The sequence below is a fragment of the Arthrobacter sp. R4-81 genome (assembly GCF_054792365.1).
On sequence record NZ_CP096445.1, the window covers coordinates 2,635,356 to 2,690,514 of the forward strand.

At 61.4% G+C, this 55,159-nt stretch carries 61 protein-coding genes and 2 pseudogenes (1 of these 63 running past the window's edge); 28 read left to right on the forward strand and 35 right to left on the reverse strand.

What is annotated here, in order from left to right:
- The 5 genes from M1E05_RS12360 to M1E05_RS12380 form a co-directional block, all read right to left on the reverse strand.
- Positions 1–278, reverse strand: partial view of a helix-turn-helix transcriptional regulator gene (locus tag M1E05_RS12360; protein WP_461163107.1) — the 5' portion only. Its footprint begins 619 nt before the window's first position; 278 of the gene's 897 nt are visible here — the first part of the coding sequence; its start codon is at positions 276–278; its stop codon lies off the left edge, out of view.
- Positions 279–561: 283 nt separating this feature from the next.
- A complete protein-coding gene (locus tag M1E05_RS12365; protein ID WP_458114247.1) occupies positions 562–1,044 on the reverse strand; it encodes a hypothetical protein in 483 nt (160 codons plus the stop codon).
- Positions 1,045–1,053: 9 nt separating this feature from the next.
- Positions 1,054–1,782, reverse strand: coding sequence for a DUF6152 family protein (locus M1E05_RS12370; RefSeq protein WP_461163108.1), 729 nt, complete (start codon positions 1,780–1,782; stop codon positions 1,054–1,056).
- A 559-nt stretch (positions 1,783–2,341) separates the two neighbouring features.
- Positions 2,342–2,887 (reverse strand): SDR family NAD(P)-dependent oxidoreductase, encoded by a 546-nt coding sequence (locus tag M1E05_RS12375; protein WP_461165239.1) that lies wholly within the window; start codon positions 2,885–2,887, stop codon positions 2,342–2,344.
- Positions 2,888–3,179: 292 nt separating this feature from the next.
- Positions 3,180–5,282, reverse strand: coding sequence for an HYR domain-containing protein (locus tag M1E05_RS12380; protein WP_461163109.1), 2,103 nt, complete (start codon positions 5,280–5,282; stop codon positions 3,180–3,182).
- 254 nt (positions 5,283–5,536) lie between these two features.
- On the opposite strand from M1E05_RS12380, the gene M1E05_RS12385 reads away from it, so the two are divergent.
- Both M1E05_RS12385 and M1E05_RS12390 read left to right on the forward strand, forming a co-directional pair.
- Positions 5,537–5,863: a hypothetical protein gene (locus M1E05_RS12385; RefSeq protein ID WP_461163110.1), complete on the forward strand. Its 327-nt coding sequence runs from the start codon at positions 5,537–5,539 to the stop codon at positions 5,861–5,863.
- Between the two features lie 162 nt (positions 5,864–6,025).
- Positions 6,026–6,226, forward strand: coding sequence for a hypothetical protein (locus tag M1E05_RS12390; RefSeq protein WP_461163111.1), 201 nt, complete (start codon positions 6,026–6,028; stop codon positions 6,224–6,226).
- Between the two features lie 276 nt (positions 6,227–6,502).
- Here the strand turns inward: M1E05_RS12390 and M1E05_RS12395 are convergent, their stop codons facing one another.
- Positions 6,503–6,904 (reverse strand): restriction endonuclease, encoded by a 402-nt coding sequence (locus M1E05_RS12395; RefSeq protein WP_461163112.1) that lies wholly within the window; start codon positions 6,902–6,904, stop codon positions 6,503–6,505.
- A 10-nt stretch (positions 6,905–6,914) separates the two neighbouring features.
- Positions 6,915–7,442, reverse strand: coding sequence for a winged helix-turn-helix domain-containing protein (locus M1E05_RS12400; protein WP_461163113.1), 528 nt, complete (start codon positions 7,440–7,442; stop codon positions 6,915–6,917).
- A gap of 510 nt (positions 7,443–7,952) precedes the next feature.
- Here M1E05_RS12400 and M1E05_RS12405 point away from each other — a divergent pair.
- Complete coding sequence (locus tag M1E05_RS12405) at positions 7,953–8,294, forward strand: putative quinol monooxygenase (protein ID WP_461163114.1); 342 nt, start codon at positions 7,953–7,955, stop codon at positions 8,292–8,294.
- 120 nt (positions 8,295–8,414) lie between these two features.
- Here M1E05_RS12405 and M1E05_RS12410 read toward each other — a convergent pair whose 3' ends face one another.
- The 3 genes from M1E05_RS12410 to M1E05_RS12420 all read right to left on the reverse strand — a co-directional run bounded on the left by M1E05_RS12410 (position 8,415) and on the right by M1E05_RS12420 (position 11,394).
- Complete coding sequence (locus M1E05_RS12410) at positions 8,415–8,909, reverse strand: hypothetical protein (protein WP_461163115.1); 495 nt, start codon at positions 8,907–8,909, stop codon at positions 8,415–8,417.
- Complete coding sequence (locus M1E05_RS12415; RefSeq protein ID WP_461163116.1) at positions 8,906–10,231, reverse strand: serine/threonine-protein kinase; 1,326 nt, start codon at positions 10,229–10,231, stop codon at positions 8,906–8,908. The genes M1E05_RS12410 and M1E05_RS12415 overlap by 4 nt, the downstream gene beginning before the upstream one ends.
- 284 nt (positions 10,232–10,515) lie before the next feature.
- Positions 10,516–11,394 (reverse strand): TolB family protein, encoded by an 879-nt coding sequence (locus tag M1E05_RS12420; protein ID WP_461163117.1) that lies wholly within the window; start codon positions 11,392–11,394, stop codon positions 10,516–10,518.
- A gap of 233 nt (positions 11,395–11,627) precedes the next feature.
- Here M1E05_RS12420 and M1E05_RS12425 point away from each other — a divergent pair.
- The 8 genes and pseudogenes from M1E05_RS12425 to M1E05_RS12460 form a co-directional block, all read left to right on the forward strand.
- Positions 11,628–11,876: pseudogene (locus M1E05_RS12425) on the forward strand (succinate dehydrogenase); the annotation flags it as partial.
- 88 nt (positions 11,877–11,964) lie between these two features.
- Positions 11,965–12,876 (forward strand): RNA polymerase sigma-70 factor, encoded by a 912-nt coding sequence (locus tag M1E05_RS12430; RefSeq protein ID WP_458114256.1) that lies wholly within the window; start codon positions 11,965–11,967, stop codon positions 12,874–12,876.
- A gap of 42 nt (positions 12,877–12,918) precedes the next feature.
- Complete coding sequence (locus tag M1E05_RS12435; RefSeq protein ID WP_461163118.1) at positions 12,919–13,254, forward strand: low temperature requirement protein A; 336 nt, start codon at positions 12,919–12,921, stop codon at positions 13,252–13,254.
- Positions 13,251–13,484, forward strand: coding sequence for a low temperature requirement protein A (locus tag M1E05_RS12440; protein ID WP_461163119.1), 234 nt, complete (start codon positions 13,251–13,253; stop codon positions 13,482–13,484). Before M1E05_RS12435 ends, M1E05_RS12440 begins: the two co-directional genes overlap by 4 nt.
- Before the next feature lie 46 nt (positions 13,485–13,530).
- Positions 13,531–13,767: a hypothetical protein gene (locus M1E05_RS12445; protein ID WP_461163120.1), complete on the forward strand. Its 237-nt coding sequence runs from the start codon at positions 13,531–13,533 to the stop codon at positions 13,765–13,767.
- Positions 13,768–13,962: 195 nt separating this feature from the next.
- Positions 13,963–14,706: an SDR family oxidoreductase gene (locus M1E05_RS12450; protein ID WP_461163121.1), complete on the forward strand. Its 744-nt coding sequence runs from the start codon at positions 13,963–13,965 to the stop codon at positions 14,704–14,706.
- Positions 14,707–14,899: 193 nt separating this feature from the next.
- Complete coding sequence (locus M1E05_RS12455) at positions 14,900–15,643, forward strand: SDR family oxidoreductase (protein ID WP_461163122.1); 744 nt, start codon at positions 14,900–14,902, stop codon at positions 15,641–15,643.
- Complete coding sequence (locus M1E05_RS12460; protein WP_461163123.1) at positions 15,625–16,332, forward strand: carboxymuconolactone decarboxylase family protein; 708 nt, start codon at positions 15,625–15,627, stop codon at positions 16,330–16,332. Before M1E05_RS12455 ends, M1E05_RS12460 begins: the two co-directional genes overlap by 19 nt.
- Before the next feature lie 445 nt (positions 16,333–16,777).
- Here the strand turns inward: M1E05_RS12460 and M1E05_RS12465 are convergent, their stop codons facing one another.
- From M1E05_RS12465 to M1E05_RS12480, 4 genes are all read right to left on the reverse strand, one after another.
- Complete coding sequence (locus M1E05_RS12465; protein ID WP_458114261.1) at positions 16,778–17,158, reverse strand: DUF7793 family protein; 381 nt, start codon at positions 17,156–17,158, stop codon at positions 16,778–16,780.
- Positions 17,159–17,530: 372 nt separating this feature from the next.
- The gene (locus tag M1E05_RS12470) at positions 17,531–17,881 is read right to left on the reverse strand and encodes a YciI family protein (protein WP_461163124.1); all 351 of its coding nucleotides are present in this window, start codon (positions 17,879–17,881) and stop codon (positions 17,531–17,533) included.
- Between the two features lie 308 nt (positions 17,882–18,189).
- Positions 18,190–18,657, reverse strand: a complete 468-nt coding sequence (locus M1E05_RS12475; protein ID WP_461163125.1) for a nuclear transport factor 2 family protein — start codon at positions 18,655–18,657, stop codon at positions 18,190–18,192.
- Between the two features lie 228 nt (positions 18,658–18,885).
- Complete coding sequence (locus M1E05_RS12480) at positions 18,886–19,422, reverse strand: carboxymuconolactone decarboxylase family protein (protein WP_458114264.1); 537 nt, start codon at positions 19,420–19,422, stop codon at positions 18,886–18,888.
- Positions 19,423–19,533: 111 nt separating this feature from the next.
- Between M1E05_RS12480 and M1E05_RS12485 the strand changes: the two genes are divergently transcribed.
- The gene (locus M1E05_RS12485; RefSeq protein WP_458114265.1) at positions 19,534–20,139 is read left to right on the forward strand and encodes a CGNR zinc finger domain-containing protein; all 606 of its coding nucleotides are present in this window, start codon (positions 19,534–19,536) and stop codon (positions 20,137–20,139) included.
- A gap of 1,067 nt (positions 20,140–21,206) precedes the next feature.
- Positions 21,207–21,590, forward strand: coding sequence for a PAS domain S-box protein (locus tag M1E05_RS12490; RefSeq protein ID WP_461163126.1), 384 nt, complete (start codon positions 21,207–21,209; stop codon positions 21,588–21,590).
- A gap of 66 nt (positions 21,591–21,656) precedes the next feature.
- Here M1E05_RS12490 and M1E05_RS12495 read toward each other — a convergent pair whose 3' ends face one another.
- Entirely contained in the window at positions 21,657–21,866 is a 210-nt protein-coding gene (locus M1E05_RS12495; RefSeq protein WP_461163127.1) for a hypothetical protein, read from the reverse strand.
- Between the two features lie 184 nt (positions 21,867–22,050).
- Between M1E05_RS12495 and M1E05_RS12500 the strand changes: the two genes are divergently transcribed.
- On the forward strand, positions 22,051–22,365 hold the full coding sequence (locus M1E05_RS12500; protein ID WP_461163128.1) for a hypothetical protein: 315 nt from the start codon (positions 22,051–22,053) through the stop codon (positions 22,363–22,365).
- A complete protein-coding gene (locus M1E05_RS12505; RefSeq protein ID WP_461163129.1) occupies positions 22,362–23,003 on the forward strand; it encodes a hypothetical protein in 642 nt (213 codons plus the stop codon). The genes M1E05_RS12500 and M1E05_RS12505 overlap by 4 nt, the downstream gene beginning before the upstream one ends.
- A 617-nt stretch (positions 23,004–23,620) precedes the next feature.
- On the opposite strand, the gene M1E05_RS12510 is transcribed toward M1E05_RS12505, so the two are convergent.
- Together M1E05_RS12510 and M1E05_RS12515 are read right to left on the reverse strand one after the other, a co-directional pair.
- Positions 23,621–24,634 (reverse strand): isopenicillin N synthase family dioxygenase, encoded by a 1,014-nt coding sequence (locus M1E05_RS12510; RefSeq protein WP_461163130.1) that lies wholly within the window; start codon positions 24,632–24,634, stop codon positions 23,621–23,623.
- Between the two features lie 311 nt (positions 24,635–24,945).
- Positions 24,946–25,125 (reverse strand): annotated as a pseudogene (locus tag M1E05_RS12515) (TraR/DksA family transcriptional regulator); the annotation flags it as partial.
- Here M1E05_RS12515 and M1E05_RS12520 point away from each other — a divergent pair.
- Positions 25,037–25,465: an SDR family NAD(P)-dependent oxidoreductase gene (locus tag M1E05_RS12520; RefSeq protein WP_458114270.1), complete on the forward strand. Its 429-nt coding sequence runs from the start codon at positions 25,037–25,039 to the stop codon at positions 25,463–25,465. The pseudogene M1E05_RS12515 and the gene M1E05_RS12520 overlap by 89 nt on opposite strands.
- A complete protein-coding gene (locus M1E05_RS12525) occupies positions 25,462–25,788 on the forward strand; it encodes an SDR family NAD(P)-dependent oxidoreductase (RefSeq protein ID WP_461163131.1) in 327 nt (108 codons plus the stop codon). Before M1E05_RS12520 ends, M1E05_RS12525 begins: the two co-directional genes overlap by 4 nt.
- Positions 25,789–26,236: 448 nt before the next feature.
- On the opposite strand, the gene M1E05_RS12530 is transcribed toward M1E05_RS12525, so the two are convergent.
- Complete coding sequence (locus M1E05_RS12530) at positions 26,237–27,358, reverse strand: IS110 family RNA-guided transposase (RefSeq protein ID WP_461163132.1); 1,122 nt, start codon at positions 27,356–27,358, stop codon at positions 26,237–26,239.
- Positions 27,359–27,574: 216 nt separating this feature from the next.
- Between M1E05_RS12530 and M1E05_RS12535 the strand changes: the two genes are divergently transcribed.
- The 3 genes from M1E05_RS12535 (at position 27,575) to M1E05_RS12545 (ending at position 28,877) form a co-directional block, all read left to right on the forward strand.
- Positions 27,575–27,913 carry an SDR family oxidoreductase gene (locus M1E05_RS12535; RefSeq protein ID WP_461163133.1) on the forward strand — a complete coding sequence of 113 codons (339 nt, stop codon included), beginning with the start codon at positions 27,575–27,577 and terminating at the stop codon, positions 27,911–27,913.
- A 41-nt stretch (positions 27,914–27,954) separates the two neighbouring features.
- Entirely contained in the window at positions 27,955–28,479 is a 525-nt protein-coding gene (locus M1E05_RS12540; RefSeq protein WP_458114273.1) for a hypothetical protein, read from the forward strand.
- 179 nt (positions 28,480–28,658) lie between these two features.
- Positions 28,659–28,877 carry a hypothetical protein gene (locus M1E05_RS12545; RefSeq protein ID WP_458114274.1) on the forward strand — a complete coding sequence of 73 codons (219 nt, stop codon included), beginning with the start codon at positions 28,659–28,661 and terminating at the stop codon, positions 28,875–28,877.
- Between the two features lie 518 nt (positions 28,878–29,395).
- Here the strand turns inward: M1E05_RS12545 and M1E05_RS12550 are convergent.
- Complete coding sequence (locus M1E05_RS12550; RefSeq protein WP_461163134.1) at positions 29,396–30,817, reverse strand: aldehyde dehydrogenase family protein; 1,422 nt, start codon at positions 30,815–30,817, stop codon at positions 29,396–29,398.
- A gap of 68 nt (positions 30,818–30,885) precedes the next feature.
- On the opposite strand from M1E05_RS12550, the gene hisC reads away from it, so the two are divergent.
- A complete protein-coding gene (gene hisC / locus M1E05_RS12555) occupies positions 30,886–32,025 on the forward strand; it encodes a histidinol-phosphate transaminase (RefSeq protein WP_461163135.1) in 1,140 nt (379 codons plus the stop codon).
- A 140-nt stretch (positions 32,026–32,165) separates the two neighbouring features.
- Positions 32,166–32,855 carry a GntR family transcriptional regulator gene (locus M1E05_RS12560; protein WP_461163136.1) on the forward strand — a complete coding sequence of 230 codons (690 nt, stop codon included), beginning with the start codon at positions 32,166–32,168 and terminating at the stop codon, positions 32,853–32,855.
- Between the two features lie 140 nt (positions 32,856–32,995).
- Here the strand turns inward: M1E05_RS12560 and M1E05_RS12565 are convergent, their stop codons facing one another.
- From M1E05_RS12565 to M1E05_RS12610, 10 genes are all read right to left on the reverse strand, one after another.
- Positions 32,996–33,850 carry an ATP-binding protein gene (locus tag M1E05_RS12565; RefSeq protein WP_461163137.1) on the reverse strand — a complete coding sequence of 285 codons (855 nt, stop codon included), beginning with the start codon at positions 33,848–33,850 and terminating at the stop codon, positions 32,996–32,998.
- An 11-nt stretch (positions 33,851–33,861) separates the two neighbouring features.
- Positions 33,862–35,466, reverse strand: coding sequence for a thiamine pyrophosphate-dependent enzyme (locus tag M1E05_RS12570; RefSeq protein WP_461163138.1), 1,605 nt, complete (start codon positions 35,464–35,466; stop codon positions 33,862–33,864).
- Between the two features lie 3 nt (positions 35,467–35,469).
- The gene (locus M1E05_RS12575; protein ID WP_461163139.1) at positions 35,470–36,360 is read right to left on the reverse strand and encodes an MBL fold metallo-hydrolase; all 891 of its coding nucleotides are present in this window, start codon (positions 36,358–36,360) and stop codon (positions 35,470–35,472) included.
- Positions 36,357–37,988 carry an FAD-dependent oxidoreductase gene (locus tag M1E05_RS12580; RefSeq protein WP_461163140.1) on the reverse strand — a complete coding sequence of 544 codons (1,632 nt, stop codon included), beginning with the start codon at positions 37,986–37,988 and terminating at the stop codon, positions 36,357–36,359. The genes M1E05_RS12575 and M1E05_RS12580 overlap by 4 nt, the downstream gene beginning before the upstream one ends.
- A gap of 112 nt (positions 37,989–38,100) precedes the next feature.
- Positions 38,101–38,829 carry an amino acid ABC transporter ATP-binding protein gene (locus M1E05_RS12585; protein WP_458114282.1) on the reverse strand — a complete coding sequence of 243 codons (729 nt, stop codon included), beginning with the start codon at positions 38,827–38,829 and terminating at the stop codon, positions 38,101–38,103.
- 95 nt (positions 38,830–38,924) lie between these two features.
- A complete protein-coding gene (locus tag M1E05_RS12590) occupies positions 38,925–39,791 on the reverse strand; it encodes an amino acid ABC transporter ATP-binding protein (RefSeq protein WP_458114283.1) in 867 nt (288 codons plus the stop codon).
- Between the two features lie 51 nt (positions 39,792–39,842).
- On the reverse strand, positions 39,843–40,607 hold the full coding sequence (locus M1E05_RS12595; protein ID WP_461163141.1) for an SDR family NAD(P)-dependent oxidoreductase: 765 nt from the start codon (positions 40,605–40,607) through the stop codon (positions 39,843–39,845).
- 40 nt (positions 40,608–40,647) lie between these two features.
- Entirely contained in the window at positions 40,648–41,325 is a 678-nt protein-coding gene (locus M1E05_RS12600) for an amino acid ABC transporter permease (protein ID WP_458114285.1), read from the reverse strand.
- A complete protein-coding gene (locus M1E05_RS12605) occupies positions 41,322–41,978 on the reverse strand; it encodes an amino acid ABC transporter permease (protein ID WP_458114286.1) in 657 nt (218 codons plus the stop codon). Before M1E05_RS12605 ends, M1E05_RS12600 begins: the two co-directional genes overlap by 4 nt.
- A gap of 37 nt (positions 41,979–42,015) precedes the next feature.
- Entirely contained in the window at positions 42,016–42,975 is a 960-nt protein-coding gene (locus M1E05_RS12610; protein WP_458114287.1) for a substrate-binding periplasmic protein, read from the reverse strand.
- Positions 42,976–43,260: 285 nt separating this feature from the next.
- On the opposite strand from M1E05_RS12610, the gene M1E05_RS12615 reads away from it, so the two are divergent.
- Positions 43,261–44,670 carry an aldehyde dehydrogenase family protein gene (locus M1E05_RS12615; protein ID WP_461163142.1) on the forward strand — a complete coding sequence of 470 codons (1,410 nt, stop codon included), beginning with the start codon at positions 43,261–43,263 and terminating at the stop codon, positions 44,668–44,670.
- A 90-nt stretch (positions 44,671–44,760) separates the two neighbouring features.
- Here M1E05_RS12615 and M1E05_RS12620 read toward each other — a convergent pair whose 3' ends face one another.
- Positions 44,761–45,027 carry a GMC oxidoreductase gene (locus tag M1E05_RS12620; RefSeq protein WP_458114289.1) on the reverse strand — a complete coding sequence of 89 codons (267 nt, stop codon included), beginning with the start codon at positions 45,025–45,027 and terminating at the stop codon, positions 44,761–44,763.
- A 224-nt stretch (positions 45,028–45,251) separates the two neighbouring features.
- On the opposite strand from M1E05_RS12620, the gene M1E05_RS12625 reads away from it, so the two are divergent.
- Entirely contained in the window at positions 45,252–45,452 is a 201-nt protein-coding gene (locus M1E05_RS12625; protein WP_461163143.1) for a hypothetical protein, read from the forward strand.
- A 541-nt stretch (positions 45,453–45,993) separates the two neighbouring features.
- Here the strand turns inward: M1E05_RS12625 and M1E05_RS12630 are convergent.
- A complete protein-coding gene (locus M1E05_RS12630) occupies positions 45,994–47,994 on the reverse strand; it encodes a primary-amine oxidase (RefSeq protein ID WP_461163144.1) in 2,001 nt (666 codons plus the stop codon).
- A gap of 123 nt (positions 47,995–48,117) precedes the next feature.
- On the opposite strand from M1E05_RS12630, the gene M1E05_RS12635 reads away from it, so the two are divergent.
- Positions 48,118–48,708, forward strand: a complete 591-nt coding sequence (locus tag M1E05_RS12635) for a TetR/AcrR family transcriptional regulator (protein WP_458114292.1) — start codon at positions 48,118–48,120, stop codon at positions 48,706–48,708.
- Positions 48,709–48,883: 175 nt separating this feature from the next.
- Positions 48,884–49,840 (forward strand): AraC-like ligand-binding domain-containing protein, encoded by a 957-nt coding sequence (locus M1E05_RS12640; protein ID WP_458114293.1) that lies wholly within the window; start codon positions 48,884–48,886, stop codon positions 49,838–49,840.
- 154 nt (positions 49,841–49,994) lie between these two features.
- Here M1E05_RS12640 and M1E05_RS12645 read toward each other — a convergent pair whose 3' ends face one another.
- The 3 genes from M1E05_RS12645 to M1E05_RS12655 form a co-directional block, all read right to left on the reverse strand.
- Positions 49,995–51,473, reverse strand: a complete 1,479-nt coding sequence (locus tag M1E05_RS12645) for an APC family permease (RefSeq protein WP_461163145.1) — start codon at positions 51,471–51,473, stop codon at positions 49,995–49,997.
- A 111-nt stretch (positions 51,474–51,584) separates the two neighbouring features.
- Positions 51,585–52,889, reverse strand: coding sequence for a flavin monoamine oxidase family protein (locus M1E05_RS12650; RefSeq protein WP_461163146.1), 1,305 nt, complete (start codon positions 52,887–52,889; stop codon positions 51,585–51,587).
- Between the two features lie 9 nt (positions 52,890–52,898).
- A complete protein-coding gene (locus M1E05_RS12655) occupies positions 52,899–53,243 on the reverse strand; it encodes a cupin domain-containing protein (RefSeq protein WP_461163147.1) in 345 nt (114 codons plus the stop codon).
- Between the two features lie 184 nt (positions 53,244–53,427).
- Here M1E05_RS12655 and M1E05_RS12660 point away from each other — a divergent pair, with 184 nt between their 5' ends.
- Positions 53,428–54,015 carry a TetR/AcrR family transcriptional regulator gene (locus tag M1E05_RS12660; protein ID WP_461163148.1) on the forward strand — a complete coding sequence of 196 codons (588 nt, stop codon included), beginning with the start codon at positions 53,428–53,430 and terminating at the stop codon, positions 54,013–54,015.
- A gap of 1 nt (position 54,016) precedes the next feature.
- On the opposite strand, the gene M1E05_RS12665 is transcribed toward M1E05_RS12660, so the two are convergent.
- Positions 54,017–54,211, reverse strand: coding sequence for a hypothetical protein (locus M1E05_RS12665; RefSeq protein ID WP_458114298.1), 195 nt, complete (start codon positions 54,209–54,211; stop codon positions 54,017–54,019).
- Between the two features lie 478 nt (positions 54,212–54,689).
- Here M1E05_RS12665 and M1E05_RS12670 point away from each other — a divergent pair, with 478 nt between their 5' ends.
- Positions 54,690–54,803 (forward strand): LPXTG cell wall anchor domain-containing protein, encoded by a 114-nt coding sequence (locus tag M1E05_RS12670; RefSeq protein ID WP_461163149.1) that lies wholly within the window; start codon positions 54,690–54,692, stop codon positions 54,801–54,803.
- The last annotated feature ends 356 nt before the right edge of the window (positions 54,804–55,159 follow it).

Here is a 55,159-nt window from a genome sequence, read left to right on the forward strand (position 1 = left end):
CTGGCCGCGTGAGCAAGGTCGAACAGGTGGGCCCGCTCAGCGTCGTCCAGGCACAGAGCCCTGGCGATACTCTCGAGCACCTGCGGCGAGGCCCCGCTGATCGCACCGCGCTCCATGCGGGTGTAATACTCCACGCTCAAACCAGCCAATGTGGCTACCTCGCTACGGCGCAAGCCGCTGACACGCCGGTTCGTCCCGGCAGGCAATCCCACCTGCTCAGGGGCGACCTGAGCGCGCCGCGAGAGGAGAAATTCGCGTACTTCCGCTCGGTTGTCCATGTCGTCAACGCTAAGCCAACCCAACCGCCCGTGGGAGTCCCTTGCAGTACCCCTATCCCCCCGTATCGCCCGTGCGGCTGAAATTCACGCCTGACAGCGCTCCGCCATCTTTCCGTTAAGGGAATCGAGGTCCGGGCTCTCGCGCGTCGCGCATCACCGGCGGTGACGTAAAGCATGCCATCCGGCTCAAAAGCCAAGCGACCGCCGTCGTGGTAGCTCGCAGCGGCGATCCACCGACCATGGCGCCCCCAGCGCGGTCGCCACGGTTTGGGTGTTGCCCGAATCAGGTGTAGGCCAAGAGGCTTCCCGCGACTGTGACGCCTGACCACGATGTGAGGGAGATGACTGCGGCGACCTGCGCAGCTACGGGCGTTGACCGGCCTGTGTCCCAGTCGGCCACGCCGCGGTAGGTGCGCTTATGAAAGATCAGGATGTTCACGCCTGCGAGCACGATGAGGCTGAGCTTCCATAAGGCGCTGCCCCGGTCGGCGATGAGGGTCGCGCTGGACAGGAACATCACCACGCCGGTGGCCGCTGCGATCATGAATCCGAGTTGTGACAGGGGAAGGAGATGGTTGGCAGCGGTCGTCACCCGCAGCGTCTGCCGGCCCAGTCCAAGCAGCCGAAGATCGAAGGCCGCGGCCGGACCGATGAGGAGGGCGATACCAATGATGTGGAGGCTCCCGAGGACCGGATACAGGTAGTCCGTGCCACGGACAGCCTCGGCGAGCCAGCCGTCTTCCAGCCAGGAGAGGATTTCACTCATGACTGGCGCCTAGAGCCGACGCGTGCGTGCTCGCAGATAAACGGCCCCACCCGCGACGACGGCCACCAGTGCGCCGCCGACCACTGCCCACACCGCAATCGGTGTGATGTTGTCGGAATCCGCGTTGCCCGAGATGGCTTCGTTGGCCTCCTCCGCGCCTGGCGCGGCACCCACGGCGCGGTCGGGATACGGGGCCGTCAGCGGCGTCGCAGGCAGCTGGCTACCAAGCACCTGGTTTACCGGGCGGCCGTCCTCGAACCAGAACACGACCGGACGGAACTCATCGGTATGGCTCAGGCCGATGTACCCGACCGCTTCGACCCTCTCTCCGTGTACGAGTGGGCGGTCAAGACCCCATCTGCCTGTGTAGCTCGGAGGGGCGATGACGACCGCCAGTTCTTCATGGGAACCGCTGTAGGACGGAGCCTCGTTGATTGGGCCGCTGGCCTCGGGAGCCTGGAGCTGCTCGGGCAGATCCAGTTCAGGGGTGTCAGCAGGCAGGGCGTTGTCGATGGTTAGAGTGAAAAAGGAATGTGGCTCGCCCCATCGGACCTCCGAGACGGTACCCGCAATGTAGTAGGGGCGGGCGGTGTCGAAGTCATCGAACCCGTGATGCGCCTGAGCGGGACCGGCGGAGAACACGGTGAGCATGGCAGCAGAGGCTAAGGACGCGGTCGCCAGCTGGAGAGTACGGGCGTTGGTGCGGGTCAGTGGTGCGATCATCATGCTGATGCCCATGTGAGTTGGTCCTTTCGAAATGATTCGCATCCAGCAAACCCCATCCCGCAGGGAAGAGGGAGACCCTGTGATGAGAGGTACTGACAGGGTCTCCCTGAGAATTGAGCTGGCTCTCGGGCCAGCGCGACCGGTGCTTTCGACACAGGCGTCGAGCAGGCGATGTCAGGTTTCTGGAAGGGACCGGTTAGCCCTGGGACCAGCGGTTCGAGATGACCGTCCCACCGATCCTTCACAATGACCAGCGACGGAAAGCCCCGTTGGGCAGGGCTCCTCTGTAGCGATGCGGGAGGACTAGAGAATCGCCGCACGGCGTTGACGATCAGCGTCATGTTCAGGCCCTTGCCGAGAACCCGGCTGATCATAACTCTGACCACAAAGCCGGTGGCTCCGATCATGAGCAGGAAAAGCACCATGAAAGACGCCGTATCGTCCTTTTTCGCGCGCTTCGTGCAAGTCATGCGAAAAAATGCTACGTCCGTGTCCGCACTTCTGGGGGTTTTGTACACATGGTCTGCTCGTTGCTGGTGGGAGTGGGCATCGGTCAATGTGGGTGGAGTTGTTAGACATGCTGAGCTGGCCGTGCCATCCGGCCCATGGCCTGCACCACCATCCGGCGGGGCAGGAACTTGGTTGCGATGGCCAGCGGCCGGCCGTTGGTCACCACCGACGGCGGCGCGAAGCGACGGTCGAGCGTCTCGAGCGCCATCCGCACAACGTGCTGCGGTGTCGCCCTGGCGGCGCCGTAGTCGGCGGACTGACTGCCTGCGGCGTCGAAAAACTCGGTCTGCATCGCACCCGGACACACTGCGAGCACGCCGAGTCCGGAGCCGCGAGCCTCCTCCCACAACGACTCTGTGAAGCTCAGGACGAACGCCTTGGTGGCCCCGTACACACTGAGATAGGGGGTCGGCTGGAGACCGAGAAGGCTCGCGACATTGATGAGCACCCCCTTGCCGGTCTTCAGTGAATCGAAGTACGCGTGACTCAGGTCCACGAGGGAACTGACATTCAAGGCGATCATGCTCTGGAGGCGCTCGGGGTCCTCGTCGCCGAACTCGTCATGGCTACCGAAGCCGGCGTTGTTGATCAGGCTCGTCGCCCGGATACCCCGGCCTTCGAGCTCGGCACGAAGTGTTCGCCCGGCATCTGGTCTCCGACGCCGATTCTGTTGACACTGTCAACACACACTACCTGACCGATTTTGACCCACTTCAAGTCAGTGCTGCGCCCCAAAGCATGGGGACTTCCGACTCCAAGTAAATGCCTATGCCCTGGCTCACGAAGATCCGGGGCCCGGCCCACAGGGCCGGCCCAGATTCATGGCCGCGTTCCTAGCTGCTGCCTCGATTGGTTAGGCTATCCCCCGGGCAGGCGTCCGGTCTCGGTTGCTCGGATGTTCAGCAGCCAAGGACTGCTCGTATCCAGGTAGTCTCCGCGATCAGTTCCGTGGCCTGCGTGGCTTTGAGCTTTCGGGCCGTGTGGAAGTCGGCGACTTGGCCGAGGAAGTCGGCGAGCTTGCTGCATGTGGCGGCGGTCCGGTCGGCAGCTAAGGCGTCCTGCGCGCTGATGACCTTGGTGAGCAGGCTGGTCTCCACCGTGGCCGTGAGCCGGTAGGAACGAACCAGCGCCTCGAGGTCTTCCATCTGCCGAGAGGCGCCGACCACGGTGACGATGAAGCTGCCGGCGACCTGGTTGCCGCTGGCGTCAGTTGCGGTGCAAGTCACGGCGGTGGCCCCGAGCGGGAAGACGGATCCAGACGGGGGTGCGCAGGTCACCGCAGGGTTGGTGTCAACGGTGTCGGTAGCGGTGGAGGTGTAGCTAACCGCGACGCCCCAGGGGCCGGTGGCGTCGATGGTCTGGTCAGCGGGCAGGGTCAGGGCTGGTGCGCTGGTGTCGATCACGGTGACGGTGAAGCTGCCGGTCGCCTGGTTGCCGGAAGCGTCGGTTGCGGTGCAAGTCACGGTGGTGCCTCCGAGGGGGAAGCTGGATCCGGAGGAGGGTCCACAAGCCACCGCCGGGTTGGCATCGGTGTCATCGGTTGCAGTGGCGGTGTATGGGAGGGTTGTGCCGGCCGGGCCGGTCGCCTCTGTGGTGATCGGGTCGGGCAGGGTCAGGGTCGGCGGCGTGGTGTCGCTGGGTGCACCGCCATCTCGGTAGCGGAGGAACACGTCGGCGGTGCCATTGGTGTCATCGGGCACCAGGTTGCTCGCAAACGACGCGAAAGCGACGTAGCGGCCGTCGGCACTGATCGCGGGGGCGAGGCTGAGGTCGTTTGCCTGGCTGCCGTCGCTGGCGATGCTGACCCGTTCGGTGCTGCCGGTCAAGCGGTCACGCACGAACACATCGTAGGCGCCGTTGGTGTCACCCGGCACTAGGTTGTCCGCCAACGACCCGAAGGCGACGTAGCGGCCGTCGGCACTGATCGCGGCCTGGACGCTTCTGCCGCTTCCCGAACCCCCGTCGGCTGCGACACTGACCCGTTCGGTGCTGCCCTCGACGCGGTCACGCACGAACGCATCGTGGGCGCCGTTGGTGTCGCCGGGCACCAGGTTCTCCGCCAACGACTCGAAGGCGACGTAGCGGCCGTCGGCACTGATCGTTGGCATGCTGATGCTGCCGCCTGCGACGCCGCCGGTGGCCTGGCCGCCGTCGCTGGCAACGCTGACCCGTTCGGTGCTGCCCGTCGCGCGGTCACGCACGAACACATCCTGGACGCCGTTGGTGTCGCCCGCTGCCAGGTTGCTCGCAAACGACCAGAAGGCGACGTACCGGCCGTCGGCACTGATCGCGGGGACGAGGCTGTGACCGCTGTCGGACTGGGTGCCGTCGCTGGCGACGCTGACCCGTTCGGTGCTGCCCGCCACGCGGTCACGCACGAACACCTCGGAGGCGCGGTTCGTGTCGCCGGGCACCAGGTTGTCCGCCTGAGACCAGAAGGCGACGTAGCGGCCGTCGGCACTGATCGCAGGCTGGAAGCTCGCGTATTCGGCCTGGCTGCCGTCGCTGGCGACGCTGACGCGTTCGGTGCTGCCCGTCACGCGATCGCGCACGAAGACATCGTTGGTGCGGTTGGTGTCGCCGGGCACCAGATTGTCCGCCAACGACCCGAACGCGACGTACCGTCCGTCGGCATTGATCGCGGGAGCGGAGCTATGGCCGCCGCTGGCTTGGCTGCCGCTGGCTTGGCTGCCGTCGCTGCCGACGCTGACCCGTTCGGTGCCGCCGGTGTCCCGGTCCTGCAGGAACACGTCCAGAAGGTTGTTGGTGTCGCCTGGCACTAGGTTGGTCGCATACGACTCGAAGGCGGCGTAGCGGCCGTCGCCACTGATCGCGGGGACCCCGCTGTCGCTGTTGTTGGTCTGGCTGCCGTCGCTGGCGACGCTGACCCGGGTCGTGGCTGAGGCGGGGGCGGACGCCGGCGCGGGGACTGAGAGGATGGAGGTGAGCAGTAGCGCTGAGGCTGCCGATGCCGCGAAACGTCCCGTCGTGGTGACTTTCATGGGTAACCCTTCGATTGTGCCGACAATGCTGCGGGCGACCCTGTCATCCCCCAACTGACCGAACATGCGCCCCATGTTGCCCCACAGCAGGCAGACGGTGTAACAGTGCTGGATACTCGTCTTTGATCTGCAACTACTTGCCCTACTCCGAGAAAACGAGGAAAAACCGGCGACAAACCAACGCTTCATGCCCTTCCGTACGTGTCATGACACCCCCAGACTGGTCCAAAAGAGCAGCGACTCAGGAGCGCAGCATGTCAGCCGGCACGACACGGCATACCATCCGAATCGAAGACCCGCTCTGGAAGGAAGCACACGTAAAGGCGGCCAGAGACGGCACTACCGTCTCTGAACTCATTCGGGCAGGCCTGCGCAATTACGTTTCCAGGACCGAATCTGCCAATCATGTTCAGTCCAGACACACCCTCGCGGATTCCTTGGTGTATGTGGTTCCGGACGCCCTGTACGATCTGCAGGGACCTTCCTCCGGGGTGGTGAGCTTCCGATTCATCTGGACTGGGGTCCGGACAGCCGCTACCTCGTGGAAGATGACGGTAGCTGCAGCGCGCTCTACCAGCTGACACTGCAGAACTCGGGGTCAATCGAGGAAATCTGCCGGATCGTCAATGCCGGACGGCTGGTGACCTGTGGCCTTCCTTACGGCTTCCGGACAGGTGCAGACGGGCATGGGAAATAGCACTCCCCCAACTGCCTACGTACTGCGAACGCAAGGAACATCCTTCATGGACCACGCTCAACGGGTAGCGGCGGAGATTGCCCTGTCGGTTCTCTCTGAGGACGGGTTCCTCCTTGCCGGCGGTCAGGCACTGGCCGAGCATGGCGTGATCGATTGTGTGTCCACGGACGTGGACCTTTTGCCTTGCACCGAAAGCACACCCCGAAACATTCGCAGCATCTGTGCGGAAGATGACTCTTGCCCTTGAATCGGCCGGATACACCGTGGAGATCACTCGTCAACACCAGGACCGGGAAGCCACGATCGCGGAATCGACCTGCACTAAGAGCTATTCGCGCTCTGGAGCGGCCGAGGAAGCCAAGCAGCGCAGGGTCGCATCAAGAACGGTCATATGGTCCATTAACGACTTCTGTCGGTTTGCTGCCCTATTTGTTCCACGTGTTTGTTCTACGTGGCTTTAAGGACAGCAATATTTCCCGTGCCCGTGATGCATTTAGACGCTGCAGCGACTTACTCAGCAGGTCTATTCGAAGAAGTCCTCGTCGATTTCGGCGACGGTGTAGGTTTTGGCGACTTGGACGCCTACTCCGTGGCGGATCATTAGTTCGGTCAACTGCTTGCCGTCGATGAGGATGATCCGTGTGGGGATGGATTTAGCATATTCGAGAGCCCCGGCGGAGAAGCGGCTGGTGGTAATGAATACCCCGCGGGTGGCCCCACGGCCGGCCAGCGCCCCGACGAAAGACTGGATCGCTTCGCGGCCAACGGTGACGTCAGGGGCGTAGCGTTTGGCCTGGACATAGATCTGGTCAAGGCCCAGCGTGTCCTGGTCGATGACACCGTCCACACCTCCGTCGCCGGAGCCGCCGATGCGCCGCCCGCGGTTTTCGGCTCCGCCGTAGCCCATCGCTAGCAGCAGTTTCACTACCGCTTCTTCAAAAAAGGTCCGGGTGGCGCTCCTGCAATCGCTTGAGCAGATCCGTTGCCAGATCCGCCCGCAGTAGTTGGATGCCGCGTTCGATCTGTTCGATCGGATCCAACTCCGAATCTTCGACCGTTATGTCCACCGGGTCGGCCTTCGAGACGTTCTGTCGCTGGGGTTCGTAGTCGCGATAGGCCGGGATTTCCTTGAGGATGTCCTGGGTGATGACGTGAGGGTTCTTACGCAGCAGGTCCCTGCCGAGGTCGGTGATGACGAAGCTGCCGCGCTCGGGCTTGGCAACTGCTGTTGCCCGCGTCAGATCCGACATCGCCCATCCAATCCGGTTTTCGGCTTTGGACTGGCCGGAGGAGAGCATCACTGCCCGTTGCGACTCTGTCATTCCGGCTTCATCGAGCACCGCTGCAAGTAGATCTCGGCGGCCCCGCGGTTTGCCGTCAGAAAGCACCCGAAGAACCGGAACCATGAACTCATGCCATTTCGGAATGGGCTCAACAACTGCTGGTACTTGATTGTCGGTCACAGTTCTCCTTTGAAAAGCCGCTGTTGCAGGGACATATAGAGCCTTTCAAACACATCTGGGATCGGTCCAGTAGCTATAAGGGGTGGTCCAGGTTGCGCGTGAAAATAAATGTCAGACTGACCTCTAGGACTTTCCGTCTAGTCGTCAAGAATAAGAATACGGGCCCTATACTGACGCCTTTGGTGCCTTGTCGTGACGTCAGGATGAGGTGTGTTCACTTTGACGGAGGGCGAAGCAGGAAGGCGCATCCCAACGTATCCAACATGCAACAGCCGCCACCCAAGGGACATGGTTTCCTAGACCATCTCAGGCAACGGACCCAATGCGTGATGTGGTGTTCACCGAGCGAAAGAGAGCCGACGTGACAAGGAATACTAATAGTCTGCCCGACGGGCGGATTATCGCTGCCGACGACGACAGTATGAAGTCTGCCATTCAGAGCATGGCGACGACCCTCGCCATCCTCCGGCCTGGGGAAACACTTCCGACTTTGTAGCTCGTGGGCCCGAAGTGATCCGGGAGCATGTCGAAGCGACCACTAACGCGATCCAGAACGCGGACGCGTTTGATGTCATCGAACTGATGGTTGAGGAAAAGCCCGGGAAGGAGCAGGAAGTGTGGGATTTCCTGAACGGTGGCCGTGAAATCGTGCTTGACGAACCGGGCACGCGTACTTGGTATGCCTTCCGCGCCAGCGAAACCACCTTGGGCATCTTTGACACTTTTGACACTGAGGAGGACCGGCAGGCGCACCTCAACGGCGCTATTCCAACCGCGCTCAGCGAACACGGGCCGGCAATGCTGGCAGGGGACCCGAACATCCGGATGATCGAGCTGATCGCCGTTAAGTAGGTTTGCTCCTAAGTGGCCCGTCCGACTTTGACGGCTGCTTGTTCGTCGGTGGCCCGTCCGGCTTGACGGACTTGCTGCCAATCAGCGTTTTCCAGGCAGGCAGCACACGGCTCGCTTAGGTCAGCCGTTGTTTCGCTGCTCTTCGGAAAGTTCCTCCGCCTTCTGGCGTTGCTTTTCGGCCTCCTTCTGGGCCTCTTCACGCTGCTTGTCGGCTTCCTTTTGCGCGTCCTCCAGCGCTTCCTGCTGCTCTTCAGTGAGTGAAGATTCAGGTGCAGAGACGGTCGGGGCCGGAGTAGTTGGTGCCGGAGCGGGGGTCATGGCCGCTTCCAGGTCAGTCCTGATGGTGCTGATGGCGGCTTCGATGCGGTCCTTCCGCTGCCCTGACATCTTTCCCTGCTCAGCAGCTGCGGTGACCTCCTGGCCCAGCTGCTCGAGCTGGGCCAGTGCTGCTGGGTAGTCCTGCTCCGCGGCGGATTGTTTTGCCGTAGCCACGCGCGTCTGCAGGTTCGCGGCCACACCGCCGTCGAGATCCGGCCCGGCCGAGCAGCCAGCAAGGAGGAAAAGGCCAAGGCAGGCGGCCAGGACAGCAGTCAGCGTTCTTGGGCATTGGTTCATGGCGTGACGCTTTCTTCCAGTTCCTTGAAGTGTTCGCCGAGCTGTCCAGGGACTGCCGACGTGGACGTGTCCACCGGCGCGGGCGCAGGCTGCCGGATGGATGTCAGCAGCACGGCCAAGAGGAAAACCACGACGACGGCGGCCGCGGCCAGGAGCCACAGCCGGCGGCCCCGGAGGCGGCCCAGTTTCTCCCGCGGACCCTGCCGGGCAGGTTTCGGTTCTGCCGAGGCCGGGCTGCGTGACGGCATGGTGGGTGCCGGGTGCCAGGACGTGGCGTTGGTTGCCTGGCTGTCCGCGAGGGCGGGCAACCGGGTGGCTGCTCCCGCCGCCTTCTTGCCGACCGGATCAGGTTGGCCTTGTTGACCCGCCTGGCCCGGGGGATGAGGAATAGGAGGTTTGGTGAAGTTCAGGACCCGGGTGGCCGGGGAAGGTGCAGCCGCCATCGATTCTGTTGCCGGCGCCGCGCCGGTCGGAATAGACCAGTCGCCGGCGGTGCCGAATGTTGCGGCCACGTTTGCCGCGTCCGGGCGGTCCTGCGGGTCCCGGGAGGTCATGCCGGTGAGCAGGGACTTCCAGCGCCGGCCCAGGGAATCAGGAATGTCAGGACCGCGGGAGAGCCGGGCAACGGCGGCTTCCAGCGGAGGGCCAGGGAAGGCCACGGTCCCGGTAAGGGCTTCCAGCAGCACCAGGCCCAGGGAGTAGACGTCCGCAGGCGGTCCCACCTTGTCTCCGCGGGCCTGCTCCGGGCTCAAGTAGGCCGCTGTTCCGGGGACCATGTTCGTAGCGGTGAGGCGGGCGCCGTCGAGCATTCTTGCGATGCCGAAGTCGGCGAGCTTGGGCCGCAACGGCGACTCTGCCGCGTAGCGGGTCAGCAGGATGTTTGCAGGCTTCACGTCGCGGTGCACCACGCCGCGGTGGTGGATATAGTTCAGTGCTTCGGCGAGTTCGGCGCCGAGCCTCGCCGTTTCCGCGCCGGTCAGCGGTCCGGCTGCGAGATGCCGGCGAAGGTCGGTTCCGGAAACCAGTTCCATGACCAGGAAGGGGACTTCCCGGTGGCCGCGAAGCAGCGTTCCGGTGTCGAAGAGCGTGACCAGGCCGTGGTGGTTCATCTGCGCGAGCATCCGTGCTTCCGACTGCTGCCGGGCCAGTTCCTCCGGGTCGGTGATGTCGTCCCGGAAGATCTTCAGCGCCACCTCCCGGTCGAGGACCAGGTCGGTTCCGCGGTGGACGGTTCCCATGCCGCCGTGGCCCAACACTTCCCCCACCCGGTAGCGCTCGCGCAGGACCGTCCCGGCCATACCGGTGTCCGTACTTTCGGTCATGGAACCTGCCTTCCGTCACCAACCACTTTAGCCGGGGCTCCACACGGCAGATTCTGTGGCCATGCGCTTTATGATTCTCGAATGGGGGAAAGTCCGAGTGGAGAAGCATACGGTTAAGCACAAGCCGACCTACGTGGAGTTTGGCATTCGGACATTCATTCCGCCAGCGAGAGTTGACGCTTCCATGTGTAACTATGCGCATTCGAGCTACACATTCGGTGGCGCGATGCCGGCTAACCCCTGCGACCACTTCCACACCGCCGTCTATCGGAGGCGAATGGATCTCAGGCAATCGGATAGGCCACAAAAGCGAAACGTGTGCCATCTGGGGACCAGCTGTGGACGTTGATCGTGCCCTGTCCGCCGAAGACCGGGTAGCGCTGAATTGGGCTTGACCAATCCCCCGGAGAGACGACTACGACCTCGACGTCGAGATCCCCAGGGTGACCCAGTGTTCCGGCTGGGTATGAGATGTAGGCGGCAGCGCGATTGTCAGCGGACAGATGTGGGAACCAATCGACCGTCTCGCTGGTGACGAGACGCTGGATTGTTCCACGGCTTTCGTGGATCCGTGCCAGCTGAGCGTGCCCTGGGGTGTTGGTAAAGCCTTCCGTATTGAAGTAGATCCACTGACCGTCGGGGGACCATTCGGGGCCGTCGATGTGCCCGTATCCGGTATCGAGGCGAGATACTTCGCCCCCCGACGTTGGCAATACCGCAAGCTTCCCGTGGTCTCCGAATTCCTTGAGTTCAACGTAGGCCAGGCGCTTACCGTCCGGCGAGACTCCATGAAGGAAGTGCCTCATACCGTCGTTGGGCGTCATCTGCTCGACCGCACCCCCGTTGAGTGCAGCGCGGTAGATGTGTCCGTCGTTCGCCGAAAGGAATATGTGTTCTCCATCCGGGTCCAGCACGTGGTCATTGTTCAGTTCTGGAAGCCCATCGAACATGATCGGCCGAAGACCGGCTTCCGGGTTTGCGACATCCAGTGCCCAGAGCAGGCCGCCACCGTTAAGGTAAAGGTTCCTGCCGTCAAGGGACCAGTTCGGTGCTTCGATCCGGAGTTCGTCGGTCTCAAAGAGGAGGGTCGGATGGGCGTAGGTCGGTCCGCCGATGAGTACCTGGCATCGTTGGCCGTCGGCGAGGTGGGGAGCAAGTGACATTCGAGAATTCTCCTATTCACGTGTCCAACCAACTTAGGCGCCTGCCGCAGCTCAGGGCCGTAGGACACGGGACGGGCTAACTGTTGCCGCCCCGGTACGGTCTGGACAGCGCCCTAAACAAGGGAATGTCTATAAACAGCATCCGAATGTCTATTTCTCCATGTCAGTGATGCACATAACGTTCAATGTGGTTCTCCTATTGAGCTCGGAACAAGATTAACGGCCCTGGGTTTGCACACGCTTTCGACTTGAAGTCGGCCGCTCTTGCGGCGCGTGCGACGCCTGAAGCTGCCCGTGAACGCCGTGAAACACGCGGCTGTCATAACCGCAGCGACTATCCGGATCTTGATTCAAGCTTGCAGGTCAATCTTGTCTGGTCTCTTGCTCGTGGCGTCGAGCACGAAGGCATCGCGCCTGTATCGCACGAGATTGTGACGCTCATGCGTCGCCAGGTCGCAACCGCGGACAAACTCGTCGAGTGAGGATTGGCACATATACCGCCAGATGGCCCGGCGTCGTATGGCCTACTCATGGCCGGGGTCCAATCCTTAGAGCAGTAATATTGGGCGCATGGATGCCGATGCGCGGTCAGCCGCCGAATTAGAGACTGCGTCGACGGTATTCGCGGAGGTCCGTTCTCGCTTGTTCGGAATTGCCTACCGGATGCTCGGCAGCGTCGGCGAGGCGGAGGACATTGTCCAGGAGACTTGGGTTCGATGGCAGACATGCGATCGCAGCCTTGTCCGGAATGCGCCGGCGTTCCTGGCGACCACCGCCACCCGTCTTGCCATCAATGTGGGGCAGTCGGCACGTGTCCGTCGTGAAACGTATGTCGGTCCTTGGCTGCCCGAGCCGGTGGAGACAAGCGCCGACCCTGAACTGGGCGCCGTTAATGGTGAAGCGCTTGAGTTTGCCGTGTTGCTGATACTGGAAAAGCTGTCACCGACCGAACGGGCCGCGTACGTGCTGCGGCAAGCATTCGACTACCCGTATGAGCAGATTGCGGAGATCATCCAACAGACAGAAGCGAATGCCCGTCAGTTGGTCAGCCGGGCGCGCAAACGCCTTGCCGAGGAGAAACGCGCAGCGGTGAGCGTCAGCGAGCAGCGGCGTCTGCTGGAAGCATTCCTAGCTGCGGCGCGTACCGGGAACCTGACTGCGCTGGAAGAACTCTTCGCCGCGGACGTCATCAGCTACTCCGACGGCGGCGGTAAGGTTCGGGCTTCCAAGTTCCCTGTTGTAGGCAGGGAACGGGTCGCGAAGTACTACCGTGCATTCGCGGCGCGCTTCTGGGATGGTGTCGATACCGAGCTCTTCATGGCTAATGGCCAGCCTTCAGCACGGCTGGCGCAGGATGGGGTGGTGTTTGCTGTGGTGACTCTCACGGCGTCTGCCGATGGTATTGATCGGCTTTTATGGACGATGAATCCGGACAAGCTCTCCGGCGTGACGAGGGTTGAGCCGGTCATGTGGCGCCGCTAATGTCTGAGACTAGCCGGGCCCAGCATGGTCTGGTGGGCATGGATGAACTTCACCTGGTTCGCGTCCGCGTTCGACACGGACGATGCGTTTTACCGGCTGATGACGATGCTGCAGATGGGAGGTGTGCTGCTGCTGGGTGCAGGTGTGCCCGCGGCATTCAACGACGGTGACTATCTGGCGGTCACTCTTGGTTTCATTGTGATGCGCGTCGGGTTGATCGCCCAATGGCTACGGGCTGCGATTGAGGATCCGCCCAGCCGCCGGACGGCGTTCCGATACGCAGTCGGGTTCGCGGTCCTTCAACTGGGCTGGGTCCTGCGGTTGGTGTTGCAGCAGGCGGGGTTTTGTCGGGGCAGTTGCAGCTCGTCGCGTTCGTGATGCTCGCTATTTTGGAGCTCACCGTTCCGTTATGGGCCGAACGCACAGGTCACAGCAGCTGGCGCCCGCATCATATCGCCGAGCGGTATGGCCTGTTCGCGATCATTCTGCTCGGTGAAAGCGTGCTGGCCCCATCGAATGGAGTGGCCGCTGAATTGAGATCCGGCGGCGTGAGCGTATACCTGATTGCTGTCTCTGCGGCCGGCCTCGCGTTGTTGTTCTCCCTGTGATGGCTGTACTTCCTACACCCCGCGGGTGACGCGTTGTCTGCAAATCGTGACAAATCGTACCAATGGGGATATTGGCACTTCGCCATTTTGCGGCTCGCCGCTCACGACCCGGCCAGCCATTCGTCCGGCGCTGATATTGCCAGCGGTGGGGACGGTGCTGGTGATGCCGGCGAGCGTCAGTGCGATCGGGGTTGTCGGCGTGGTGGGCGGAATCGCGGTTGTGTGTGCGCTGGTCGTCGTGGTGACGGCATTGCAGCCCGGACAGAAGAGGGAAGCAAGCTGATCGGATCACGGATTCTGCCGTATGGCACTTTTCAACTGCTCCCAAAGTTGGCCCAGACAAGCTCACCGGATTTACGAAATACGGCGCTGAACTAGCGCGCAATCTTCCAAGGCTGTCACAGATTGATTTGGTACCCGGTCATAGCTGGTGGACGGAATGCCACACATTCCGTATGCCACTAACGGAAGGAAGATCATGAAGATCGTAGTTATCGGCGGCACTGGCCTGATCGGCAAGCAGGTTGTGGAGATCCTAAGCAGTCAGGGCCATGAGGCGAAAGCGGCGTCCCCTTCTACCGGAGTGGATTCGGTGACCGGCCAGGGATTGGATGAGGCGATGGTGGGGGCGGACGTAGTTGTCGACCTGACAAACACTGCCGAGTTCGATGAGAAGGTAGTCGTTCCCTTCTTCTCCACTTCATCCCGCAATCTTCTCGCCGCCGAGAAAAGGGCCGGCGTGCGGCATCATGTGGCTCTGTCGGTCGTTGGAACCGACCGTATCGGCGTCGGCTACTTCGCCGGAAAAACTGCCCAGGAGAAGGCTGTTAGAGAAGGCGGAGTGCCCTACACCATTCTGCGGGCTACTCAATTCTTTGAGTTCATCCCGATGATCGCTGACGCCGGAACACGCGACGGGTCCGTTTATGCGACAAGTTACCTGATGCAGCCGATGGCTGCTGCGGACGTTGCTCGCATTGTGTCGGAGACGGCGGTCTCGCCTGCGATTGACGGCGTCCTTGAGATGGCGGGCCCTGAGCGCGCAGGACTTAATGAATTCGTGTCGCGGGTTCTCGCGGCCCGCAATGATTCCCGCCCAGTGGTTATTGATACCGAAGCCGGCTACTTCGGTATACGGATTGAAGAGACGAGCATCGTTCCCGTCGGTGAAACCCGCATCGGGGACATCACGCTCAAAGAGTGGCTGAACGTGAGGTCATAGTCTCTCCGGCGTTACAGGGGCAGGCATCTGACCGACGGCCATTGTGAGCCTATGAACGGCACGACTATGAGGCAGAACCCGGACTTGGACGGGACCACCCTGCTCAGGTTGTCACAGATTGTGTTGGTACCCGGTCATAGCTGGTGGACGGATGTAGCTGCATCCCTCTACGTCACTTATCGGAAGGAAGATCATGAAGATCGTAGTTATCGGCGGCACTGGCCTGATCGGCTCGAAACTGGTCAGCAAGCTCGGCGAACACGGACACGAAGCAGTGGCCGCTTCCCCTGACAGGGGTGTGAACACCCTCACGGGCGAAGGTCTCGCGGACGTGCTCCAGGGAGCCGACACTGTAGTCGACGTGTCCAACTCGCCATCGTTTGAAGATGCAGCAGTGCTGAACTTCTTCACTACATCTACCGGCAACCAGCTCGCCGCGGAGAAGGAAGCCGGTGTCCGGCACCACGTCGCGCTGTCGGTCGTGGGCACCGAGCGCCTGCTTGAGAGCGGCTACTTCCGGGCGAAAATCGCCCAAGAGAAGCTCATCAAGGAATCAGGCCTGCCCTACTCGATTGTTCATGCGACGCAGTTTTTTGAGTTCGTCAAGAGCATCGCCCAGGCCGCGACCGAGGGAAACACTGTTCGTCTGTCACCTGCCCTGATCCAGCCTATGGCCGCTGAGGACGTGGCCACCGCGGTTGCCCGTACCGCCGTCGGAAGTCCACAAAATGCCACCGTTGAGGTCGCCGGCCCAGAGCGATTCGGTCTCGACGAGCTCATCCGCAAGGGCCTCAGCTTCCGTAGCGACCCCCGCGAGGTCGTCACCGACCCCAACGCACGCTACTTCAACGCCCTGCTCCAGGATGGCGAACTGCTTCCTGGCAACGAAGCGACCATTTATAACACCCGCTTCGAAGAATGGCTGAACCAGCAGTAACCGGACAGAGAGTGGTGCCCTTCACAGAGGACGTTGGAGGGCACCCCTCCCCCAGCTTGTTCGATAGAAGGCAATACTTTCTGAAAGCAGACCACCATGGGCAATCACATTCGCTTGAACCAAGCCGTACCAGCGCATACAAGACCTTGCTCCTCCTTAACGACGAGTCCTCTACCGCCGCCGGCGTAGCAGGACTGGAACCCCTCCTCATCGAGCTCGTCAAGATTCGCTGCTCCCAAATCAACGGCTGCGCGTTTTGCCTTAGAATGCACATCCGTGACGCCATCACTCACGGCGAAACCCAGGATCGACTCGCCGTCCTGCCCGCCTGGCGGGATACGCAGTACTTCACCCCAGAAGAGCGACATGCCCTTGCCATCGCGGAGAGCACCACCCTGATCTCCGGCCGACTCTCCCTGCGCCAAGACGACGCGGCAGCACTCAACGACGACCAGATAGCCGCAGTGGAATGGGTGGCAATCACAATCAACGCGTTCAACCGGGTGGCAATCTCCAGCCTGAGTGCTGTGCCGTTCCGTTTGGGGAACGGCAGTCTCAAACGTACATCCGCCCCCCTGTTCAGAAACGATGCTCGAATCCAATTGACCAACAGAAGATCGCCGGATCCACGCGCTCTGTGGCCTTATCCTCACGCTGAACCAAACCGGTCCGAAAACGGTCGTTTTTGAACAAGCGAGTCAAAGGCCAGCGATGCTTCGTCCGCCCACTATGGCCCTTGACGTCAGTCGGGAATTGGTCTAAACGCAGAGCGCCCCACGTTGCTCGACCCAATATTTATCACAGCAACAGGCGGATCTATCCAGCAGGGTCCATGAACGGACCTCCCCCGGTCTGAATCACCTTGCGTTTCATACGGAAACAGAGGCACAAGTCGATGCCCTCGTCCAGGAAGCCGCGGCAAATGGCTGGGACTCCCTGTTCCAGGACAAGTACCCGCACGCAGGCGGGCCGGGGCACTATGCCGCTTCCCTGGCGAACCCCCACGGTTTCGAAGTCGAACTCATCGCCACGGAATGACTTCCAGTACCGGAGAATGCACGAAAAAACTCCGCTGATGCTGCCGGCTCAGTCCCTTCGAACCGGAACGCCTTGGACGGAAGACTTCTCGCGGATCTAGGCGTGGGGTGTCTGGTGAAGCCAGTTCATGGCCTCGTCGCGGGAGGTGAAAAACCGGGTGGGACACGGGAGTGTCCGCCGTGCCATAGCGAAGTTGGCAATGACACGACTGACCGGGCTTGAGCCAAGCAAGGCAATTCGCGAAGCGGCGCACTTTACGCTGAAAACGGACTTGGCCTGACGGGTCACCGCTTGGGTGTTCGTTATGTCGATCAACATCGGATACTCGGCACCGTCGGCAACCTCATTGACGCTTGCCATCGCCGCATGAACATCATCGGCCGCCAGAACAGTCTCCGGCTTCCACACAAGGTGGAGAACCCCATCGGAGTCGAGTTCCACAGTGCCCTTGCCGCCGTCAACAGTAATTGGATTCATTTCTACTCCCCCAAAGCATCTCGTGAAGCTAAGACTAACTGCCTGCTTGGAGGTAAGACCGCGAGAACCACCGACGCGATCTGAGTCACGTCCAAACCGTCAGTCTCAATAAGGTGATCCGCCGGCGTCGACTGAGCGGTAAAGTAGCGGTGCTCATAGAATTCGTCTATGGCTGAAACTCTCCGTTTAGGTAGACCCAAGTCACGATCACAACGTCAACGCCGGCCGTCTCCGCGTTTTCCGGCATGGCCTGGAGGTAGGTTCGTCCCACACCCTTGGAAACGGGACCTCCCATTGGGACACTTCCCCGCTTTTCTGGCGGCCAAGTCACCTTTGCAACGAACGGCATGGGTGGAATTCGACAGCGTTCCCTCAGGTAGGGGCGACGACTCCGCCGCTGTGCACAGGACGGACCTCCACTCCACCGCCGGTGAGGATGGAAGGATCTTTGCGGGCCAGGTCCAGCGCTTCGTCGATATCCGTCGCGTTCAGGATGTAGAATCCGGCGACGACGTCACCGCCGGCGCCATAAGGGCCGTCTGCAGGGCCGGCCGCTCGGATCGTGCGCGCATGGTCCCGCGGCGTGAGCGCATACGCGATGTGCATGCGACCCGTGGCGACGAGAGAGTCGAAGTGCTCGTCGCACTCCTTGAGATCCTCTTTCGTGGCTTTAGGTGCGTGCAAGGAGTCGTTTGCGTAGATCAGTACAGCGAATTCAGGCATTCGTTCCTACCAGGCTGATGGCCAACTGTCGTCAGTTTTTGTCCCAAGGAAGGGATACTACCGGAAGTATGTATATCCCGCCGTTGACCGCACCGGGAGTAGCATTCTTGTTGCCGGCTGACCTGTCCGCTCGGTCTCAGGGGTGTCCCGTTTCCTTTGGTTGTGGACGCCTCGGTGGGTGAGATTCCTGGGCAGGCACCGCATAGATCATTGCCAGGGCCTGCTTCCAGCGTCTTCAATCCATCCCTTCTAAGAGTGAATCTTGGAGATGCTTTCATCAGTAATCGGGTTATCTCGTCCTACCCAGGTCAAAGGCCAAGTTGGGAGAGGCCTGGATGGTTAGCCGGGCGAGGTCCGGAACGGTCCCAGTGGAACAGTCGTTCTGACTCCTGGATGGGAACATCGTTGATGCTGGCGTGCCGCTGGGCCATTAGCCCTTCGGCGTTGAAGAACCAGTTTTCGTTGCCGAAGGCACGGAACCATTCCCCATTCTCGGATTGCCACTCGTACGGGAACCGTACGGCGATCCGCGCATCGCTGAACGCCCATAACTCCTTGATCAGCCGGTACTCGTGCTCGCGCTCCCACTTGGCGGTGAGGAAACGCACGATCTCGTCCCGCCCGGTGATGAACGTGGAGCGGTTCCGCCAGCGGGAATCCTCAGTGTAGGCAAGGGACACTTTCTCCGGATCCCGGGAGTTCCAAGCGTCCTCGGCGGCTCGGACCTTCTGCGCGGCAGTATGGTCGGTAAAAGGTGGTAGCGGGGGTCTCGTCATGGTTTTTCCTTTCGCAGGGAGGGTGGTGAAGTTGAAGGTGAGAGGCGCACGGGCGGTTTCGGTACATCGACACCGCCCGTGCGCGGGCTTCAAAGATCGGAAGTCAGGGCCCGAACTGACCCCAATAGACATAAGGAGCTCTCGGTCGGACCGCTCCAAAGCCTTGGCCGGCGGATCGTCCCCTCTCACACTTCTCTGCGCTCGACGCCGTAAACAACTGCAGCCTTCTTAGGCGTTGACGACGGGAAAGTCAATCTCGACCTTGGCGGCCTTGTTGAAGTAGTTAGTCAGCACGTTCAGAGCGACGTGACCGGCAACTTCTGCGAGCTCTTCATCGGTCACGCCAGCGGCGCGAACCCTTCCGACAACAGATTCATCAACCAGGCCCCCGCCCTCGTTCAGCGCGGCTGCGTAAGCCAGCAGTGCGTTGACATGGGGGTCGATGTTCTCGCCGTGGCGAGCGGCCTTAATGTCCTCGACGGACAGCTTGCCAACATGCTCGCCGAGATAGGTGTGTGCCGAAAGGCAGTAATCGCAGCTGTTGCCTTGCGCGATGGTCAGTGCAATCCGTTCGCGGGTAGCCGCTGCGATGACGCCGCGGCTCAACGCCTGGGACATCGTCAGGTAGGCATCAAGAAGGGCCGGGCTGTTGGCCATCGCCTTCGTCATGTTTGGTACGACTCCCAACCGGCTCTTCACCGTCCCCAGCAGTTCGGCGCGGCGGGAATCGGTTGTGTCAATGTCAACGAGCGGAAGAGCGGTCATGGTGATCCTTTCAGGAGCACTTTTATAACGGGTTGGTGCGTTTGCATCCGTTAGAGAAGCTAGCAGTGATTTCTAACGGATGCAAGACTCCTTATGCGTTATACTCTTGATATGGCTGACACTGATCGCGCTTGGGTCCTCCCGGATGAGCCCAGACCCGTTCGTCTGATGAACACCATCTGGGCGGACCGCGGGCAGATATGCGACGACCTCAAGGACACCGGCGACCTAGCAGCATGGCTCGAGCAGGTCGGCCTCACCGCAGTCGTACCGCCCACCACAGTGGAATTGAAGAAGGCACGGGACCTCCGGGACGCGCTTCGCCGTATTGCAGCTTTTGCCACCGAGGACCGCCGGGTCTTGGCGGAGTCGGCAATGCCAGACATCACCCAAGCAGTCGACGTCATCAACGAACGCCTCGGCACCGGAGCCCCAGCAGAACATCTAGTGATCAAAGCCGGAACCCTCGGCCGCAAACAGTCCGATACACGCTCTCCCGTCGCGGCAAGCCTGGCCGTCGTCAGCACTGAAGCTGTCGAACTCTTCACCGCCCCCGACGCCCCCATACTGCGAGCATGCATGGCACCAGGATGCGTGCTTTACTTCGTGCAGACTCACCCGCGGCGCGAATGGTGTTCGGTAGCCTGCGGCAACCGAGCCCGCGCCACCCGGCACTACCACCGGCACCGCGAAAACGCTGTCCTATCCACGACCTAGCAGTCCCACTCCTTGGTTCTGGGACAGTCCCGGGCAGTTGGACAGCCGACTGCCGTGTCTTCCGCTTTCTTCAACTCGAAGTCATAATTACACCCGCGTAACCTGCCAGCGGAAGGTCCATCGATCCCCCAATTGTCGGCGGGCCTTCTTCTTCTTCCCGAGCCTATAGGGCTGTACCAGTTCGAGGAGCCATTCATCGTGAACAGCAGCAAAATCACGAAAAAGCTTGGCGCCACTGCCACTCCATTCGACAAGGCAATCAGCGGAACACTATTCAGCTACAGCAACACCGAGAGCTGACAACCCCGCGGAACGGCATGTTCAGCTGCCAGCATCCGCCTCGGTCCAGTCCAGCGCTGCCGTGAGCCGGTCAGCGTCCGGCAGGTCCTGACGAACATCCGCTGGAAGGGCGTCGTAGGTGTAGGAAGCAAGGGCCATGGGGCAGCTGGACGTTAGTCTTCGCTCGCGCTGGCGTGTCGACGGCGATCGCTTGAGGGGTTCCTGGCATAACGCACTGGCTGTGTCGGTGAGTTTCAGTAGCGTTAGTCGCCGACTTTCAGGGGCGCCAGTGCAGCCGTTCTAGGGTCGAATGCCGGCGAGAGCCAACATCACAAGGTGTCAGCAACGATCACCGTTCAACCCAGGCAACTTCTTGCGGGACGCACAACAGGGGATGGGCTACCGGACACTACGACAGGCGCTTCAGGACCGCATCTCCGGGAAATTTATGACTCGCTCATGCTTAGAGGTTAGAAGGTTGACTTGGCAAAGGTGGGACTGCAATCTCTGTCTATGACGGTCCGCTCGCTTGCTACAGTCCCTCATGTACTCGATCGACTACTACCTGCGTGAGTAAAAGTGCGAAATCGAAACAGCTCGCCGAGTGGGTCGCCGACCTGACCACGTGGTTTCTCGATCTCTACGCCCCTGCTCATGGGCGAAGGGCAGCCGTCGCGGGCTACTTCCTGGGCAACCGCGTATTTGGGCTTTCAGGACCCAGGAGTCCCCGGGGCTTGACCCAGCAAAGTCCCCCTCCTAGCGTGGTGGCAAGTGAAAGGAGCCTTACGATGACCGTGTCGCATGAGACCGCATTAGCAGAGCTGGCCGGGCATTTAAAGCCGGTCTTCGAGCAAAGCCCTGACGGCGTTTACCTCTGGCTCGACGAACAGCACAAGGTGTGCAACCAGCGGTTGGCCGCCATGTTCGGGTACGACGTCCGCGAGTGGCAGAAGGTCGACGACTTCGCCGACACGTTCATCGCGGACGAGAGTAGGTCACTGTACGTCTGGCACTACCAGCACCAAGTCGGCGGCCTGCAGTATCCGGTGTCCTTCCGCTTCCGCGGCAAGCGCAAGGACGGGTCAACTTTCGAGGCGGAGACGGACATGATTCCGCTGACGTACGCCGGCCATGTCGTGGCCTACCACTTCGTCCGCCAGATCGGCGCCTAGCTACAGGGGCGGATTGGGGGCGATGAGTGCACCGCCCCCAACCCGTTCCGGTGAGAAGAAGCTCGATCAGCAGGCGAACTGCCACATGTAGCGGCGGCACTCCAGCGAGTATCCGCGCACAGCGGCGTTGTAGGCCGCTGTGCGGAACGCGAATGTGTAGAACATCAGCGGGGCAACGAGCGGTCGCATCCGCGTGGTGATGCCCGGGAGCTCGAGCTCGCGGCTGTCCACGCGGAACATCTGGCCGCTGTGCTTCTCGAGAAGCGGTTGACCCACTCGGCCAGGGTGGCCAGCAGGGGGGCCAGGGCCGGGGGGCCCACAGCGCTACTTCACGGGGCTGCTATTGTCCTCTCTTTGCTGACCACCGAGCCGAGGGCCTGCGGACTGGGGTGAAACTACCCCGCCACCCCCCCCCCCGAGACTCACGGACAAACCAGGTATACCTGCGGTGACGTGATCGGTGGTCCTGGGGCATCCCCGGTACTCCTCGTGGGGAAAGTTCGCGTCCTACCCGCACGCCTTCGCGGCGGCAGCCAAACTCAAGGACCTCCGTGATGCAGGTGTCCAGATCCGCATCATGGTCCCGACAGTGACGGAGTTCCGCGGCAAAGACTACCGCGGCCACGACATCGTCCTCGGCCGCCCGTCGAATACACCATCACCCGACTCATGGCACGCCTCCTGGCGGAACATCCCGGCGCAGGGAACCTCGTCAAGAATGAAGGCGCCCGCGTTGAAGTCCAGCATTGCTGTTACTGTGAACCATCGCAGATGACTTGGGGGGAAATCATGCACCAACGCTTCGCCACGGTTCTTACCGCCGCACTGACAGCACTTGCCTTGTCCGCGTGTGGGGGCCAGCAGCCGGCCGCGGACGTGACCACCACTCAGCCAGCAGATCCACAGCCCTCCGCAGCCACCTCAGCGTCGGCGACAGCGAACCCCTCTGCCGAAACGCCGACACGGGTGCCGACAACAGGGCTGCCGTCCGCACAGTTCTGTGATGCCGGCGAGACATACCTTGTGAAGTTTCCGAACCTGCCTCGGGTCCAGCCCCCGGCCGGATCAACCACACCGTCGGCATCAAGTATGTGCGTCTACACGGCGGTCACCGGCGACCTCACTGGTGCCCCGGCCGCAACTCTTGCCCGAGGGGACCTCACGGGTGACAGCCATGAGCTCCCCACGTTCAAACGACTCTGCGCCAACGACACCGAGCTCGTACCCGGCGGCGTCACCATCAAGGCGGAATGGGTTCTGGCCCGCGGATGGTCCGGATGGACCGCTACAAAGGACGGGGCTCAGATTGCGATGCTTTGCACAGCCGAACACCGATTCAGCGGCTCGTTGATGAACGTACCGGGCTCGACTCCGGAGGATGCGCTCAACATCATCCTGGCAGCCATCGACTGAAGCCACTCCCAAACCGAGTAAGACGTACCCTGACGCCCGCTTGCTCAGGATCTGCCAGCACGGGTGCGTCGTATGTTCGTGAACAGTCGCCACAGTTTTCCCCGAGTATGGCCGGATAACCCGGCCGACGTACTGGACCAATCTGCCTTTGAATGACACAGGCGCTGCAAGAAACAGGATATCCAGTTTGGGGCAGTCAAAGCCTTCTCCAATGTATGAGCCGGTACCCACGACCAGCAGGGGCTGCGCATCATCGGTGATGGCAAGAAGGTCGACGGCGGCCTGTCGTTCCTTGGCGTTCAATGGACGTCCTTTACGGGAACCTGCACGGAGCGCACGGTTCATGCCGCGCAGCGCGCAAAGCCATCTCTGACACCCGCCGCGCCCCTACCTGTGCTGCTGTGGCGGCTCCCGCGATCAGTCCTCCTCAACCTACTGCGGCAACAGTGGGGGCGGAATGCGCATCCTGGGCCTCGCATCGGGTCTCCTGGGCGCGCGACGTTCAAGATCGTGGTCGCGGTGTATCGGTAGGAATCAGGTGTCTGGTCCTGGGAATGATCCTTTTGTGCGAGAGCCGCAAGGCCCGGATGTGGACAATGCACACGGGACGTACCCAGTCAGCGTTTCATCAGGTCCGCGTGGTGCACTGCGACAACGTTCGGGTGGGCCCGAAGCCGGTAGCGAAGAGCGTTATCACCGTAGGTTTCCAGAATCGGGCTGTTCGTTGGGTCAACCGAAAGGCCGCGCGCCTTGGTTTGGAACTCTGGGCTCACCGCTAGCTGCGGCATCCTCGCGTCCAGTGCCGGGTTATAGAAGAACGGAAGGGAGACCCTGTCCGTGCCGCGAGGCGGCGAGACCACGCGGTGCAGGGTCGCCTTCAGGTAGCCGTTCGTGGCCAGCTCGAGCATCTCGCCGATGTTGACCACGAAAGTTCCGGGCACCTGAGGTGCGTCGATCCAAGTACCTTGGTACTCGACCTGGAGGCCACCCTTCCCGGGCTCCACCAAGAGGAGCGTCAGCACCCCGCCGTCACGGTGGGAGCCCACACCCTGCTTGGGTTCCTCGCTGGATGATCCCGGATACCGTACAACCTTAAGCACGGGGAAAGCCCGCGCGGCGAAGGCCTCATCGAAAATGTCCTCCGGCACTCTGAGGGACACCGCCAGAGCCCGCAGGAGAGCCAACGAGATCGTGCTTAGCCGCTCCATCCACTCGGCGACAATCTCCCGCATTTCCGGCAGCGCCTCCGGCCACAGGTTCGGCCCCTCCAGGCGCCAATAATCCGCGACCCCCGCGCCCGGCGCCACCACGTGCCTGTCTACCCCGATGTCGATCTGCTCGCGCCAGTCGACTGCACCCTCCGTGAGTTCCCCGCCGACCCGTGTGTAGCCACGAAACTGCGGGCTGTGGACATTCTCAATCGCGAGCTTCTGCTCTTCGGGCAGCTCAAAGAAGCGGCGGGACACGTCCAGCATGGCGTCCGTGAGCTCCTGCGGGATGCCATGGCCGGCCAGATACAGGAAACCGACCTCATGCATGGCGTCGTGCAGTTCATCACGAAACCGGGATGCCTCCTCCGCGCCCGCGTTCAATCGGGAGAAGTCGACTACGGGCAGTGTTTCGATCGGCAACGTCTCCAGTCCTTTTCCAGCAAACTTGCCAAGCCGGCGCATGTGTCTGCTTCCATGTTACGGCCGGGCAAACTACCTTGGGCAGGAACGTGGCCAAATACCACATCCGGACCGGCGGCACCTCCTGCGCAAAGTCGCGACCAATCGACCGCCCGTTAACGGTTGTGGCATGCCATGAACAGGACAGATCGTTCATGAGCGTTTGTTGAGCTCCTTGCCCGAGGGCCACATCGTGTACCCCAAACGGCGTTCCTCCCTCTACAGGCGCCGCAATAATGCATAGGACAATGCCGCGAATCCATAACTTCATCGGAAATCCGCCCAAGAGCGGCCTCGATCTGCCCCAGCCCGGTCCGGCTTTGCTCCAACAGCGCGGTAGCCTGGAACAACTCGAAAGCGATAGTGTTGCCCTCCGGATCATGCTCATCATCGACATTCGAGTTCTCCCGGGCAGCACTCACCGAGCTAATATCTTGGCGGAGTGCCTCCAGGAGTGCATACTTGCGGTCCCGCTACCGCGAACACCCATGCACCGTCGAGGATTTTTCCAAGGCCGCCGTCGTCGCCTTCACCAAGAACCTGGCCCGCGACTACGCCCAGTACAACGTCCGGGTCAACGCCGTCGCGCCCGGCGAAGTTCGCACACCCATGCTCGAAGCCGGGCTGGCACGCAGCGGCCGCACGGTCGCCGACCTCGACGTACTGGTACCTTTTGGGCGCATCGGCAAGCCGGAAGAAGTCGCCGCGCTCGTAGCGTTCCTCGCCTCTGACGAGGCGCCCTATATCTGCGGATCCGTCGTCGAAATCACTGGCGCACAGGCCGTCGCATGAGCGCCGGAATGTTGGCCGGGAAGACTGTCCTGGTCACCGGCGCCTCCCGCGGCATCGGCAGGGCGACCGCCTTCGCGCTTCACCGCGAAGGTGCGAATGTTGTCCTGCACTACGGCAACGACAAAGACTCCGCCCAGGCCACAGCGGATCGGCTCGGTAACCGTGTGAAGCTTGTCCAAGGGGACCTCAGTGAGCCGGCCGAGCGCGGCAGGGTCTGGGACGAGGCTGCCCAATGGCGGCACGGCGTAGACGTCCTGGTGAACAACGCCGGCGCGTGGCTGGCCTCCGAGATTGACGACACTGGCGCGTGGCAGCACGGCTAGCAGGCGAACTACGAGCTCAGCCTTCTGGCTCCTGCCGATCTCTGCCGGCAGGCAATCCTGGAGTTCCGGGAGCGGGGCGGGGGAATCATCATCAACGTCACCAGCCGCTCCGCGCATCGGGGTGACGACGCCGAACACCTGATATGTAGTCCTGCGTTGTCAATAGGCATGGGGAAGCGGTCCCGGGGTTGAGTTGCCTGGGACCGCTTCCCTTTGTGGCCGGGATGGGCGTTGGTGTGTGGTCAGCGTGTCGTTGGCGACGGCGCGGTCAGACTGATATGCGCGGGTTGGTTACCGCAGGACGAAGTGTTCGGCTGGAGGTTACCGCTGGTCTAGCAATGACGGGCGTGGCCATTCCGGTTGCCCATAGGTGTATCGCGGGTTTACTCCACGCGCTGCAAGGACCACTCACGACTTTCACTTCCCGGGTTTTTCCTTGCCCCCTGGATCAGGGGCTGGAAGCTGTCGAGCGGGGGCCGACTTCGGCCTGATGTGCGCCGGTGGCCAGGGACCAGCACCAGCCGGCGAGCTCGCGGGCGACGGCGACGTTGGCGATGACCGGACGCTTACGGCGTTCGAGGTAGCCGATCCAGCGGTTGTGCAGGCGCCGGTTCCCGGCATGGCCGCGGGTCCGTGCTTCGGAACTGGCTTCTTCCCACCGTGACCGCATCAGCCGTGACGGGTTGTTGTATGGTCTGCGGTGGTGCCAGGCTGCCTCGACGAGCAGCCGGCGGGCGTGTGTGTTGCCGGTTTTGGTGATGGAGCCCAGAGACCTGGACGCTCCCGAGGAATGCTCTGTCGGGACCAGCCCGAGGTAAGCCCCGATCGTGGCGCCGGTAAAGCGATGCCAGTCACCGATCTCCACAGCCAATCCGAAGGCAGTCAGGGTCGAGATTCCCCGCAGGCACTGCAGCGCCCGGACAACGGATGTGTATTCGCTCCCGTACGCCATCGCAGTGATCGCCTCATCGAGGCGGTCGCGGCGGTCCGAGATCTCGTGCATCGCCTCAAGAGAAGACTCGTAGGTCAGTTGCCGGGCAGGGGCATCGAAATGCTGCCGGGCCAACCAGAGCTGATGGGTTCCGGTCCAGGCCTGCCCGCCCGAATACACCATGCCCTGGCGAAGCAGGAGCTTGGAGATCCGGTGCCGGGACCGCATCAGATCCCCGCGGACATCTTCCCGGGCGCGCACGAGGTCCCGTGCCGCTTCTTGGTCCGCTGACGGGATCCTGACCGACGTAATCTCGCCGAGTTTCAGCAGCCGGGCCAGATGGAGTGCGTCCTTGGCATCGGTCTTCACTCGGTCCCCGGACGGGCGCTGGAGTTTGGACGGAGCCGCGACCACCGTGTCGATCCCCGCCGCGAGCAGGAACCGGGCCAGACCGAAACCCGTCGGGCCGGCCTCGTAGACCACCCTCACCGGGGTAGGCAGGGATACGATCCAGGCAAGAATCTCGCCATGGTCCGGAGTCATCCGGTGCGGAATGACTTCACCGGTCTGCCCGTCCAACGCGCATGCGACAACGGTACGGGCATGGACATCCAAGCCAACGCTTGTACGCTCGAACATAGCTGGAACCTCCAATTTTCAAATGTGGCTCTACCTGTCCGCCAAGTGTGGCAGGCAACCCACGCCTTGCTTTGAAAAGGAGGTTCCAGCCCCTTCGGGCCACACTTCCTGGTCCTTCTGGCAGAGGCCATCAGCGCCGGGACCAGGATCCGGAACGCCACTACACTTTTACAAGCGCCCCCACGAACCTGGCGATCCGGATCCGCCCCGGCGACAATGGCATTCAGAAGGACCGCCCCTCGGCAGCGAGCCCCTCCTGCCTCATATCGTCTGACCTACGGTGCAGCCAAGGGCGGGTTACTCGCCCTGACCAAAGGCATCGCCCGCGGTTACGGCAAAGAAAACGTCCTTGCATACGCCATCGCACCAGGCTGGGTTGCCCCAGACATCGCCGCCCACCTCACCCCAGAAAGATCCATACTCCAAGGCCTTCCACTCAGGGAGGTCACCCCGCCGGAGGATGTCGCCGAGGTCATCACCTTCCTGGCCTCGGGCCGCTCACGGCACACCACGGGCGCCACCATCGATATCACAGGCGCCGACTACGTGCGCTGAGCTCAAGCATCGCAAACCAACACCGAAAGGGCGAGCCGCCAATGGAGCTTAGGCGCATTACTGACTGGACCCTCCTGCACGGAGCCACCATCGAAATCCGCCACCATGGCAGTCCTGTCTGCAGCGGCCATGTCGACGCCGTCACCGACGACGGAAAGATCCTATGGCTGCGGCCCACCGACCAGAACCGGAGGCTGTTCGAAAAGGCCGAGTTCTACGAGGCCTGGGCAGCGGATGACCGCCCAAGCTTCCACTACGAAATTACAAAAGCTCTCCGCGAGCATGCCCCGGTCACGTCAGCTGCTTACCCACGCCCTGGCACCGAAGCGGGATATAGGGTCCATTTCGGCTTAGCCACTGGATCAGTCGATGAGCCCTACGTGCATTGCGACCGGCAACGAGCAGGAGTCGACTCCTGCAGCTGGTCGGCCACACACACTCGCATCATGCTGCTGTCCTTCTACGCGTCCATGAATGACCAAAGCATCAGGGCTGTTTGTCATTCTGATGCTCCATATCGCTGGTCGGCACCTGCACGCAACCCGGGGCGCCAAGCGCCGGGCTAAATCAGGAATTTCCCTCGGCGCTCCTCCGTCGCATATTTCCTCAAGAAATTCCTGACCATCGGCGGCACCTCAAGTTTGTACTCCGGCGCCTATACCCAGCACTGACTCCTGTATCAGAACGCCCAACAGATCCAACGACCGGGCACAACGCCCGCGCCGCGTTCGAAGGAGAAGGAAACATGAAAGCGCTCACCATCAAAACGCCAGCCGACGTCCTCAGCTTTCCTCGCCCTCGCCGCCATCAGGCAGTCACGTCGAAAACCGTCCACCCGGACCTGGCGATGAGCGCAAAAGAACCAACCCAAGGTCATATGGCATATACCTTCTGGCTGCATGAACTCGTGTCAGCAGAAAAGGACAAGGAGAGGGCACCTGATCAACCGCTGCATCATTTGTAGACCGGTGTTGACACTGTCAACACCCCATTTGGACGGACAAATAGCGGCCCGCCCCCGCTCAAACAGCACAGAGGGCACGAACCGGCGAAAAAACGTCAAGAAACTACCTGCAGATCATGTCACCACCGCAACCCAGGGCATGAATAAGTGGAAGGCCAACCACGGCCACCAAAAACAAGCCAGAAAGGAGACATGAATGGCCCCGCAATCCAGCAGGCGGAAGGCCCACTAGCCAGGGTCCGGAAACCACCACCCACACACCTAAGTAGGCCACCGCGGCCGCCAGGCCACAGCCCATGCACTAGCGTGGACATTGTCCACACTTCCTTTTTGCCACCACGAAGCACCTCGGAGCTGCAGGCGAACGTGCGGCTAGCCTCTTAGTCTGTTTCGGGGCCGCTGCAGAACTGGCAATCTTCTTCACACCCGCCCTCGTAGCGGGTTGGCACGTAACCGCCCGATTTCGTTCGGTTGTTCGTCACTGGATTCTCCTCAACTGTTTGGTTTGCCTGCGGATGTTAGAAGTGGAGTGACTGGGTCGTGAGGAATTCTTCGATGCCATAGGCCCCCCGTTCCCTGCCAAAACCGGACATCCGAAACCCACCGAAGGGCGCATCGGGATGTGTGGCCGCACCGTTGATGGATACGCTCCCGGTACGGATTCGTGCAGCGACCTTGCCCGCCTCGGCGGAGTCGGGTCCCCATACCGCACCGCTGAGTCCGTAAGGGGAATTGTTTGCCATGGCCACTGCTTCGTCGATGTCGCTGTATGGCACTACGGCCAGGACCGGTCCAAACACTTCTTCCTGGGCGAGTCCGCCGTCGGCGTCGGTGATTAGGTAGGCCTCAGCCGGAACGTAGAAGCCTGCGGGGTCGCCCCAGACTGGACCGGAAGCAAGGAGTTCAGCGCCGGATTCGCGGGCGGCGGCTGTCAGGCTAAGCACTTTGTCTCTCTGGTCCGCGGTTGCGACAGGCCCGAGCACCGTGTTGGCTTTCGAGGGATCGCCAACGGGGAAGGAAGCAACCTGAGTTTTGAGTGACGCGGACACCTGTGCGAGGGCCTCTGATGGAACGATGAGTCGGGTCAGAGCGGCACAGGTCTGACCTGAGTTTTGAAAGCTCTTTTCCAGGGTTTTGCTTACTGCCAGCTGAACGTCGACGCCGGGGAGTACCAGGCTTGCTGACTTTCCGCCTAGTTCCAGAGATACCTTTTTGATGTGCTGGCCTGCTATGGCGGCGATTCTGGCGCCGGCGCGGGTGGATCCTGTAAAGGAGACGAAGTCAATTGCCGGGTGGCTTATGAGAGCCTCTCCTGTGGTGGGTCCGTTCCCGAAGACCACGTTGAAAACTCCTGGCGGCAGGCCCGCTGCTGAGGCGACGTCGGCGAGGATAGCTGCGTTGGTTGGTGCCACTTCGCTTGGTTTGAGGACTAAGGTGCAGCCGGCCATGAGTGCAGCGGCGACCTTTGAGGCTATCTGATAGAGCGGGTAGTTCCACGGCGTGATGCAGGCCACCACGCCGACCGGCACCTTGCGGATCCATGTAGCGTCCAGTTGTTCATCGACGAGCACTTGATGTCCGAGCCTTGCCGCGCTCCTGAACGTTTCGACGGCAGGAGTGACCTGCATTCGGACACATTTGTGCCGGGGTGTGCCCACTTCCAGTGTGATTCCGTCGGCAAGTTCTTCTGCCCGGGCAGCGAGGCCGTCAGCGATACGGGCGACGACGGCCGCCCTTTCGCCCACCGCGGTGTCACGCCAGCCCGCGAATGCCTCTGAGGCGGCGAGGCTGGCGTGCTCCACGTCATGGACACTTGCAGCCGTGACCTGGCCGATGCGACTGCCGTCCGCGGGGTTGTACACATGCATAATGTCTGTTCCGGTGACGGGAGTCCAGCGCCCTCCGGCGAAGATGCGGTTCAACTCTGCGATTTCAGCCATTGTCCTTTTTCCTCAGCGTGTATAGAATCGTATAGGAAAGTCTATAGGAGATTTAGGGATGGGTAAATATGCAAACCGCTATTTCAGAAACCGGCTCGGGTCCAAAGATTCGGGCAGCGATCGAGGAGCTCCCGCCCTACAGTGCAGGCAGGAGCGTCCGTGACGCAGCAGGGGAGGGCGCAGTTCTCGAATTGCTGGGTCTTGCTGCGAATGAAGGGCCGTATGGCCCATTCCCCTCGGCTGCCAAGGCTGCACTGGAACAAGTAGGCCGGGCCAACTTGTATCCCGAGTCAGGTTTCCGCACTCTTCGCGCAGAACTCGCTGACATGCTTGGGGTAGATATCGCAGACGTTGCCGTTGGGGCCGGCGGGATCGGACTGATCCACCATCTCTCAATAGCGCTCCTGGATGAGGGCACAAACATCGTTGTTTCCGCACCCACTTTCCATGCATATGCCCTGGACGCCCGAAAGCAGGGCGCCACAACGCTCAGTACACCTGTCCGCCAGGATGGGAGCTACGATCTTGGTTCTATGCTGGGTCTTATCAGCGATGCAACGCGCATCGTCTACGTCTGCAACCCGAACAATCCCACAGGCGGCATTGTCAGCAGGGAAGAGCTGCTCAGCTTTATTGCGGCCGTCCCGGAGCACGTCACAATTGTCGTGGACGAGGCCTACTTTGAGTACGCCAAGTCTCCGGAGTACGCGGACACCATCACCGAAAGGGACTTCAAGCGTCGTAACTTGGTCACGCTGCGGACGTTCTCCAAGGCCTACGGCCTGGCGGGTCTGCGGGTCGCGTACCTGGTGGGCTCGCCCGAAATCATCGGGGCTGTTCAAAAGGTGCAGAGCAACTACGAAGTGTCCAGCGTGGCCCAGGCTGCGGCATTGGCAAGTTTGCGAGAGCGAGAAGAGCTGGAACGCCGTGTGGGGCTAAATGAGCATGGCCGCAACGAGCTTACCGAAGGCCTCCGCAGTCTCGGATTTGAGCCATTAGTCTCACACGCGAATTTCGTCTACGTGCGAGTAGGTGACGCGAAGGCGTTCACCGAAGCGCTTGAGGCGGAGGGCATTATCGTACGCCCCGGTAACGCCATGGGGGATCCTTCAAGCGTTCGGATCACGGTAGGAACCCCGGAACAGGTGAACGCTACGATTGCAGCCTTGGACAGAGTCGTGACGAAAGGTCTAACCAGCGATGCGTAAAGGCAGTTCTACGATCCTCTTTGAAAATCAAGGCGATCGCATAGGATTAGCTATACGCTTTGTCGGCTGTTGTTGCTGACGCGGAAACGGGCAAACCATGAGCCTTGATTTCGTCCATAAAGTTGCTCCGAGAGGGAAACATGACAGCTGTCCAGTCTAAGGTCGACTTTGCCCATGAAATATTGCGGACACGCATTGTGGGCTCTCAGTATGCAGCCGGACAGCGTCTGATCATCGACAACCTCGTCAAGGACATCGGCGTCAGCCAGGCCCCCATCAGGGAGGCACTTCGTCGGCTGGAAGCCGAGGGACTGGTTGAATACGGGACAAACTCAGGACCTTCCATCGTTCAGCTTGATAAGACACATTGGTTCAACCTTATGGAGATGAAAGCCGTCCTGGAGGCGTACGCCACCCGCGCCGCAGCCCCCCTGCTGTCCCGTGAGGAGATCTCAGCGCTCCGCGAGACCAACGGTAAGCTGTTGGGCGCCTTGGAGGAGTTCGATTTTGAAGCATGGACAACGCTGAACCGTCAATTTCACGAGATGATTCATGGTCGCTGCCCCAATGTTCTCCTGATCCGGGAGCTTCAGCGGCTCTCCCAATGGACCGATACTGTCAGCAGCTTGGTGTTCGCCCGCGAACGCGGCATCATCATTCAGACCTTGGGACTATCTGCGGGTAAGGAAACCATCGGCTTCCATACACGGATCATCGACGCCATCGAGAACGGCGAAGCCGACACTAACCTCGAAGAGATAAGCCGCGAGCACACGCTGGTCCTGGTACGCCGTGTCCAGGAGAAACTGAGCAATCGCAGCGCAGCCTAACTGGATTCCAATTCTTAAAAACGGCGAGGCAGCCCTAAGGGGCCGGCCTGCCTCTTTCGTTGGGTCGCTGCCAAGCTCGAGCTGTCTACTCCAACGCAGGCTGTATGACCGGCAAAGGGCCTACTTCCTACGGCCAACGCCTACGAGCGGAACCAGTCGCTCGTATGTTGGACCAGTTCCTTTTGTGACATGGATTCAACACCGTCCAAGGACCGTTGAACCTGTTCTTCCGTTGCCCAGAGCCTGTTGGACTTGTCTCCCAATGCGTAGACGGATCCAGTAACCTTCATGAGCTGGTCCGGGCGCAACACGAGAACGTTTCTGTGCCGCAGAACATGTTGCATGAGTTCTGCGTATAGCTCCGGGTCGTATCCGGTGGAGGAGGTGCTCACTATCCCCAGCTCCTGGGCCGGTCCACGCAACGAGTTCGTGAGCTCATCCAGGAGATCCGGCGAGGCGTTGTTACTTTCGTACGAGCCCTCCCCCTGGCTCTCCATGTCCGCGGCTCGCTGGCTTTTCAGCCTCAGCTGAAGGTCCTTGGTAGGGGCCACCAGAACGAATAGCGTGCCCGGCCCTCGCAGGCCTGGTTCGGCCACGTCGTCAACGACGTGGGCGAGTTCTGAGAACCTACCGCCGATGTGTGGGGCTTCGACGATGAGCAAATCATCCCTGTCGGCGTGCTGGGAATACCAGTCTCCGACGGCCTCCCGGACCCAAGTGCCCATCGCCGTTCGGATGCCCTCATGGGTGACGCCATCAATTTCGGGATATGTAGCCGACGCCGAAGGGTGACTGTCCCAGGATTCTCGCGAGACGTCCCATTGCATGACGGTGCTGGGGCGTCCGTCTGTGTCGGCTGCCGCCGCGATCTCACGGACGAGGAGGCTCTTCCCTGTACCGGGCAGTCCGACGACGACGATACAGCGGAGCCCTGCGATTCTGCTCCACAGTTCGTGAAGGTATGGAGCCGGAGGACTCTTCGGTTTGTCTGTCACGGGTTTTCCCGTCACCGGAACTGGTCCACGCTGATCATGTCGCCGACTACAACCTCCACCACAGTGGGTTTGCCGGACCTGAAGGCGTTCTCGAGTACCGGGGCCAGTTCCTGCGGCGATGTGGCACGTCCGTAGGAGGCTCCGAATGACGTGACGAACTGCTCGAAGTTCGGGTTAACCAGGTCGGTGGCTATCACCTTTCCACCGTAAAGGTCCCGTTGCATCTGCTGGACGTTGCCGTACTGGGAATTGTTGAAAAGAACCGTGACCAGTCCGATATTGTGCTGAACTGCAGTTGCCAACTCCGTTGCGGCGAACATGAAACCACCGTCGCCTGTCACCGAAAGCACGCGCCTGTCTGGTTTTGCCACCTTGGCTCCCAGGGCAGTGGGGAAGCCATAGCCGAGCGTGCCCATATAGCCGGTGGAGATGAAAGTCCGGGGCTTGTAGACGGGCAGCAGGATGCGGCTGGCAAAGCCGACTTGGGTGAGTTCATCGACGAAGATGCCATCAATGCCGAGCGCCTCGCGAATGACAGTGAGATAGGCGGTCTGCTGGTCCAGTACGGCGCTGCGTTCCTGCCACTCCTTATGCACCAGTGTCATTTGCTCGGTGATGTCGGCATTTTGGATGCCTCTCTTTTCCAATCCTTCGATGAGGACCGGCAGGTGTGATTCGAGGCGCCCCGTGATTGCCGCATCGGGCTGGCCATAGCGGCCGTGGACAGTCTGGTCGACGTCGATCCGGATCACCTTGCGCGCACCTCTCCCCCAGCCCTGGAGAGCTGAACGGGCGCTGCCGCCCAGAGCGATGAGCACATCAGTCTCGGCCCACAGGGGCTTGGCCTCGGGCAGGAAGCAGCTTAGGGGATGCCGGCTGTCGACGATGCCGCGTCCTGTGCGGTAGCCGACCACGGGTGCCTGAAGAATTTCAGCAAGCCGTGTGACTTCAGCTGAGACATCCTGTGCCCCGTTGGCGACGAAGATCATGGGATTCTTGGCGTTGGCCAGGATGGAGAGGGCTTTTTCTATTCCTTCCTCATCGATGACGTCTTGGGGACCGTCAGCGACGGGGAACCGGTCCGGGACCGGAGCACGATGCTCCAGCACGTCCATCGGCACCTCAATCGCAGCCGGACGGGGCCGTCCGGTGTTCAGGGCGCGGATGGCAGCCGCAATTTTGGTTCCCGCTTCTGCTGGATGGGTGACCCTGTCGTAGTGCTTTGTCAGGGAACGAAGGAGCCCAGGCTGGTCCGGGACCTCATGCAGCGTTCCCATTTCTCGGCCAATCATCTTCTGCGGGACCTGACCAGTGAGGAACAGCATCTTTGCATTCAGGCCGTACGCAGTGGCAAGCGCCGCCCCGGCGTTTAGTACGCCTGGCCCCGGCACAACATTGCAGACGCTTGGCTTGCCCGTGGCCATGGTGTGGCCCAGAGCCATGTATGCGGCGCCCTGCTCATGACGGGTGTGGATCACGCGAATGTCCTCTCCCGCGTCATAAAAGGCGTTGTAGAGCCAGTCGTTCTGTACCCCAGGCAAGCCGAAAATGGTGGTCAGGCCGTTCGCCTTAAGGCTGTTGACGACGGCTTCGCCGCCGGTGTTGTACGTGGTCATAACTTAGATCTCTCCTTTGATGGGAAGTGGGACTCGCAGGAAGTCGCTGCCAACCCAGGTCTTTCCGGGAAACTCGACGCCGGCTTCGGCCAGTATTTCCTCGTCTGACACCGGTCCGAAGGTGCCGACGGGGCTAAGGAGAAGGGCTTTCGCCTTGGCAGAGGCCGCGATCCGGGCGGCGCCCGTTGGGTCGCTGTGGACTGAATTCATGCGGGGTAGTACGCGGGCTGCCCTCGCTGGGCTGAGGTAGTCCGCAGCGTTGGCCAGATACGTGGTTTCGTGGACGAGCAAGTCCGCGTCCTGAGCGAGCCTGGCCAGGAAATTGGAGGGCCGCGTGTCCCCTGAGAAGCACACACTCAGGCCCGACTGGTCAATTCTGTAGCCGAAGGCATAAGGCACCGGTTGATGATCAACCAACACCGCGGTGATCACCGCATTGCCAAGTTGAATGATCGCATCCGCCTCGATTTCGATGACCTCGACAAACTCCCTCAGATGCTTCCGTCCTTCGTCATCCATGCGGGAGCGGATGTCGAATTCGAAAGCTTCGTAATGGAGCTCGAAAAGTCTCTTCAAGGGCGGTGGCCCGATGACCTGGATAACCCTGTCCAGCTGAGACCACGCCAAGTGCAGCAACATGGCGACGTCAGCCACATGGTCGATGTGATGGTGCGTTATGAGAATCCGTCTGAGCCTGCTCAGATCCAGCCCTGCGGTGACAAATTGGTTGACCGTGCCGTTTCCACAGTCGATGACCGTCACCCCATCATCGATGACGAGGGCATGCGATACCGGGCGCCGGCCGGGCTTGGGTGTGGGGCCACCGGCAGAGCCAAGTACTACGACTTCATTTACGCTCGGGCGTCCGGATACCGTGTCTGCAGTGCTGTTCATTGTCCTGCCCTTTCCGTCCTCGTCATCATGCCTGCGTGGGAGCCCATGGACTCCGGGGCGGGGGGCGAAAGCTTGACTGCAAGGGTGAACGCGGATGTCAGCGCCGGACCGAGAGAGGCACCGGATCCGGCATAGCCGGGGCCCATGAGGGCGGCTGCGGATTCGCCAGCGGCGAAAAGGCCACGGATAGGTTCGCCGCGGTGGTCAAGTACACGTGAAAATTCGTCGGTGACCAGACCCCCCTTGGTGCCATTTGCGCCCAGGGTGATGGGCACGGCAAAGAACGGCGGTTCAGTGATGGGGCCAAGGCACGGGTTGGGTTGATGCGCTTGGTCCCCGTTGAACCGGTCGTGCGCGTTTGCGCCGCGGCTGAACCTTCTGTCCGCTCCGGTTCGGGCTGAGTTGTTGTTCTCTGCCACAGTCAGGTGCAGGGCTGCGGCATCGATGCCGCAGTTCCGGGCAAGGGATGAGAGACCGTCCGCCTCGATGAATTCCTTGGGCGCCGGTGCCGAGGGCCCGATGCCTGCTATGGATCGGGTGCTCCTGAAGTTCGCATCGAAAATGAGCCATGCGGGTTGGTTGGGGAACCGATGACCCGCAGCGTCAAACGTGTAGAACGACTTGCCCAGATCGTTGTAGGAGCTTGCCTCATTTACGAAGCGGACGCCGGCCGCGTTCACTAAAATCGAGCCTGGGAAGGCGAGCTCCCGAACCACATTCCTGTGGAGACTTACGCCGTCGATGGTCTCTCCCTCAATAGATGCGGCGGCAGTCCACCAGGCTTCGCTCATTCCGCGTAGCCTGCCTCCCAATGCCGTGCCCAGCCGGAGACTGTCCCCTAGCGAACCGGGAGCAGCCGTCGGAACAATCTCCACGGGCGGAAGAAAGTCCTTCCGAAGATCGGCGCTGCGGGCAAAACCGCCTGAGGCGAGGACGACGTTCTGGGCCACGATCTCCCCTTCCTCCATGCCGAGCACGAAGTCTCCAGCCAACCGGCTAACGGACGTGACCCGGGCGAGGGTTCGCAGTTCAACGCCACGCCGCAAGGCCGCCCTTACGAGTCCCGCAACAAGTCCGGATCCCTGGGTCCGCACATCCGACGCTTCCCGCTCCGCCACGAGAACGTTGTCTATCCCAGTGCGGGTCTCGGGCCCCGTGAGGGGACGCCTTGTAGGAGAGGTACGTGTTCGTTCCTTCCAGGCGCCGAGATCCTGGGCCGGAACGGGTAGGGGTTCAACAGTGCGGCCCATCGCCGCGCCGGCCCAGTCCGGGTGGTAGTCGGGGCGGTCAATATTAACGACAGGTATGTTGAGCTCATCCTCAAGGTAGGTGACGAATTTGGGTGCATTTTCCAAGAAAGACCGCAGACTGGCCGCTGGGGATACCCCAAGCGTCACCCGCTGAAGGTAGGCCATTGCTGCGTCGGCAGAATCACTGAAGCCTTCACGGATCATTGCGGGCGAACAGGGAATCCACATCTGGCCGCCCGACAAGGCAGTGGTCCCGCCAAGGAAATCTGTTGATTCCAGCACGATCACCGAAAGACCGCGGTCAGCTGCCGCGCAGGCTGCAACGAGGCCCGCTCCGCCAGAGCCGACCACCGCTAGGTCATATGTACGCCTGCTCATGGTGCTGTTCCTTCAGTAATAGTCGAGAACAATTGGAAATCCTATAGGATGAAACCGGGACTAGATAACTGAACTCGTGCCGCAATCCCTTTCGCATACAGCAGTGTGGCAACTAGAGCACCAGGATTTTGGAGAGAAAGTCGCGGGCACGCTGTGTGGTTGAGTTGGTGAAGAAATCTTCGACAGGAAGATCCTCCAGGATTCTGCCGTGGTCCATAAAAACCACCCGGTCGGCCGCTCGTTTGGCAAACCCCATTTCATGGGTAACGCAGAGCATAGTCATACCCTCCTTTGCCAGACCGGTCATCACAGCAAGTACTTCGTTAACCATCTCTGGATCAAGCGCAGAGGTTGGCTCGTCGAAAAGCATGATTTTTGGGTCCATGGCCAAGGTGCGGGCTATCGCAACCCGCTGCTGTTGCCCTCCGGACAAGCTCTGCGGGTACTTGTCTGCGTGCGCCTCCAGGCCTACACGGGCCAGCAGCTGCGCGGAGCGCTCCATCGCTTCCTTTTTACTCCGACGGAGTACTTTGACCTGCGGCAGAGCCACGTTCTGCAGTGCTGTGAGGTGCGGAAAAAGCTCGAAGTGCTGGAACACCATTCCCACGTTGAAGTGCAGCTTCCGGGGCACTTTCTTCCTTGGCTGCAGCGTGAAGCCCGCGATGTCTATGGATCCGGAGTTGATTGGCTCCAATCCGTTCAGGGTCTTAATGAAGGTGCTCTTGCCCGAACCCGAGGGGCCGCAGATTACGACAACCTCCCCTTTCTCCACCTGGAGGGAACAATCGGTCAGGACCTCTACGTCCCCATAGGACTTCGATACGCCCTTAACACTGATCATCTGTTCTTCCTTTAGTCGGATATCGGGGTGCTTCTTTCGGCACGCCCTGTACCAGGGCGGGTATTCCGTTCATCAAGGCAGATGCGCTTCCGGGGTCAGTGGTGAAGCGCACGGAGGAACTCGATAAAACGGGGATGGGTGGCGTTGTCGATGGTTTCCTTTGCCGGTCCGTCCTCTGTGATTTGGCCGTTCTCCATGAAGATCACCCGGCTGCCTACTTCCCTCGCGAACGCCAGTTCGTGTGTTACGACCACCATGGTCATTCCCTCGGAGGCGAGCTGTTTCATTTCCTCGAGAATGTCGATCCGCAGTTCCGGGTCCAGGGCGGACGTGGCTTCGTCAAAGAGCATGACCTCCGGCTGCATTGCGAGGGCTCGAGCAATCGCAACCCGTTGCTTCTGCCCGCCGGAGAGGCTGCTGGGGAAATAGTCCTTCTTATCCTCCATGCCCACTTTGCGGAGCCCGGCCAGCGCTAGCCTTTCTGCCTCAGCCCGGTCGGTGTTTTTGGCCCGGAGCGGACCGATCATTGCGTTCTGCAGCACCGTCCGGTGCGGGAACAGATTGAAGCTCTGAAATACCATGCCCATGGACATTCGCCATGCGGCGATGGCCCGCATTTCTGCCCGTCGGGCCTTGAAGTCGAAAAAATCAATCTGGCTGTTGGACCACGTGCTGCCCTTGAAAGTTATCCTTCCGGTGTCGGGGGGCGCGATGAGGTTCATGGACCGCAAAAGGGTACTCTTTCCGCAGCCACTGGGACCGACCAAAACCACTACTTCACCCGGATAGATATCCAGATTGATGCCTTTGAGGACAGTCACTTCCTTGGGCGTCCCTGCGTTATAGGTTTTCCGGACGTTTCGAAGGGAAATAATTGGCACCCGCGCCTCGGTCGCCGCCGGCTGCGCATCTGGTTCCTGCGTGGGCTTGAACTCGCCGGCTTCGATGTCCTCATCAGTCATGAGTTCATCCTCATTCCTAACTAGCGGATCAGTCATGGCTTTGGGCCCCTTTCATACGGTGAGTCCACCGTCCGCTGTCAGCGCTGCTCCTGTGATGTAGGAGGCGTCGTCGCTGGCCAGGAAGGCCACAACGTTGGCGATCTCCTCATAGCGTCCTTCTCGCTTGAAAGGGACAATTTCCCGCACTCGGTTCCGGCGATTCTCGATCATCTCGTCCGATGAGATAGCTTTCCGATCGGCCATGAAATTTTCGAGAATGCCAGCACAAACTGCGTTGGCCCTGATGTTCGAACCGGCGAAGTCACGGGCGGTCACTTTGGTGAGTTGCAGCAGCGCGGCTTTGGAAACGCTGTAGGCGGCTTCGTTGTTCGATGCCTTGAAGGAGGCAATGGACGCGGTGTTTACAATCACCCCACCGCCGGCTCTGACCATTCCCGGTACAACGCGGGACGTCATCATGAACGCGGACCGAAGATTGATATTCATCGTCAGATCCCATACTTCAAGGCTCGTTTCAACAACGTTTCCTGTCGGATTGACTCCCGCATTGTTGAACAGGACGTCGATCCTGCCGAACTCCGACAGGCCGGCAGCCACTACATCGTTCACGACACTTTCTTGGGCAATGTCGCCGCCCAATGCCACCACAGATGAACCGAATTCGGCTCTGCATTTGGCAGCGAGAGTTTCTACCTTCTCCTGGTCCAGGTCTGTGAGGATCAGCTTGGCGCCTTCCGCGGCGAACTTTCTGGTGGACGCCTCACCCAGACCCCCGGCAGCTCCTGTTATCAGGACTACCTTTCCTTGGAAACGCATGAGAACCTTTCGATTTGATGAGTGGTGTCCACGAACGTGATCATGGAATGCGCAGCTTTCTCTCGACCCAGGAGCTGAAGGTGGTAAGGATGAACACGACCACCACATACATGAGTCCGACGAGCGTGTAGTACTCGAAGTACTGGAACGTCAACGCCGCCGTGTGGCTGGCCCGGTACATGATGTCAGCGACACCGATGACGCCAATGATGGACGAATCCTTCAGGATGATGGTCAGCTGGCTCACCAAGGACGGTATGGCCACGCGGATTCCCTGCGGCAGGATGATGTCCGTATAGGTGCGGCCCGTGGACATTCCCAGGACGGCTGCAGCCTCGCGCTGCCCGCTTCCGACACTGGAAAGCGCTGATCGGAGGATTTCGGCAATGTAAGCGCTGTTGAGGATAGTGAGGCCAATGATGCCTGCGACGATGGGTGGAATGGGGACGCCTATGATGGCAGGCAGTGCGAAGTAGATAAAGAGGACGTAGACATAGGCCGACAGCGATCTGAAGATTTGCGTCAGAGTGAATGCCGTCCTTTCGAGCCACTTCAGCCCGCTCAAACGCATCAGAGTCAAAACCAGGCCACCAACACAAGCGAGGCCGAAGGATGCGAATGATACAGCGAGAGTGATGTAAATGCCCTCAGAAATTGCCCCTGTTGAGCCCAGGACGGGACCCCAGGTGGACCATAGCTTCTCGAACCAGTCGGTCATTTGATCTTTAGCCTCCGTTCAGTGAGGTTGAAGGCGAAGGAGGCTGCGAAAGCCATCAGGACCAGAACTATTGCCAGTGCCCCATAGGCTTCGAACGGCAGGAACAGACTCGTGGAGATTTCCTGGGCCACGAAGACGGCCTCCGCGACACCGATAACAGCAGCGTAGGTGGCTCCTTTGAGCTGCATCACGAAAACGTTTCCCAACTGGGGCAAAGCGATGCGGATCGCTTGGGGGAAGAGTACCGATGTGTAGGCCTGCCACCGTGTCATGCCAAAGGACTTTGCTGCCAGCGCCTGTCCCTTGTCGAGGGCAAGGAACGAGGACCGGAAGACCTCTGCGGTTACCCCGGAGGTTGCTATGCCGAGAGCGATGATCACGGCGGCTATAGGTGGGATGTTGATTCCGATGACCTGAGACACGCCGAAGTAGACCCACAGCAGCAGGACGTACAGCGGCGCTCCTCGGATGATCTGGACAAGAATGTACGAGACGGTCCGGGAAAACCCGTTTCCGCGAGACATCGAGGCCAGGCAAAGTCCAATGACGACCGTGAGGGCGAAGCTTGCCAGCGCGATGTAGATGTCCACTGCGGCTCCGGCAAGGAAGAGGTCATACCGGCTGAGGACTGCGCCCCAATTCATATCAGGCATTATTTCCTATGTGCGTATTGGGCGGCCAGCGTTCGGGTTAGACCTGTATGAGGCCGCCGCCTGGGCCGACGGTCACGACCGGGAGCTTGAATTCACTCCGAAGCGCGTCGCCGACCCATTTGTTCCAAAGCGCAGCGATCGTTCCGCGTCCGGCATGATGCCGCAGCCAGTTCGAAATCCAGATGTGTGACTTGTAGTCACCATGAGGCAACAGAAAAGTGTTAACGTCCACATAAAGGGGCTCGCCCGGCAGGACGGTCAGGCCCGGGTTGTTTCGAAGCCCATTCATGACATTGAAGATTGAGGCCAGTGTAATGTCAGCCCGTCCGGAAGCCACCTCTGCGATCGCCACCGTCGCGTCAGCCAGAGCAACGAACGTGGCCTTCGGATAACGCTGGGCGCCAATTGATGCCTGGGAGGATCCCTGGATCACGGCGATCTTCACAGCGGGATCGTTCAGAGCCTCATCCGTTTCGATAGTGCTCCCGGGCTTACGCAGCGCGTAGATGGGTGCATAGTTCGCAGGGATGTCAGCGAACAGGCCCTCATTGGCCCGGGCGGGCAGATTCGTGACGGGTTCGAGCATTTCAACCTTGCCTGACACCAGCGCGGGTACAAGCTGCGCGAAGGGCATTTCCGTGAAGTTGATCTTTATGTCTTTGTCCAGATCCGCCATCATCATCTTGACCATCTCCACACTGAACCCGTCCGGTTCACCGGCGGAGTTGCGGAACTGCATCAGCGGAGTGGAGAATTCCCAGCCCAGGTTTGCCTCTTTTGTCCGCCGCCACTTGTCCACCAAGGGTTCCTTGTCGGCAGAGGAGCCCGCGCCGGTGGCGCCCGCGCCCCCGTCTGCTCCCGGGATGAGCCGGGTCAGTCCAAAGACTGCCGCGCCGGCTGCTGCGCCGGCGATCAGCCCCCGGCGGCCAGGATGTTCGTTCGTGGTAGTTACAGGTGAAGTGTCGGAGTCATGCTCGGTCTTGTCGCTGATGGCCATTTCAGGTCCTTTCCTGATTTGGACGTGCCCTCGCGGCCACGTCTCTGTGATGTTAATCATGCTATCGCATATCGTATAGGAAAACCTACAGGTTTCTTTCTTGGTTGAAAGTTTTGCCGGATTTCCAGTGAGCAGCTCGGAATCGGGAGAGCGCGTTGTCGTTCCCTTGATGACAAGCGTCCTGCACAAAAAGACAAGGTAGCTGCCAAGAACCTGAACCAGACTTGCAGTAACCTGATCGGCTATCCGGCCGTGCTCAGCTGCCTACTCGAAGTGGAGTAACCCATGGAATCCTACGATGCACTTCTCGCGTCCATCTCTGACACCTCCGAGACCACGCGGACGATTTTTGATCCTGCAACAGGCGAACCGGTGGGCGAAGCGCCCGTCCATACGCTCGAATATCTTGAGCAGGTAATCGACGCCGCCCAGGCAGCCCAATCAGGCTGGGCGGACTTGGGCCACGACGGCCGGTCCGCCGCGCTCCTCAAGGCAGCCGACGCCGTCGAGCGCTCAGCAGAAGAACTCGCCCAGCTTCTCTCGCGCGAACAAGGCAAACCGCTCAACGGACCCAACGCACGCTTCGAAGTAGGCGCCTGCGCCGCCTGGCTGCGCACGGCCGCCACCATCCCCCTGGACCCGGAAACAATCGTGGACGACGGCGAGACCCGCGCCGAACTGCACTACAAGCCAATCGGCGTCGTAGGGGCCATCGGGCCCTGGAACTGGCCCATGATGATTACCGTCTGGCAGATCGCGCCTGCCCTGCGGATGGGCAACGCCGTCGTGGTCAAGCCGTCCGAATACACGCCGCTCAGCGTGCTCGCCCTGATCCACGTCATTAACCAGGAGCTGCCGGAAGGCCTCCTGGGCGTGGTCTGCGGCAGTCGCGAAGTCGGTGCCCGCATGACCGAGCATCCCGCCATCGGGAAAATCATGTTCACTGGCTCAACCGCCACCGGCAAGGCCATCATCAAGTCCTCCGCGGACACCGTCAAACGGCTCACGCTGGAACTCGGCGGCAACGACGCTGGCATCGTGCTTCCCGACGCGGATCCCAAAGCCATCGCTCAGGACCTCTTCTGGGGCGCCTTCATCAACACCGGCCAGACCTGCGCGGCCCTCAAGCGCCTCTACGTCCACGACGATGTCTACGACGCCGTCTGCGAAGAACTCACCGCCGTCGCGGCCGCAATGCCCATGGGTAATGGCATCGACGAGAACAACGTACTTGGCCCTCTGCAGAACAAAGCACAGTACGACATTGTGGCCGGCCTCGTGGACGCCGCCCGCGACAGCGGGGCACGTATCCTGATCGGCGGTAACCCCGACCCCGACCAGCCCGGCTACTTCTACCCCACCACGCTGGTAGCCGATATCGACAACGACAACCCACTTGTGGCCGAGGAGCAGTTCGGCCCGGCCCTGCCGATCATCCGGTACAGCAACCTGGACGACGCCGTGTCAAAGGCTAACGGCCTCGACGTCGGTCTCGGCGCCTCTGTCTGGTCCTCCGACCTTTCTGCCGCGCGGGAGGTAGCCGCACGCATCCAGGCGGGAACCGTCTGGATCAACAAGCATGGCGCTGTAGATCCCCGGATCCCGTTCGGCGGAGCCAAGCAATCCGGCTATGGCCTCGAGTTCGGTGTTGAAGGGCTCAAAGCACTCGGCGTACCGCAGGTTATCAACGGCTAAAACCGCCACAAGCGTCTGGCAACGACGAGATGCCCCCGTTGTGTGACGGGGGCATCTTTTGTGGTCTGGAGTTGAAGGGAAGGGGAAGCGTCACCTTTCGGCGTGGCGGCTCCCTTGTTCCTTGATGAACTTCGTAGCCCGCTCGGCGATCATGACTGTCGGCGCATTCGTGTTACCTGTCGTCACCAACGGCATTATTGCGGCGTCTGCTATACGGACCCCCGCAAGGCCCCGGCCCCTTAGCGTCCGAGGGTCAACAACGGCGTTGACGTCGACACCCATCTTGCAGGTTCCGACCTGGTGGTGGTAGGTGATGACTGTCCTGCGAACATACTCTTCGAGCTCGTCATCGGACACGTGGGGTCCCGGTAGAGCTCGACGGCGCCCCGCTCGGCCAACGCCTGTGCTCGGCCTAGCTCACGGCACTGCCGCTGAGGCGACGAGGGCTTTTAAGTCCTGCTCCTCATTCAATGCGCCCAGATCGATCAGCAGAGGATCCTCGTGGGCAGGGCCGGAGAGTTTGACGGCTCCCCGGTCTGATGGTTGTGCACGTCGAGCAGGCCTGGCATCAAAAACGAGCCGTGGAGATCAACAATCCGGGTCTGAGGCCCGCATGGCAGCTCCGCATCATGGCCGACCGCCAGAACCTTGCCGTCCTTCACCGCCAGTTTGGAAACCAGTGGTTGGGCGGTATCCATGGTAGCGATGGTTCCATTGACCAGTACCAGATCCGCAGTATTCTCAAGAACGCGAACTCAACCCCTTCAGTAGTGATGACATGACTCCAGCGTGAGCCCGGGGCCCACCTCGTTGTACTTGCGCGCACGCCACTTGACTCTCCGCGACTAGCCCAGATGCAGAACGCTCTGGCGAATCTGCAGGAATGTAAACGCGGGGAACAGAGCGCAGGCGGGCGACCAGGGTTGCGGCGAGCAACGCCGTCGCTATTTCCAGCGCGATGACCATCAAGAGTCCGCCGTCGCCGCTGACGCCGTGAACGTTCGACGGCGGCAAACCGGGGTGAGTGTGGCTCCCGATTGCACCGCCCACCAGTAACATCCCGTGGAGGGCAACCATGACGATGGCACAAACCATGACCCGGTGCAGGGCTCTTACACGACTGTGCTGCCAGATATGGACGGCGCAAGGCAGGCACACAGCCGCCAGGCCCGTCATCAGCGCACCTAGCCAAGGGCCGTGCTGGTTTTGGAACGCAAGCCATACGTGCACGGCACTGGAGCCGGTCACCAGCAGGGCGCACAACCGCGGATGCAGGACGGGCCCGCTGATGCTGACCCGTCGTCTAAATGTCACGGAATTTCCCTAGCCGTGGCAACTGGCGGAGCCGGCGCTGGAGCCGGAAGCGCTGTGGCAGCTGCCCGCCGCGCTTGATCCGCTGGAGCTGGCGGGCACGTCCAGGACCGGGCTTCGGTCGAAAAAGCCTTCAGGGCGCAGCTTGAAACCAACCGTATCCACGGGCATGATGGGCCAGTCCTCCACGCGCGGGAAATGCGTGAGGCCGAAGGTGTGCCAGACGACGATGTCCTGGCCATCGATCTCACGATCCTGGCCCACGTATGCCGGCAGGCCTGCTCCGCCCGGGTGCTGGTTCACGAAATCGCCCGTCGGGTAACGCTCGTTGTCGGCGTAGCGGGTGACCCACACGTCCTTGGTGGCGAAGGCGGCCCGCCGGGCAATGGACGAATCCGGATCCGCCAGCAGCGTGGGCTGGTTCTGCGAGTGGAGCTTGTAGCCCACGGGCTCGCCGAGCCGGTTGCGGGATTCGGGGTTGGAGATGATCCAGGTCCGGCCGGCTTGAGCATCAGCCTCACGGACGGCGTCGGATTCGCGGGTGAGCACGGTCCGTTTGCGGGAGAAGGCGTTGCCCCGCTCGTTCCCCTCCCCCATGGACTGTCGGATGACGTCTTCCTCCTCCACGCGGTTGGTAAAGCCGTCAATGGCCATGTCCAGGCGGGCGCTGAAGAGGTGCTGGTGGAAGGGCGCCCCAAGGCCGGGTGCAAGCTGGGAGATGTTGTCCGAGCCGGCCTCCGGAAACGCGCTGGTGAAGACGACGCCGGTGGCCTTGGCTTCGAATTCGATGGTGCCGTCGAGGTAAAGGTACCAGTAGAAGCCGTAGTCGTAGTTGCCGATGGTGGTGAAGAACGAGATCACGAGCCGGCGGTTGCGGCGCGTGTAGCTGATGCCGCTCCAAAGATCAGTGTGCTTGGACAGGATGCCCCAGTCCTCCTCGTGCATACAGATGCCGTTGCGGATCTCGCGCGGGTTGCCGAACGCGTCGCTGATCACGGGGCTGAGATAGGTGATGTCGCCAAGGCAGTCGCAGCCCCGTTCGAGGGAGTTGGCGTACTGGCCCACCAGGTATTCGCCGGTGTCGAAGTAGTTCTGCCAGGACCGGATGGGCGACGGATCGCCGTACGGGACCACCATCTCGGCGATGGAGGCCCGGTTGATGATGGGCCGCATGCGGTCACCGTCCTGGAAGGCAACGTTGTGGAGCACCACGCCTTCCCTGACGTCGAAGCAGACATCCACGCTCCACTTTTCCCATTCGACGTGGTTGCCGCCGATGACCTTGAAGCTGGGGCCTTCAGGCTGGGTGATGTTGATGGGCTTTTGCGTGGTGCGGAGCGGCCCTGTCAGCTCCGGGTCCGTGTAGTTGCCGTGCTCGGACGGGATGGGCATTGCGCCGAGGTCTATGACCTGCGTGACTTCCTTGCTGACTACGTCGACGTAGGCCACAAGGCCGTCCACAGGATGGGCCCAGGCGCTGTCCTCCGGAAAATCCTGAACAAACGCCAGGCCGCGAAGGATCCGGCGGCCTCTCTCCTCCGGGTACTCGAACACCCCTGCCGAGAGCGGGGCAACGCGGACCTTGGTGACGTCGAGGCCCCGCTCTCCCAGCGCTTTCAGCCAGCGGTTATCGGTGGCCAGGAGCGACTCGACCACCTCGAATTCCTCTTCAAGGACGGGAAGCTCTCCCGTGACGGCTGTATCGAGTTCGACGGCGGACACGACCTCCCGCATGAACGTTGAAACCACCACGTCCACGGGCGCCCCGCCGGTCAGGTCATGGATAAAGATCCGGAAGCGCCGGTCCCCGACGGAGCCCGCGACAGCGGCAGCATCGGCGTCGGCAGTCCCGACGGCGACCGTCACCCGGGCGGGATCCAGCAGGCCCAGGTAGGCGATGCGCTTCTCCGGGCCCAGGTGGCCGGCGGAGCGCAGGATGGCTTGGACCTCTGTGATCTCGCCAGCTGATGCCAGGCGGTACGGGGAAGCTGTGTCAGCTGTTGCAAGCGTCATGAATGACCTTTGTCCGGGACCGTGGCGGTCGTGGTTTTTATTTTCTATACTTGTAGAGAATAAGCATCCGTAAGATGGCTCACAAGAGTCTGAGCGAAAATATTTCCCCCGGGAGTGGACGCGGTGCCGAAAATAGTTGACCATGACGAGCGCAGGCTGGAACTGGTGGATGCCACATGGCGGATCATTGCGCGGCTCGGCATTGAAGGCGCCACCATGCGGGAGATTGCCTTGGAGGCAGGCTTCGCCAACGGGGCGCTCAAACCATATTTCCCCACGAAGGACACCCTTCTGGAGTTTGCATTCGGGCACGTCTTCAACAGGACCAACCAGCGCATCGCCGCAGTGACGGAAGGTAAAACCGGACTGTCGGCACTGCGGGCCTTCTGCCTGGAGGTGCTCCCGCTGGACGAGGAACGGGTCAACGAAGCGCGGATAGTGATCCCGTTCTGGCAGAAGGCGATCAACGATCCCCAGAAGGCGGAGATCCACCAGAAGTCCATGGAGGAATGGCTTGCTGCCATCCGGCAATATCTCGCGGAGGCGCGGGAGGCTGGGGACGTCAGTGCCGCCGTCGACGACGACACGGTGGCGAGCCAGCTCCTGAACATGCTGCTGGGTGCACAGATCGGGGCAGCACTGGGCGCCGGTTCCAGCGCCGGCCCCCGACTTCCAGACCAGCTCGAGGGATTTCTGGCCCTGGTGGCCAACTGAGCCCACCCCTACCCGGAGGCCCCCCGCACGCTTCAATTGGCACTCCAGTAAAAGATTCTTTTTTCGACAACTGTTGAAAAAAGACCTGTTCCGGCGTTAACCTGAGTGGACTGTGTCCCAGGACACATCCATGGGGGAACCCACGCTATGCGGCCATCCGTCGTCAGGAACATCCATGCCAGTTGCAGTCCAGCCCGCCAGCCAGAACGTCAGGTCCAGCGTCGCGCTGACGTTCGACCACTGGAAACACCTCGTAGCGGAGTCCTTTGTGCCGCTCAGCGCCAGGACAGAAGACATTGACGGGTTCCGCGGCCAGATGCGCTTGCGCGTGCTGGACCGGATGTCCGTCGTTGAAGTCACCGCAACCTCCCACGAGGTCCACCGCACCCCCGCCCTGATCGCCCGGGCCACTGAACGCTACTTCAAGCTCAACCTCCAGCTGGAGGGCACGGGACTGCTGATCCAGGACAACCGCGAGGCCCTGCTCCAGCCCGGCGACCTCGCCATCTATGACACCAACCGTCCCTATACCCTCGCCTTCGAGGAAGAGGCGCGGATGATGGTGGTGATGTTCCCCTGCGATGCCCTCTCGCTGCCCACGGACTACGTGGGCCAGCTCGCCGCAGTCCGAATGGCCGGAAGCACCGGCCTCAGCGGGATTGTGGGGCAGTTCATTCGGCAGCTGTCCGAGAACCTTGACGTCCTGAGCGGTCCCAGCGGTTCCCGGCTGGCCACAAACGCCCTGGACCTTGTATCCACCATGCTGCACGCCGAAATGGACATCGCCCCGGACCAAATGAAGCCGCAGGCTCTCCTTGCCGTGTCGGTGCGGGAATACATCGAGGCCAACCTGTCCGATCCACTGCTGTCACCGGCGAGCATTGCGGCCGCACATTTCATTTCCACGCGGCACCTGCACAACGTCTTCCATGAATCAGGGACCACCGTGGCCAGCTGGATCAGAAGCCAGCGACTGGACGGCGCTCGCCGCGAACTGCGGGATCCGCTGCATGCCGGGCGGTCAGTAGGCGCTGTCGCTGCCCGTTGGGGTTTCCTCGACGCAGCGCATTTCAGCCGCATCTTCCGCGACGCCTTCGGCGTTTCCCCTAGCGACTGGCGCCGCGCAGGCTGACCAGGCCGCCCGCCGCAACAACCGCCGCCGTCTGGCGGCAAGCAACCAGCCGCCGTCGTGCGTTGGGAAAATCACCGGCCGCAAGCAAATGACCCGGCCCGGAGTAATCCGAGCCGGGCCAATGCCGCAGTTGCCTACCTCGCTGCAGGCGCACCTAACTGACGGAGTCCCCCATGACTGCAGCCCCGCTGCGCCGCTCCACCCGGCCTTCCACCAGTACACCGGCCAGGAACACCACCGGGACCGCTGCTAACAGGGCATTTGCGGTCTCTGCGCTGCCGCCTATCAGCGACGTAAAGTTGCTGACCACCAGATACAGGACCCAGGCCAGCAACACGGACGCCAGCGCCGGCGCCAGTAGGGTCTGCCAAAGCTGACCCGTGGCCTTTTCCCTGCGAAAGAAGCCGACGACGGCGATGGAGCAGAGCATGTACAGCACCAGGAGTGCCGCAACAGCCAGCCCGCTGAACCACGAGAAAAGAGTCAGGACCGGGTCCAATGCCAGCAGCGCGAAGGGCGCCACCAGTACGACGGCGGAAGCGGTCTGGATCCAGGCAGCCGTGGCGGGTGCACAGTGCCGGTTGGTCCGGGCAACGATTGCGGGCAGGGAACCGCGGAGTGCCAAGGAATGGAGGTAGCGGTTGATGCCGTTATGGAAGGCAATGATCCCCGCCAGCAGGGAGGTGACCAGCAGGATGCCCGTGGTGACTCCCGCCCAAGGCCCGAAAAGTTCCACCATCGGCGTCAGGACAAAGGCGGTTGAATCGCCGGACTCCAGTGCCGCGCCTGCGGCATCGATCACCTGGGACGGGCCGTAGTAGCTCACCAGCATCCACGAGATGAACGAGAAGAAAACAGCAATAACGCTGACGGACAAATAGGTTGCCCGCGCCACCGTGCGGTGCGCATCCTTGGCTTCTGCAGAATAGATAGCCGTGGACTCAAAGCCGAACATGGAGGCCACAGCGAACATGATGGCCACCCCCGGGGCGCCGGAGGCAATAGCTTCCGGCGAGAAGGACGCGGCCAAGCTGAGGCCTTCGGGACCGCCACCGCTGAACAGGACGGTCAAGCCAAACATCAGCAGGACGGCCACTTCCAACCCCACCAGGAGGGCCAGCACTCGGGCGCCAAGTTCGATGTTGAGGGAACCCAGCACCTGTACGCCGGCCATGGTGACCAAAGCCAGCAGCCACCAGGGGATGTCCAGTCCGGTTGAGGCTAGCAGGCCGGAGAACGCGGCACCATAGAGCCCGTACATCGCTGCCTGGACTGTACTGTAGGCCAGCAGGGCCAGCCAGGCCGTGCCGGCGCCGATCTTCCGCCCGAAGGCGGCGGTCACATAGGCGTAGAAGGCGCCGTTCGCCTGGATTCTGCGGCTCATCGCGACGAAGCCGACTGCGAAGATCACGATTACGATGCCGACAATCAGATAGGCACCGGGGGCACCGGCGCCATTGCCGAGTGCAACCGCGAGCGGCGAAGCCCCGACGATCCCAGTGAGGGGCGCCTGGGCGGACAGGACAAAGAACAGGATGCCCATGACGCCGATACTGCCGGCGCGAAGGGCGGTTGAATGCTCGGTGCGGGGAGAGGCTTCAGTGGTCCGGGACTCGGAATTCGAAATACTCATTGGATCCTTCTTAACGGTCATGAGTGTTGGGGAAAGGGTGCCACCCTAGGGGGCAGGTACCGTGAAATCCAGCATCGCAGCGGGCAGGTGGTTCGCCTTGTCGTGCAGCGATCAGTTGTTGTTCCTAAGCGCAGCAGCAGTTGCGAGGGCGGCTTCCATGCCGCTCTCGATTGCGCCATCGATGAAACCACCCCAGCCGTTGGCGATGTCCGAGCCTGCAAACCGGACGTGGCCATGGGCCGACTGCAGGACTGCGAGGTGGGTCGACAGGAATCCGGTGGCGTGCATGGGCCACGTTTCACCGGACAGCGGATCCTCCACCCAGTTGTGGCTGGCCACTCCCGCGACTTCAGCGTCCGGGACAAGGCGCACCAGCTGCTCCTGGACCGCGGCCGCGTCCTCCACGTCGATTTTTGCGGCGTCCGGTCCGAATCCCACCACAATGGCGCCGCCATCGATGCCGTATTCCGTCTGGAAGAAGTTCAGGGGCCAGTCGGCGCCGCCGAGGGCCACGAAGGGTGTGTGGTCTCCCTTCAACCTGATCCAGACCTTCGTTCCTTTGGACACCTGGCCGAGGCGGATTCCTTCGGTCTTGGCGGCCGACAGTGGCGGCTCGAAGTTCACCGCCTGCATCGCATGCAGAGGAATGGTGATAATCGCGGCCAGCCCGCGAACGGTCCGCCCATCGGTGCTGCGGATGCGCACCGACGTGCCCGCGTCGTGCACGCGGTCCACCGTGAAACCGTGTTCGACGCCGACCCCGGAGTCAGCGAGGATCGCGTCGGCGAGGGCAGCTGTGCCGCCGACTATCTTATAGGTGGCGCAGGCCTCGAAGCTGACCGCCCAGTCTCCGTTGGTCAGGGCGACCCAGCGAAGGGCCTGTGTCAGGGCCGCATTCTCCAGCGGACCGTTGAAGTTCAATGCCCAAAAGGACTCCAGGATGTCGCGCTGGGCGCCGGCAGGGAACTGCTGGCGGATCCGGTCCTGGACGGACACATGGTCGATTGCCTTGAAATTGTTGCGGGACAGGGGCCTGAACGGCTCCGGAAAGTACTCGCGGGAGTACTTCACGAATTCGCCATTCATCCCGCCGATGAGCCGGAGCAATTCGTCCGGCCCGCCCTCATGGCGGCGCCCGTCCGCCCACCAGAAGGCCCGTTCCGGTTCAGGGCTGGGCGTGGTGTCCAGGCCGTAGCGCTTCAGCTCAGCCCAGACATAGGGCTGGGTCCAGTGCACCCAGGTGCCACCGATTTCCAGGTCGCGCCCCAGCCGCCGGTCCAGCCAGGTACGTCCGCCGATCCGCTCGCGGGCCTCCACGATACGGACGGACAGTCCCTGCCTGCTGAGCTCGCGGGCGGCCGTGAGCCCCGCGAAGCCGGCCCCAACCACCACAACGTCGTACAGTTCGTGGTCCACGGCCACCACCTAGGAATACACAAAGAATTCGACGGTGGGCGCCAGCACTTCCCACCTGGTGCGGGCGCCTTTGTTGAAGGACGCTGCGGATCCGGCGGTGAGATCATAGGAGTCCCGGCCCTCCACCTCGATGCGGAGGTGTCCTTCAACAAGGGAAATCGTCTCGTCGGCATGAATCACCAGATCGAAGGGTTCGGGCGCCTCCGCCGGAGTGACATGCCAGTATCCGCAGGCGAGGTCCGTACGGCCGCCCTCTCCAAAGCGGCGGACCCATTGGACCTGGCCGAGTTCGAAGGGTTCATTCTTGTTCGGGTCGAGGGCGGACGAAGTGGTGAAAGCAGGGGTTTCCGGCACATTGGGCTCCAGTGGTTTGCCTTACCGGCGGTTGAACCGGGGCGGTAAGGGAATTTCAGGTGAGGCAGCAACGCAGAATCGCCAATCAGTGATCCACATCACCACTGAGATGAATCTAAGCACTTGCTTAGTTTAAGTCAAGAGGCGTTGCAGGGAAGCCGGAAGCAATGGCTAGACTCGGCATATGAAAAGCTCCGCCGGTCCTGCCGCTCCGTCCAAATACGGAACCGGCAAGGAAGCCCTGCTGCGCGCCGCCGTCGGCGTGGTGGCGACCAAAGGCCTGCGTGGGCTCACATATCGTTCGGTCGCGGAAGCCGCCGGTGTGAACAACACACTGGTGGCCCACCACTTCGGAACCCGCGATGCGTTGATCGCCGCGGCCCTGGACTGGGCGGCCGACCAGTCCATCAACGCGTCCCAGCTGCGGGAAGCGGCAGCCGTGGGCCATTCCTTCACAGAGTCACTCCTGGAGCTATTGCTGGCCGAACCGGAACTGCAGGTCTTCCAATACGAGATGATCCTCGAGGCGCGGCGGCGGCCCGAACTGGCTGACGCGGTTACCGCCCTCTATGAGAACTATGTCAACACCCTGGCTGATGGCCTCACCGCGTCCGGGGTCACCACCAACGTGCAGATCGTGGCACGGACGCTGTTCGCGGCACTGGACGGCTTGGTGCTCCAGTACCTCGCGGGTGTGGACCGCGCACTCATTGCGGCGTCCCTTGAGGAAGTTCACGAAGTGCTGCTCCTCCGGACTGGCCCACAACGCTAAGCTAACGCTCGTTTGGCCCGCTGCGTCGATCCAGCCACGACGTTTGCTGCTCACTTAGTTCGATGCCCAGACCCGTCATCGTGCCGCGATACTCTGCGATTGACCGTGGCCCAACCAATGCAAAGGTTGGGAATTGCTGGGCCAGCACGTAGGGCAACGCCACGGCCGTAGCCGGCACTCCGAATTCATTTGCCAACTGTTCAGCCCGGCGCTTCCGTTCAAAGTTCGCATCGCCGTAAAAACAACGTACGAGATCGGGGTCACTGAGGTTGTCAGGGTTCGCGCGGGCGAAAAACCCGCGGGCCTGGGAAGATCAGGGCAGGAGCGCAACGTCACGTTTGTGAGCCAACGCTTGGACTCCGGGTCGGTAGCAGTGCGGCATCCGGCCCACGGGACATCGTAGGCCTCCGCCAAGCCGAAGTAATTGCTCAGAACTGTGAGGGGCCGCCTGCCATTCGCGGCCGCCCAGGCATTGGCTTCATCAAACCTCTCCATCGTCCAGTTCGAACCGCCAAAAGCCGAAATACGCCCAGCGCCGGCATGCTCATAACGCCCTCGGCGCTGATGCAAACTGCACTCACGACAGCCCGCTCTGCACCACCAACCCGGTCACACCCCCCGCGCTCCCGGAGACACCGGCTGCCAGTCCCCTGGCCAACACGGGATCTCCCGCCATGAACGCACTCCTGCTCCTCGCAGGCTTACAGTTGGCAGCAGGCGGGAGCCTGAGCCTCGTGCGCCGCCGCAAAGCCAGCCAGGAAGAGGAAGGGGCACTCCCCTTAACCTAAAGCGGCACTGGCACAAACCAACCGTAAAACAGATGCAGGCCTCCTTGACGAAGAGGCCTGTATCTGTTCCATGCCATGGCGGCCCGATCGACGAACAGCACCGCTCTCCTGATCGTTGGAGTCCCCTCCGGTGGGAGCGACCCGCGAACCAGCACAGACCAAGATCAACACGGGAAGAAAGAAGTCCTACCCATGGGGGCAATGGCTATGTCGAAACCGTGGAGACGCTTTTTGCTTTGCTGCCGTCTTATCCATCATGTGGTACGGCTTCGTCGGTCTCCTCGACAGAGGGCTGATGGTTCATCAGTTGCCCAGCATCACATTCCCTTGTCTCAATGAGTATTTGCCATCAGGGA

Coding starts and splice junctions, on each gene's coding strand:
- M1E05_RS12365 (WP_458114247.1), bottom strand. CDS start 1,044: ATGAGTGAAATCCTCTCCTGGCTGGAAGACGGCTGGCTCGCCGAGGCT.
- M1E05_RS12370 (WP_461163108.1), bottom strand. CDS start 1,782: ATGGGCATCAGCATGATGATCGCACCACTGACCCGCACCAACGCCCGT.
- M1E05_RS12380 (WP_461163109.1), bottom strand. CDS start 5,282: ATGAAAGTCACCACGACGGGACGTTTCGCGGCATCGGCAGCCTCAGCG.
- M1E05_RS12385 (WP_461163110.1), top strand. CDS start 5,537: ATGTCAGCCGGCACGACACGGCATACCATCCGAATCGAAGACCCGCTC.
- M1E05_RS12390 (WP_461163111.1), top strand. CDS start 6,026: ATGGACCACGCTCAACGGGTAGCGGCGGAGATTGCCCTGTCGGTTCTC.
- M1E05_RS12410 (WP_461163115.1), bottom strand. CDS start 8,909: ATGAACCAATGCCCAAGAACGCTGACTGCTGTCCTGGCCGCCTGCCTT.
- M1E05_RS12415 (WP_461163116.1), bottom strand. CDS start 10,231: ATGACCGAAAGTACGGACACCGGTATGGCCGGGACGGTCCTGCGCGAG.
- M1E05_RS12420 (WP_461163117.1), bottom strand. CDS start 11,394: ATGTCACTTGCTCCCCACCTCGCCGACGGCCAACGATGCCAGGTACTC.
- M1E05_RS12430 (WP_458114256.1), top strand. CDS start 11,965: ATGGATGCCGATGCGCGGTCAGCCGCCGAATTAGAGACTGCGTCGACG.
- M1E05_RS12435 (WP_461163118.1), top strand. CDS start 12,919: ATGAACTTCACCTGGTTCGCGTCCGCGTTCGACACGGACGATGCGTTT.
- M1E05_RS12450 (WP_461163121.1), top strand. CDS start 13,963: ATGAAGATCGTAGTTATCGGCGGCACTGGCCTGATCGGCAAGCAGGTT.
- M1E05_RS12455 (WP_461163122.1), top strand. CDS start 14,900: ATGAAGATCGTAGTTATCGGCGGCACTGGCCTGATCGGCTCGAAACTG.
- M1E05_RS12460 (WP_461163123.1), top strand. CDS start 15,625: ATGGCTGAACCAGCAGTAACCGGACAGAGAGTGGTGCCCTTCACAGAG.
- M1E05_RS12465 (WP_458114261.1), bottom strand. CDS start 17,158: ATGAATCCAATTACTGTTGACGGCGGCAAGGGCACTGTGGAACTCGAC.
- M1E05_RS12470 (WP_461163124.1), bottom strand. CDS start 17,881: ATGCCTGAATTCGCTGTACTGATCTACGCAAACGACTCCTTGCACGCA.
- M1E05_RS12475 (WP_461163125.1), bottom strand. CDS start 18,657: ATGACGAGACCCCCGCTACCACCTTTTACCGACCATACTGCCGCGCAG.
- M1E05_RS12480 (WP_458114264.1), bottom strand. CDS start 19,422: ATGACCGCTCTTCCGCTCGTTGACATTGACACAACCGATTCCCGCCGC.
- M1E05_RS12485 (WP_458114265.1), top strand. CDS start 19,534: ATGGCTGACACTGATCGCGCTTGGGTCCTCCCGGATGAGCCCAGACCC.
- M1E05_RS12490 (WP_461163126.1), top strand. CDS start 21,207: ATGACCGTGTCGCATGAGACCGCATTAGCAGAGCTGGCCGGGCATTTA.
- M1E05_RS12505 (WP_461163129.1), top strand. CDS start 22,362: ATGACTTGGGGGGAAATCATGCACCAACGCTTCGCCACGGTTCTTACC.
- M1E05_RS12525 (WP_461163131.1), top strand. CDS start 25,462: ATGAGCGCCGGAATGTTGGCCGGGAAGACTGTCCTGGTCACCGGCGCC.
- M1E05_RS12530 (WP_461163132.1), bottom strand. CDS start 27,358: ATGTTCGAGCGTACAAGCGTTGGCTTGGATGTCCATGCCCGTACCGTT.
- M1E05_RS12535 (WP_461163133.1), top strand. CDS start 27,575: ATGGCATTCAGAAGGACCGCCCCTCGGCAGCGAGCCCCTCCTGCCTCA.
- M1E05_RS12540 (WP_458114273.1), top strand. CDS start 27,955: ATGGAGCTTAGGCGCATTACTGACTGGACCCTCCTGCACGGAGCCACC.
- M1E05_RS12545 (WP_458114274.1), top strand. CDS start 28,659: ATGAAAGCGCTCACCATCAAAACGCCAGCCGACGTCCTCAGCTTTCCT.
- M1E05_RS12550 (WP_461163134.1), bottom strand. CDS start 30,817: ATGGCTGAAATCGCAGAGTTGAACCGCATCTTCGCCGGAGGGCGCTGG.
- hisC (WP_461163135.1), top strand. CDS start 30,886: ATGCAAACCGCTATTTCAGAAACCGGCTCGGGTCCAAAGATTCGGGCA.
- M1E05_RS12560 (WP_461163136.1), top strand. CDS start 32,166: ATGACAGCTGTCCAGTCTAAGGTCGACTTTGCCCATGAAATATTGCGG.
- M1E05_RS12570 (WP_461163138.1), bottom strand. CDS start 35,466: ATGACCACGTACAACACCGGCGGCGAAGCCGTCGTCAACAGCCTTAAG.
- M1E05_RS12575 (WP_461163139.1), bottom strand. CDS start 36,360: ATGAACAGCACTGCAGACACGGTATCCGGACGCCCGAGCGTAAATGAA.
- M1E05_RS12580 (WP_461163140.1), bottom strand. CDS start 37,988: ATGAGCAGGCGTACATATGACCTAGCGGTGGTCGGCTCTGGCGGAGCG.
- M1E05_RS12585 (WP_458114282.1), bottom strand. CDS start 38,829: ATGATCAGTGTTAAGGGCGTATCGAAGTCCTATGGGGACGTAGAGGTC.
- M1E05_RS12590 (WP_458114283.1), bottom strand. CDS start 39,791: ATGACTGATGAGGACATCGAAGCCGGCGAGTTCAAGCCCACGCAGGAA.
- M1E05_RS12595 (WP_461163141.1), bottom strand. CDS start 40,607: ATGCGTTTCCAAGGAAAGGTAGTCCTGATAACAGGAGCTGCCGGGGGT.
- M1E05_RS12600 (WP_458114285.1), bottom strand. CDS start 41,325: ATGACCGACTGGTTCGAGAAGCTATGGTCCACCTGGGGTCCCGTCCTG.
- M1E05_RS12605 (WP_458114286.1), bottom strand. CDS start 41,978: ATGCCTGATATGAATTGGGGCGCAGTCCTCAGCCGGTATGACCTCTTC.
- M1E05_RS12610 (WP_458114287.1), bottom strand. CDS start 42,975: ATGGCCATCAGCGACAAGACCGAGCATGACTCCGACACTTCACCTGTA.
- M1E05_RS12615 (WP_461163142.1), top strand. CDS start 43,261: ATGGAATCCTACGATGCACTTCTCGCGTCCATCTCTGACACCTCCGAG.
- M1E05_RS12630 (WP_461163144.1), bottom strand. CDS start 47,994: ATGACGCTTGCAACAGCTGACACAGCTTCCCCGTACCGCCTGGCATCA.
- M1E05_RS12640 (WP_458114293.1), top strand. CDS start 48,884: ATGCCAGTTGCAGTCCAGCCCGCCAGCCAGAACGTCAGGTCCAGCGTC.
- M1E05_RS12645 (WP_461163145.1), bottom strand. CDS start 51,473: ATGAGTATTTCGAATTCCGAGTCCCGGACCACTGAAGCCTCTCCCCGC.
- M1E05_RS12660 (WP_461163148.1), top strand. CDS start 53,428: ATGAAAAGCTCCGCCGGTCCTGCCGCTCCGTCCAAATACGGAACCGGC.
- M1E05_RS12670 (WP_461163149.1), top strand. CDS start 54,690: ATGAACGCACTCCTGCTCCTCGCAGGCTTACAGTTGGCAGCAGGCGGG.